The organism is Acidovorax sp. JG5 (assembly GCF_017939685.1).
GTDB lineage: Bacteria > Pseudomonadota > Gammaproteobacteria > Burkholderiales > Burkholderiaceae_C > Acidovorax.
On the sequence record NZ_JAGKSE010000002.1, the window covers coordinates 57253 to 113978 of the forward strand.

Genomic DNA, 56726 nt, shown 5'->3' on the forward strand with positions numbered 1-56726 from the left:
GGGCCAGGAAAAGCTGCGCCCACAAACCGGCTGGACGGCGTTGGCCTTTGCGCTGGACTGGATCCGCCCACCGCGCCAGATGAACAGCACGAGCTTCTTCTACGCCCACACCGACCAGTGGCGCTACGAGAAGCTGGGCATGGAAGAAATCCTCTCGCCCCTGGCCGATGCCAGCGCCTACCACGGCGCCCAGATCGACTACAACGTGCGCGCCGAGCGCATGGGCTGGCTGCCTTCGGCGCCCCAGCTCAAGACCAACCCGATGCAGGTGGCCAAGGATGCTGCGGCGAGGGGCATGGACGCCAAGGACTACGTGGTGCAGTCGCTCAAGAACGGCAGCCTCACGATGAGCTGCGAGGACCCGGACCATCCCGACAACTGGCCGCGCAACATGTTCGTGTGGCGCTCCAACATTTTGGGCTCGTCGGGCAAGGGGCATGAATACTTCCTCAAGCACCTGCTGGGCACCACCCACGGCGTGCAGGGCAAGGATTTGGGCAAGGACGAAGCCAAGCCCGAAGAAGTGCAGTGGCACACCAATGCGCCCGAAGGCAAGCTGGACCTGCTGGTCACGCTCGACTTCCGCATGAGCACGACCTGCCTGTACTCCGACATCGTGCTGCCCACGGCCACCTGGTACGAGAAGAACGACCTCAACACCAGCGACATGCACCCCTTCATCCACCCGCTGTCCACCGCGGTGGACCCTGCCTGGCAGGCCAAGAGCGACTGGGAGATCTACAAGGGTTTCGCCAAGGCCGTGAGCGAGGTCAGCGTGGGCCACCTGGGCGTGGAAAAGGACGTGGTGCTCACACCCATCATGCACGACACCCCCGGTGAAATGGCCCAGCCTTATGGCGTGCGCGACTGGAAGAAGGGTGAGTGCGAACTCATCCCCGGCAAGACCGCGCCGCAGGTCACCGTGGTCGAGCGCGACTATCCCAACCTCTATAAGCGCTTCACCGCCCTGGGCCCATTGATGGATAAGGCCGGCAACGGCGGCAAGGGCATCGGCTGGAACACGCAGACCGAAGTCGGCCAGTTGGGCGACCTGAACGGCCGCGTGAAGGAAGAGGGCGTGACGCAGGGCATGCCCCGCATCGTGACCGACATTGACGCCACCGAAGTGGTGATGATGCTGGCACCCGAAACCAATGGCCACGTAGCCTGCAAGGCCTGGGAAGCCCTGGGCAAGCAGACCGGACGCGACCACGTGCACCTGGCGCTGCACCGCGAGGACGAGAAGATCCGCTTCCGTGACATCCAGGCGCAACCGCGCAAGATCATCAGCTCACCCACCTGGTCAGGTCTGGAAAGCGAGAAGGTCAGCTACAACGCGGGCTACACCAATGTGCACGAGTACATCCCATGGCGCACCCTCACGGGCCGCCAGCAGTTCTACCAGGACCACCCGTGGATGCGTGACTTTGGCGAAGGCTTTGTGAGCTACCGCCCACCCGTGCACCTCAAGACGCTGGAAGAAGTCGAAGGCAAGAAGCCCAACGGTAACCGCGAGATTGCGCTGAACTTCATCACGCCGCACCAGAAGTGGGGCATCCACAGCACGTACAGCGACAACCTGATGATGCTCACGCTGAACCGGGGCGGCTCGGTGGTGTGGCTGAGCGAAGACGACGCCAAGGTCGCCGGCATCGTGGACAACGACTGGGTCGAACTCTTCAACGCCAATGGCGCCATTGCGGCCCGCGCGGTGGTGAGCCAGCGCGTGAAACCCGGCATGGTGATGATGTACCACTCGCAAGAGAAGATCATCAACACCCCCGGCTCCGAGATCACCGGCACTCGTGGCGGTATCCACAACTCGGTCACGCGCATCGTGCTCAAGCCCACCCACATGATTGGCGGCTACGCACAGTACAGCTACGGCTTCAACTACTACGGAACCATCGGCACCAACCGCGATGAGTTCGTGCTGGTGCGCAAGATGGACCGCGTGGACTGGCTCGACGATGAGCCCGTGTCTAGCACCGCTGCCCACGCCTGAAGCCAAGGAGAAAAACGATGAAAATTCGCGCACAAATCGGCATGGTGTTGAACCTGGACAAGTGCATTGGTTGCCACACCTGTTCCGTCACCTGCAAGAACGTCTGGACTAGCCGCCCAGGGGTGGAATACGCCTGGTTCAACAATGTCGAGACCAAACCCGGCATTGGCTACCCCAAGGAATGGGAAAACCAGGACAAGTGGAACGGCGGCTGGGTACGCAACCCGGACGGCTCGATCGCCCCGCGCCAGGGCGGCAAGTGGAAGCTGCTCATGCGCATCTTCGCCAACCCCAACCTGCCGCAGATCGACGACTACTACGAGCCCTTCACGTTCGACTACGACCACCTGCAGTCGGCGCCTGAAAGCAAGGCCGCACCCACGGCCCGCCCGCGCAGCCTGATCACCGGCAAGCGCATGGAGAAGATCGAGTGGGGCCCGAACTGGGAAGAAATCCTGGGCGGCGAGTTCAGCAAGCGCAGCAAGGACAAGAACTTCGACGATGTGCAAAAGGACATCTACGGCCAGTTCGAAAACACCTTCATGATGTACCTGCCGCGCCTGTGCGAGCACTGCCTGAACCCGGCGTGCGTGGCATCGTGCCCCAGCGGTTCGATCTACAAGCGCGAGGAAGACGGCATCGTGCTGATCGACCAGGACAAGTGCCGCGGCTGGCGCATGTGCGTCTCGGGCTGCCCCTACAAGAAGATCTACTACAACTGGCAGTCGGGTAAGGCCGAGAAGTGCATCTTCTGCTACCCCCGCATCGAGGCGGGCCAGCCCACCGTGTGCTCGGAAACCTGCGTGGGCCGCATCCGGTATCTCGGCGTGTTGCTGTACGACGCAGACCGCATCCAGGAAGCCGCCAGCGTGGAACGCGACCGCGACCTGTACCAGGCGCAGCTCGACATCTTCCTGGACCCGAACGACCCCGATGTGATCCGCCAGGCCCGCATCGACGGCATTCCGGACAGCTGGATGGACGCCGCCCGCAACAGCCCGGTCTACAAGATGGCCGTGCAATGGAAGGTGGCCCTGCCGCTGCACCCCGAGTACCGCACGCTGCCCATGGTCTGGTATGTACCGCCCCTGTCGCCCATCACGGCCGCTGCCAATGCCGGCCATGTGGGCGTGAATGGCGAGATCCCCGACGTGTCGCAGCTGCGCATTCCTGTGCAGTACCTGGCCAACCTGCTCACCGCCGGTGACACCGGGCCCGTGGTGCGGGCGCTGGAGCGCATGCTGGCCATGCGCACCTACCAGCGCGACAAGCATGTGGAGCAGCGCCAGAACCTGTCGGTGCTCAAGCAGGCGGGCCTGTCGATGGCGGAGGTGGAAGAGATGTACCACGTCATGGCGATTGCCAACTACGAGGACCGCTTTGTCATCCCATCGGCCCACCGCGAGTACGCCGAGAACGCTTTTGACATCCGGGGCGGCTGCGGTTTCTCGTTTGGCAACGGGTGTTCGGACGGCGCCACCGAGGTCAGCATGTTTGGCGGCAAGAAGCCCCGCACCATCCCCATCAAGGCCACTGTTTGAGTGCAACGGAAGGAATCATCATGTTCAAGAAGAACCAGACCTCCGTGCGCCTGACCCTGCGCGCCCTGGGCTACCTGCTGAGCTACCCCGATGCGCAGCTGCGCAGCGTGATGCCTCAGCTCATCGACGCGCTGCAGGTGGAGCAGGCCCTGACCGCCGAACGCATGGCCGAGCTTGAAGCCGTGTGCCAGCACCTTGCGGCGCTCGACCCGCTGGAAGCAGAAGCCCGTTACGTGGACAACTTCGATCGCGGCCGCCAGACCTCGCTGCACCTGTTCGAGCATGTGCACGGCGACTCGCGTGACCGGGGCCCGGCGCTCATCGACCTGCTGCAGACCTACGAGAAGGCTGGCCTGCAGTTCCAGGCGGAGGAGCTGCCCGACCACCTGCCGGTGGTGCTGGAGTTCGCCTCTACCCAGCCGCCCGAAGTGGCCAGGGAGTTTCTGGGCGAAATGGCCCACATCCTCAACGCGCTGTTCAGCGCCCTCGTGGTGCGCAACAGCCCCTACGCCAGCGTGATCGCCGCCGTGCTCGAAGTCTCGGGCCAGCGTGTGCAGTCGGTGGCGCTCACGCCCGAGCCGCCCATGGACGAGGTCTGGGCCGAGCCCGAAGCGTTTGGCGGTTGCAGCACCCAGGGTCAGGCCAAGCCCGACCAGCCGCAGCCAATGCATTTTGTTCGTACCCCCCGCGCCGAGCGGGCACCCGAAGGAGTCTCAGCATGACCGCCTGGCTTGACACCCTGTTGTTTGGCATCTATCCCTATATTTGCCTGGCCGTTTTCTTCATTGGCAGCTGGGCGCGGTTTGACCGTGACCAGTACACCTGGAAGAGCGATTCGTCGCAGCTGCTGCGCACCGGCCGCCTGCGCTGGGGCAGCAACCTGTTCCACATTGGCGTGCTGTTCCTGTTCTTTGGCCACACCGTGGGCATGCTCACGCCGCACTTCTTGTACGAGGGTTTCATCAGCGCGGGCAACAAGCAGCTGATGGCCATGGTGACGGGGGGGATCGCCGGGCTGCTGGGTTTTGTGGGCGTTTCCATCCTGCTGCACCGCCGCCTGTCGGACCCGCGCATTCGCGCCACGTCCAAGACCAGCGACATCGTTTTGCTGGTGCTGCTGTGGCTGCAACTGGCCCTGGGCCTGGCCACGATTCCGTTGTCGGCCCAGCACCTGGACGGCTCCATGATGATGTTGCTCGCCGAGTGGGCGCAGCGCATCGTGACCTTCCGTTCTGGCGGGGTGGAACTGCTGGCCGGTGCCGGCTGGATCTTCAAGGCGCACATGGTGCTGGGCATGAGCATCTTCCTGATCTTTCCGTTCACGCGCCTGGTGCATGTGTGGAGCGGCTTTGGCACGCTGGCCTATGTGCTGCGCCCCTACCAGGTGGTGCGTGCGCGCCGCCTGAACCTGCCGCCCGGACACATGCAATCGCAAGACCGTCGCGCCTGAAGCGAAACAACCCAAGGAGCACAGCATGAGCGGATGCGGAACCGGGAGCTGCGGATGCAGTTCCACCGAAACAAGCAGCAAGAGCGCAGGCCACAGCGTGCTCTCCCCCGAGCAGGCGGCTGCGTACGAGGCCCTGGCCGCCACGGTGGGCGTGCCCTCGCTGACCGATGGGCCCGTGCCGCCAACCCGGCAACCCATCGGGCAAGCGCCGGTGGCGCGCATCAATGGCGTTGCCCTGAATGCGCCCCATGAACTGCTGGACGAAGAAGCCTTGCGCCAGCGCGCCTGCACCGAGCTGCTGCGCCAGGCGGCCCAGCAAGGTGGTTTGCTGGCGCAGGACGATGTGCCGGGCGTCGAAGGCGCCATCAGCGCCGCGGCCTCGAACGCCATCGAGCAACTGCTCGAGCGCGAGCTGCCGATTCCCGATCCGTCGGAAGAAGCCTGCCGCCGTTACCACGAGGCCCACCCGGCGGCCCATGCCCAGGGCGAGCGTGCCCAACTGCGCCATGTGCTGTTTGCCGTGACGCCGGGCGTCGATGTGAAACAGTTGCGCCTGCGTGCCGAGGCTTTGCTGATCGAGCTGCGCTGCGCGGACGACGGCGGTGCCCAGTTTGCCAAGGCCGCCGCCCAGTGGTCCAACTGCCCCAGCGGCCAACAGGGTGGTGACCTGGGCTGGCTGACCCGCGCCGACTGCGCCCCCGAGTTTGCCCGCGAGGTGTTTGGCAGCGCAGAGATCGGCGTGCTGGCGCGCCTGGTGCACAGCCGCTTTGGCCTGCATGTGGTGGAAGTGGTGGCGCGCGAGCAGGGGCAGGAGCCCGCGTTCGAGCAAGTGCGCCAGGCCATCGCGCTCACGCTGCGCCAGCAGGCCTGGGTGAATGCATTGCGCCAGTATCTGCAATTGCTGGCAGGCGTGGCCGTGGTGGACGGCGTGGCGCTGGACGCGGCCGAATCTCCGCTGGTCCAGTAGCGCCCACGGAGCACGGACGCATCCCATGCCAGATGAACTGCTGGATCGCCTGCGCCGTTTCCACGACGACGCCTTTCCCCAGTACCGCGAGCAGTTCCAGACGCTGGTGGACGAGGGGCAGCACCCCACCACCCTGTTCATCGGCTGCTCCGACTCGCGCCTGGTGCCCTACCTGCTGACCGGGGCGGGGCCGGGCGAGCTTTTTCTGGTGCGCAACGTGGGCGCGTTCATTCCGCCTTACGACGGATCGCACGGCCACCATGGCACCACGGCGGCCATCGAGTTCGCGGTGCTCAATCTGCAGGTGCGCCGCATCGTGGTGTGTGGCCACAGCCACTGTGGGGCTATCAAGGCGATGTATGGTGAGGTTTCGCCCGAGGCGCCCAACCTGAACCGCTGGCTGGACCTGGGCCGCGAGGCCTTGCTGCCCATGCAGCCCGTCCCCGAGGTGCTCCGTCGCACCGAGCAGCGGGCCGTGGTGCTGCAGCTGGAGCGGCTGATGGAATATCCTATGGTCCGTAGCCGAGTGCAGACGGGCCAGATCAGTCTGCACGGCTGGCACTACGTGATCGAGGAGGGGGAAGTGCATGTGTTCGATGTCAAGACGGGGGGCTTTGTGCCCGCGTCGCTGGCTGACAACAGTGGTACGGGGCCGTACCACCCCTATGTGGAACATGACGGGCAGGTTCTTTTGGACGGGCTTTGACTCCTTCTTGACAGTGCGCAATGCCACGCGAAGGCGAACATCCAATCATCCGAACCCATGAAGCGCGAACCCCATCCCACCATGAACTCCACCTCTGCGTCGCAGCCCATCAGCCTGGATGTGGTGCGTGAAAAATACCTCAAACCCGGCGAAACCAGCGCCGAAGACCTCTACCGCCGCGTGGCCCGCGCCCTGGCCTCGGTAGAAGCCCCCGACCTGCGCGAAAAGTACGAAACCCTGTTCCTGGACAACCTGCATGCGGGCGCCATTGGCGCGGGCCGCATCATGAGCGCAGCGGGCACCGACATCCAGGCCACGCTCATCAACTGCTTTGTGCAGCCCGTGGGCGATTGCATCCAGGGCGTGGACGACGAGGGCTTTCCCGGCATCTACGAAGCCCTGCGCGAAGCCGCAGAAACCATGCGCCGGGGCGGCGGCGTGGGCTATGACTTTTCGCGCATCCGGCCCAAGGGCGCGCAGGTCAAGGCCACGGCTTCCATGGCGTCGGGGCCTTGCAGCTACATGAATGTGTTTGACCAGTCGTGCTCCACCGTGGAGAGCGCGGGCGCGCGCCGGGGCGCGCAAATGGGTGTGCTGCGCATCGACCACCCCGATGTGCACGAGTTCATCACCGCCAAGCGCACACCGGGGCGCTGGAACAATTTCAACGTGTCGGTGGGGGTGTCGGACGAGTTCATTGCCGCCGTGCAGGCCAACGCCCCCTGGGAGCTGGTGCACAAGGCCAAGCCCGGGGCCCACCTGCTGGCCCAGGGCGCCTGCCAGCGCGCGGACGGCCTGTGGGTCTATGCCACCGTGCCCGCGCGCGAGCTGTGGGACACCATCATGAAGTCGGCCTACGACTTCGCCGAGCCGGGCATCCTGTTCCTGGGGCGCATCAACGAGGACAACAACCTCAATTACTGCGAAGACATTGCTGCGACCAACCCCTGCGTGACCGCCGACACCTGGGTGATGACTGCCGAGGGACCCGCGCAGGTGGCCGACCTGGTGGGGCGCCCGTTTGCCGCCGTGGTGGATGGGCGCGCCTACCGGGTGGAGAGCCAAGGCTTCTTCAAGACCGGCACCAAGCCCGTGCTGCAGTTGCAAACCCGTGAAGGGCATGCACTGCGCCTCACGGCAGACCACCGCGTGCGCCGCGTGGCGCGCAAGACCCGCTACTGCCTGGAAGTGGAGTGGACCGAGGCCGCGCAGCTGCAGCCCGGCGATGAGGTGGTGCTGCACGACCACCGCGCATTTGCCGGCTGGGCTGGCGCGGGCACGCAGGCGGAGGGCTATCTGCTCGGGCTGCTGATCGGCGGTGGCACCCTCAAGGCCGACAAGGCCGTGATTTCGGTGTGGGCGCCCGAACTCAAAGCCGTGGGGCAGGGCGCGGTGGCCTATGCGGCGTCAGGCGCTGACGGCATCATGCAAGCCGCCATGGCCGCCGCCGCCACCTTGCCGCACCGTGCCGATTTCAAAGGCTTCCAGCGTCCGGTGGCCGGGCGTGGCGAGGCGCGCATGGCCAGTGCCGCGCTGTGGCGGCTGGCGCACGATCTGGGCATGGCACCGGGGGCCAAAACCATCACGCCCGCGATGGAGCGGCAGTCGTCCGCGTTCGCACAAGGCCTTTTGTGCGGGCTGTTTGACGCCGATGGCTCGGTGCAAGGCGCGCAAGACAAGGGCCTGAGCGTGCGCCTGGCGCAAAGCGATGAGGCGCTGCTGCAAACCGTGCAACGCATGCTGCTGCGCATGGGCATTGCGTCCACGCTGTACCGCAACCGCCGCCCGGCCTCGGTCAGCCAGCTGCCCAATGGCCAAGGTGGCACCCAGCCCTATGCCACCCGTGCCCAGCACGAACTGGTCATCAGCGGCGACAACCTGCCGGTGTTTGCCGAGCGCGTGGGCTTTTGCGATACCGAAAAATCGGCGCGCCTGGAAGAGGGTCTGGCGCAGTACCGGCGCGCGCTCAACCGTGAACGCTTCACCGCCACGGTGCAGGCGCTGGTCGATGCGGGCGTGGAGGATGTCTATGACGTGACCGTGGCCGATGTCCATGCTTTTGACGCCAACGGCCTGGTGGTGCACAACTGCGGCGAGCAGCCGCTGCCGTCCTACGGCTGCTGCGACCTCGGCCCCGTCATCCTGACCCGGTTTGTGCGCCATCCGTTTGGATTTGACGGCCTGCCGTCGTTTGACTTTGAAGCCTTCGAGAAGGTGGTGGCCCTGCAGGTGCGCGCGCTCGACAACGTGCTGGACGTGACCTTCTGGCCCCTGCAGCAGCAGCGCGACGAGGCCATGGCCAAGCGCCGCATTGGTGTGGGCTTTACCGGCATGGGCAACACGCTGGCCATGCTGTGCCTGCGCTACGACCTGCAGGAAGGGCGCGCCATGGCGGCGCGCATTGCGCAATCGATGCGCGACGCGGCTTATCTCGCGTCGGTAGAGCTGGCCCGCGAAAAGGGGGCCTTCCCCAAGTTCGAGGCCGAGCCCTATCTGGCCGCCGGCACCTTCGCCAGCCGCCTGCCAGAGCCGATCAAGGACGCCATTCGCACGCACGGCATCCGCAACAGCCACCTGTTGTCGATCGCCCCGACAGGCACCGTGAGCCTGGCCTTTGCCGACAACGCCTCCAACGGCATCGAGCCGCCGTTCTCGTGGATGTACAAGCGCAAGAAGCGCGAGGCCGACGGCAGCACCAGCGAATATTCGGTGGAAGACCACGCCTGGCGGCTGTACCGCGATCTGGGCGGTGACGTGAATGCGCTGCCCGACTATTTCATCTCGGCGCTGGCCATGCCTGCCGAAGGGCATATCGCGATGATGGAAGCGGTGCAACCCTATGTGGACACGGCCATCTCCAAGACCGTGAACATCCCGGCCGATTACCCCTACGACGATTTCAAGGACCTGTACCTGCAGGCCTGGCGCGCCCGCCTCAAGGGCCTGGCCACCTACCGGCCCAACGCCATCCTGGGTTCGGTGCTCGAAACCCATGCCGCACCGGTGGTCGCACAGGTGGCCGCACCTGCGCCATCGTCCGTGGACCCCATGCGCACGGTGATCGAGAGCCGGCCCCAGGGCGGTCTCTCGGCGGTGGCCGAAAAGCTGGAGTACTGGACGCAGGAAGGCCACAAGACGCTGTACCTCATCGTCTCGTTCCTGCCGGTGCCCACGGGCATCGGCAATGGCACGGTCGATCGCGCCATCGAGTTCTTCATGCCCGTGGGCCAGAGCGGCGAGTCGCAGCAGTGGATCACCGCCAGCATGCGCCTGCTGTCGCTGGCGGCCCGTGGCGGCTTTCTGGAGCGGGCGCTTTCTGACATGCGCAAGGTGGCGTGGGACCGTGGCCCTGTGCGCCTGGGCACGCACCAGAAGGACGACGGCACCCGCGTGCCCATGTGGCACGACTCCGAGGTGGCGGCCATGGCCTATGCCATCCAGAACATCCTGGCGCGGCGCGTGACCGATCCGGTGCAGCAGCAGCTGCCGCTGGAAGAGCCTGCAGCGCAGCCCAGCGGCATGCCCCCCGCCATGGCCGGCAAGAAATGCACCGAATGCGGTGCGCACGCCGTGATCCGCAAGGACGGCTGCGACTACTGCACGCAGTGCGGCCACCTGGGAACCTGCGGGTGAGCTCCCGGCCTGTTCTGGATGTTGTGCCGGATGCGCAAGGGCGGTCCGGCTGAGCCAAGGACCTGCACATGGCGGCCCTTCCCTCTGCCTTGAACCACGCGCCCGGCGCAGCGCCCTCTGCCGCCCCGGACGATGGCGCCGTGGCCGCCATGGCTGCAGCGCTGATCCAGTCGCGCCAGACCATCCTGCCCAAGCGCCTGGGTGCACCCGGGCCGGATGCCGCCGAGCTGGCCGCCATCCTGAATGCCGCGGCCCATGCGCCCGACCATGGCCAGTTGCTGCCCTGGCGCTTTGTGCTGGTGCCCGAGGCCGCGCGCCCCCCGTTGGCCGAGGTGTTTGCCCAGGCGCTGCTGGAGCGCGACCCTTGCGCCACGCCCGAGCAGTGCGGGCAGGCGCGCGAAAAAGCCTACCGTGCCCCGGTGCTGATGCTGGTGGTGGTAGATGGCGAGCGCGGCGACCCCGGCATCGATCTGGCCGAGCGGTTGCTGTCCGCCGGCTGCGCCGTGCAAAACATGCTGCTGATGGCCACCGCGCAGGGCCATGGCTCGGCGCTGACCAGCGGCAAGGCCCTCAAGGCGGCCAGCCTGCGCGCGTTGTTCCAGCTGGCGGCCTCCGAGCAGGCCCTGTGCTTCATCAGCATCGGCACCGTGCTGTCGCGCAAACCGGCGCGGGCGCGGCCGGTGGCAAGCGCCTATGTCAGCACGCTGGACATGGACCGGGGCGTGGTGCCCGGGTTCTGATTCCATTGCTACATCACCCGTGTCGTTGTTGCTTCGCCTTGTCGTGCTACAGCACTGCCTGCGGCTTCGCGCCTAGACACGAATGTTTTGGAAACGGAATGACGCGGGTCAACTTCTTTCATTGCGAGATTTTTTATGGACATTTCCAGTTTCGACGATCTGCTGCAAGCCGCGCGCCTGCAACCCGAACCCCAGCGCCTGTTGTTTGTGTTTGCTGCGGTTGAATTGCCCGACGACGCCACGCCCGCGCAGCGCGAGCGCTTTGCCGCCGGGCAGGGCGGCGCCCTGGTGCCGCTGATGTGTGTGGACAAGACGCCGCAAGAGCTGCCCTCGTTCAACGCGCTGGTGGAAGAGGCCCGCCAGTTCACTGCCCCAGGCCACGACTGGGCCATGGTGTTCGCGGCGGCCCTGTCGGGCAGGCTGAACCAGGCACCCAGCAGCGCCGATGCCCAGGCGCCCCTGCAGCGCATGGTCGATGCCATCAAGGGCGGCGCGCATGGCGCCTACATTCCTTTTGACCGGCAGGGGCAGCCGGTCCGGTTCGGGTAGCCGCGGCCATGGGCACTTCCTCGGCCCTGCCCGGTTTCAACGCGCCTGCCGTGGGGTTCGAGCAGCCCTTTGCCATGCTCGAAGCCTGCCACGAGCGCGTGCAGCGCACGCTCACTCTGCTGCAGCGGCTGCGCGCCCATGTGCTGGAGCACGGCGCAGACGTTGCCGCGCAGCAGGCGGCGCGCGACGTGCTGCGCTACTTCGACATCGCGGCGCCACTGCACCATGAAGACGAGGAGCTGCATGTGTTTCCGCTGCTTTTGGCGCAAGGCACCGCCGACGTGGCTGCGCTGGTGGCGCGCCTGCAGCACGACCACCTCTGCATGACCGCCGACTGGGCGGCCGCACGCCTGCCGCTGCAGGCCCTGGCCGATGGCCGGCAGGCCGGGTTCAGCGAGGCCGATGGCGCGGCGTTCGACCGCTTCATCGCCCGTTACGACCGCCACATCGCCGACGAAGAGGCCGTGGCCTATCCTGCAGCGCAAGCTTTGCTGGCCGCCCCGGCGCTGCAGGCAATGGGCAGCGAGATGGCGATACGCCGCAAGGGATGACCTGCATAGCCCGTGTGCGTAGGAGACGGTGCTTCAAAAAGCATAGCTGCTCGCGCTTGCTGCATAAGCGCTTCGACCTGATTTGACTAAAAACCCCCTCGCAAAGGACGACACCCACCATGCCCCACCAGGATGGGCCCGCCCGGCGCTTACGGCGGTGCGGGCGGTGAGCCGCACGATACTGGCAGGCTTGTATGCGTAGTCACCTGCTTTTTATCGCCCGTGTGGCCTTGACCTTGGCCCTGGCCTGGGCCGCCGCAGCCGCCTGTGTGGCGCTGCACACCCCGTTGCCCTGGATGATTGGCCCGCTGCTGGCCACCTCGCTGCTGTCCATCGGTGGTGCGCCCACCGAAAGCTGGGCCCCGCTGCGCAATGCCGGGCAGTGGTCGATCGGCGCCTCGCTGGGGCTTTATTTCACGCCGCAGGTGGTGGCGCTGGTGGCCAGCCTGTGGTGGGCCATTGCGCTGGGCATTGTGTGGGCGCTGGTGCTGGGCTGGCTGTTTGGCGCCTGGCTGTACCGGCTGCACGCGCCGCGCATGCATGGCGTGCCGGCGCCGATGATGCGGGCCACCAGCTATTTTTCGGGCGCCATTGGCGCGGCGTCCGAGATGACGCTGCTGGCCGAGCGCGAAAACGCCCGCACCGATCTCGTGGCCGCCAGCCACAGCCTGCGCCTGTTGATCGTCACGGTGACCATTCCCTTTGCGCTGCAGTGGAGCGGGCTGCATGGCCTCGATATCCTGCCGCCCACCGTGCGCGCCGTGAACGGGCCGGGACTGGCGCTGCTGGCGCTCCTGACCGGGGCCGGAGCGCTGGCCATGGACCGGCTGGGCCGCGCCAACCCCTGGTTCATGGGCGCGCTGGTGGTCTCGATGGGGCTGGCCATGGCGGGCCTTACGTTGACGGCGGTGCCCCAGGGGCTGGTGAACGCGGCGCAGTTGGTGATCGGCGTGAGCCTGGGCGTGCGGTTCCGGGCCGATTTTCTGCGCGCTGCGCCGCGCTGGCTGGCGTCGGTGGCGGTGGGCACCTTCGTCCTGATGGTTTTGTGCGCCCTGTTTTCGGCGTTGCTGGCCTGGGCCACCGGGCTGCCCTGGGTGACCCTGCTGCTGGGCACCTCACCGGGCGGTATCACCGAAATGGCCATCACGGCCAAGGTGCTGCAATTGGGCGTGCCGGTGGTGACGGCGTTCCAGGTGTGCCGGCTGATGGCGGTGCTGGTGCTGGTGGAGCCCTTGTTTCGGCGCATTTACCCGCGAGCGGCTTGAGCGACGCTGCAACACATCGGTCCCTTATCGTGGTCCGGCGGGCAGTTCCCGGCAGAAAAAAAAGGGGCAATGCCCCTTTTCCTCAGTGTTCGCCTCAGCACTCTCAGTGCACTATCACCGGGTTTTGCGCTAGACCGGCATAGCGGTCGAGTGCGTCTTCCACTTCTTCCTGGGTCGGGGTGTCGCGCTGCCAAGCCAGGATCTGCTGCTGGAACATCTCGGCCCAGGAGCCATCCAGATAGACCTCTTTGCCCGAGCGTTTGTCCACGATTTCAAAGCCGTGGCGGGCCAGTTGGGGTGCGGGCGGCGCAGTGTCGTGCAGCCGGGTGCCTTTTTGCTCCACGGCGTCGGGCAGCATGTGGACGACCACAAAGGAGTCAGAGTCGTAGAGCATTTGCATGGTGTTCCCCCAGTCGATATGTGAATCAGATGACAGCGGGTGGCCAGAGTTCAAGTCCCACAGCTTCCTGGCACCTGATGCTTTGCAGTATTTCACGAAAAAGGGCCTGTTTTGGGTTGGCGCGGGCTTTTCGCCGTTATGGCGCACGCAAGCAACACTGGAATGCCGCCCTCGGGTGATCAGGGCGGGCTGCTGCTGCGCAGGCGCAGGTCGGCAAAGTCACCGTTGGCCTGGGTCAGGCGGATGCGCACGGGCATGTAGCCCAGTTCGGGGGCCAGCCACAGTTCGGCTTTCTGGTCGTAGTCGCGGCGCGGCAGGCGCTGCAGTTTCCAGGCAAGCAGGGGGCCGGCGGGCAGGTCCAGGTTTTCTTGCCCTTCGATCGAGAAGGTCCAGCGGTCGGCGCTGCGGGCGCTGACGGTGGTCAGCGTGACCTGGGTGCCCGGCACAAACCGCCCAGGGTCGGCCGCCAGCATCGCGCCGAGCTGGATGAACACGCTCAGGCGGTCTTGCGCGCCAGGCCCGGCCGCTGCCGGCGGGGTGTTGGCGCTGAAGGTGACGCGGCCCTGGGCGTGGTCAAAGTGCGCGGCCCGCTCGCTGCGCGAGCGGTCGGCAAAGCGCTCGGGCTGCAGCCCCTGCGCGGTGATCTGGCCCACGCTGCTCTGGGAGCGGCTGCCCACCAAAAAGGCGCTGATCTCCTGCCGCGCTTCATAGCGGCTGCCGTCGTGCTGCCACAGCAGTTCGGCGTTGGCGCTGTAGTTGAACTTTTTCGCCTGCCCGCTCACGTCAAACGCCAGCCGCACCGGCGCGGGCAGGCGCACTGCCGGCGCTGCCGTGCTGGCCGCAGGGCCCGCAGCCCCCCCGGGGGGGCGGATGTCCACGCCCGCACCCATGTCGTTGTCGGGCGCCGTGGCGGGGCTTTCGGGGCTGGACGATGGCGGTGTCGCCGCGCTGGCGTGGGGCTGTGGGGCAGCAGCAGCCACCTCGGCTGTCTCCGTGGCGACTGTGGATTCGGTGGTTTCGGGTGGTGCCGGAGGGGCTGTCTCCGAAGCCTCCGCCGCCGGGGTGGCTGGGACGGCTGGGGTGGGTGCCTCGGGATCGGCAACCCCTGCGGTCGGTGCTGCCGGCGGCTCTGCGGGCGGAGGCGTATGGGCTGCCTGGGCTGCAGTTTGCGACGCCGGGGCCGCAGCGGGTTTCTTGCGCGCGACTTGGGGGCGCGGGGGCGCGGGGGGGGTTGGGGGCGCCACTGCCGCTGCCGGTGGTGGCGGCGGGGCAGGGGCAATGCTGCGCGTGCTGAAAACCTGTGCTGCGGGGGCCGTGGACGGGTGGCCGTCCCAGGCCATGGGTATCCCTTGCAGCACCAGCCAGTGCAGTGCCAGCACCATGGCGGTCAGGGCCAGCAGTGGCCAGCGAGCGCGAGCCAGCCCGTCCGGCCGCGCAATACCGCCGTCCACCAACGGGGATCCTGCCCGTTTTTTATCCATGTGCACTAAAGTTCGCGAGTTTTAAGTTCAACCAGATTTACCCAGCGCAGTGGGCGCACGGTGCGCACCATTTCCACCCAAGACAAAAATCCCTGCCCCCATGAAACTTGCCACCTATAAAGACGGTTCGCGCGACGGCCAACTGCTTGTTGTCTCCCGCGACCTGGCCACGGCCCATTATGCGACCGGCATTGCCAGCAAGCTCCAGCAAGTGCTGGACGACTGGAACTTCCTCTCGCCCCAGCTGCAGGACCTGTACGACCAACTCAACGCCGGCCGCGCACGCCACGCTTTTCCCTTTGATCCGCAGCAGTGCATGGCGCCGCTGCCCCGGGCCTACCAGTGGGCCGATGGCTCGGCGTACATCAACCATGTTGAACTGGTGCGAAAAGCGCGCAACGCCGAAGTGCCGGCGAGTTTTTACACCGACCCGCTGATGTACCAGGGCGGCAGCGACGACTTCATCGGCCCCTGCGACGACGTGGTGGTGCCCAGCGAGGCCATGGGCATCGACTTCGAGGCCGAGATCGCCGTCATCACCGGCGACGTGAAGATGGGCGCCAGCCCCGAGCAGGCGCTTGACGGCATCCGCCTCGTCATGCTGGCCAACGACGTGAGCCTGCGCCACCTCATCCCGGCTGAACTGGCCAAGGGCTTCGGCTTTTTTCAGAGCAAACCCGCCACCGCCTTCAGCCCCGTGGCCGTGACGCTCGATGAGCTGGGCGACGCCTGGAGCCATGGCCGCCTGAACCTGGTGGTGCAATCCACCTGGAACGGCCGCAAGGTGGGCATGTGCGATGCCGGCCCGGAGATGACCTTCCACTTCGGCCAGCTCATCGCCCATGTGGCCAAGACGCGCAACGTGCGCGCCGGCTCCATCGTGGGCAGCGGCACCGTCAGCAACCAGGGCGTGGAGCAGAACGGCCGCATGGAATGGCCCAAGGGCTACAGCTGCATCGCCGAAAAGCGCTGCATCGAAACCATCCAGGACGGCAAGCCCAGCACCGAGTTCATGCAGTTTGGCGACACCATCCGCATCGAGGCCAAGGGCCCGGACGGCGCCAGCATCTTCGGCGCCATCGACCAGGCCATCGCATCGCCTGCGGACGCATCGGTGGTGGCGAAGGGTGAATAAATGAGGCTGGCACGCGCGATCGCGCGGACAATGAACCACCCGCCCGACGGGCTTTTTACGCGCCTGTCGGCTGATCCAACGCTGTTCCGCCCACTACCCCACACATCGCCATGCTGAATTTCGACTTCCACAACCCCACCCACATCGTTTTCGGCAAGGGCCGCGTGGCCGACCTGGCCAAGCTGGTTCCCGCCGCAGCCAAGGTGCTGATCCTGATCGGCGGCGCCAGCGCCGAAAAAACCGGCACGCTGGCCGAGGTGCGCGCCGCGCTGGGCGAGCGCCAGCACGCCACCTTCAGCGGTATCGAGCCCAACCCGAGCTACGAGACCTCGATGAAAGCCGTGGCGCAGATCCGCGCAGGCGGGTTCGACTTTTTGCTCGCCGTGGGCGGCGGCTCGGTGATCGACGCGGTCAAGTTCATCGCCGCCGCCGTGCACTTTGAAGGCGACGACCCCTGGGCCATCCTCGAAAAGCGCGGCCGCAACATCACGCAGGTCGTGCCGTTTGGCGCGGTGCTTACCCTGCCCGCCACGGGCTCGGAAATGAACAACGGCGGCGTCATCACGCACCGCGGCAAGGGCGCCAAGCTGGCCTTCAGCAGTGTGCACAGCTTCCCCCGGTTCTCGGTTCTCGACCCCACCAAGACCTACACGCTGCCGCCCCAGCAGCTGGCCAACGGCGTGGTCGATGCCTTCGTGCACACGGTCGAGCAATACCTGACTTACCCCGTCAACGCCCCGTTGCAGGACCGCTTTGCCGAAGGCATTTTGCAGACGCTGATCGAAGTCGGCCCGCGCCTGCTGGCCGCGCCCGAGCCCGTGTACGACGACCGCGCCAACCTGATGTGGGCGGCCACCATGGCGCTCAACGGGCTGATTGGCGCCGGTGTGCCGCAAGACTGGGCCACGCACATGATCGGCCATGAGCTGACGGCGCTGCACAACATCGACCACGCACGCACGCTGGCCATCGTGCTGCCTGCGCTGCTGCACGAGCGCCGGGGCCCCAAGCGCGCCAAGTTGCTGCAATACGGCGAGCGGGTGTGGGGCATCACCACCGGCACCGAGGACGAACGCATCACCGCCGCCATCGCGCGCACCCGCGACTTCTTTGAAAGCATGGGCATCGCCACGCGCCTGTCGGGCTACGGCCTGGGCGCGGACACCATCGACACCGTGGTGGCGCAGCTCGAAGCGCACGGCATGGTGCACCTTGGCGAACAGCGCGAGGTGACACCGGCCGTGAGCCGGCGCATCCTCGAAGCGGCGCTGTAAACCGCCGGAACACAAGGATGGCCAATCGGTGGTCAAGGGCAACAACGTGACCGGCTTCACCAACACCAAGGAAGCCGCCGTGGGGTTGACGGAGGTGGTTCCGTTTCTGAAGACGCTGGGCTGACGCCAGCAGTCGCCAGACGTGGGTGGCGAAAATTTGAATGAAAATGGCTGCTAGCGCTTATCCAGCAAGCGCTAGTAGCTATTGTTTTTGACGCGATGTCTGGGCGGTCCTGGCGCCTCAATTGGCCGCTTTATCCAGCTGCTTGCGGGGTGTCCGCCGCCTCTGGGTGGGTGCAGGTCTCCACCTCCACCAGGCAGTCATAAAACGTCGGCGCCCGGCCCAGGTCGGTGAGGGCCTGGCTGGTGACCTCGTTCACGTTGGTGCCGTTCAGCCCCAGCTTGCGCCACCAGATACCCAGGCCGTTGACCACGCCAGGGCGCGCACGGGGGGACACCTCCGCATGGCACTCGTAGCTGCCCCGGTCGTTGAACACGCGCACGGTGCTGCCGTCGGCAATGCCGCGCGCCTCGGCGTCGTCGGGGTGGATCTCCAGCAGCGGGCGGCCTTCGATGTCGCGCAGGCTTTTGACGTTGACGAAGGTCGAATTCAAAAAGTTGCGCGCAGGCGGCGAAATCATCGCCAGCGGGTAGCGGGCGTCGGTGCCCTGCAGCTCGTGGTTGGGTACATGGTCGGGCAGGCCGTCCAGGCCCTGCGCGGCCAGGCGGGCGCTGTAGAACTCGCAGCGGCCGGAAGGTGTGGGGAAGTGGCCCTCGGCAAACGGCGCATCGGGCAAAGCCAGCGTGGCAAAGCCCTGGGATTCGAGCAGCGCGTAGTCCACGCCGCTGCCAAAAGCCTGGCGGCACAGGGCTTCGTCGCTGTCGGCAAAGCAGGGGTCGGTCAGGCCCATGCGGGCGGCCAGGTCGCGGAAGATCTGGGCGTTGCTGCGGGCCTCGCCCACGGGGGCGATGGCGGGGCGGTTGAGCAGCACGTCGGTGTGGCCGTAGCTCAGGTGCACATCCCAGTGCTCCAGCTGCGTGGTGGCGGGCAGGATGTAGTCAGCGTAGTCGGCCGTGTCTGTGCGAAAGTGCTCCAGCACCACGGTGAACAGGTCTTCGCGCGCAAAGCTCTGCACCACCTTGCTGGAATCGGGCGCCACGGCCACGGGGTTGCTGTTGTAGACCACCAGGGCCTCGATGCGGGGACCAAAGTGGGGCGAGGCGTCGCGCAGCAGGTCGTCGCCAATGGTGGACATGTTGATGGTGCGCGGTGTCTTGGCCGGCATCAGGTCGGGCCGCTGCAGCACCGCGCGCTGCACCGGGAACTGGCCCGAGCTGGACAGCAGCACGCCGCCCGCGCGGTGGCGCCAGGCGCCCGTCAGCGCCGGCAGGCAGGCCACGGCGCGCACGGCGTTGCCGCCGCCGCGCACGCGCTGCATGCCGTAGTTCAGGCGGATGGCTGCGGGCTGGGTGGTGCCATAGTCTTTGGCCAGCTGGCGGATCTGCTCCACGGGAATGCCGCAGACCTCGGCCGCGCGCTCGGGCGGCCATTGCAGGGCACGTTCGCGCAATTGCTCCCAGCCCAGCGTGTGGCGGGCGATGTAGTCGTGGTCCAGCCAATCGTGGGCGATCAGCTCGTGCATCAGCGCCAGGGCCAGCGCGGCGTCGGTGCCGGGGCGCAGGGCGATGTGCTCGTGGCACTTGTCGGCGGTTTCGCTCTTGCGCGGGTCGATGCACACCAGCCTGGCGCCGTTCCTCTTGGCCTGCTGGGCGTAGCGCCAGAAATGCAGGTTGCTGCCAATGGCGTTGCTGCCCCAGATCAGGATGAGTTTCGCCTCGGCAAAGAACTCCACCTTCATGCCCACCTTGCCGCCCAGCGTTTGCACCAGGGCTTCGGCGCCAGCGGATGCGCAGATGGTGCGGTCGAGCTGCGATACCCCCAGACGGTGGAAGAAGCGCCGGTCCATGCTCTCGCCCTGCACCATGCCCATGGTGCCGGCGTAGCTGTAGGGCAGGACGGCTTCGGGGGCGCGTGCGGCGATGGCCGAGAGCCGCGCCGTAATGTCGTTCAGCGCCTCGTCCCAGCCGACCGGGGTGAACTGCCCGCTGCCCTTGGGGCCGCTGCGCTTGAGGGGCGTGAGGATGCGTTCGGGGTGGTAGCTGCGCTCGGTGTAGCGCGACACCTTGGTGCACAGCACGCCATCGGTGTGCGGGTGGTCGGGGTTGCCCTGCACACGGGTGGCCACGCCGTTATCCACCGTGGTCAGCAGCGCGCAGGTGTCGGGGCAGTCATGCGGGCAGGCGCCGCGCACTTGCACCGGCGCAGACAGTGTCGTATTTGCAGCAGAAGACATGGGCATACCGTGGGTTGATCGCTAAACTGACAAACAGGGTTGGTGTCGGAGTGCAGTCTTGCGTCCGATCCAAGGAGGCTGCCTACCGGCAGCGCAGAGGGGTCGCCCTCGATTCAAAAGAGCAGAGATTTCACCATGAACCAGACGGCAATAGGGCGCAGACAATTTTCGGTGGGCCTGGGCGCGGCAGCGCTGGGCGGATTCAATCTGGTACACGCGCAGGGTGAAGGTCGCATCGTGCTGGGGCAGTCGGCTCCCTTCACGGGCCCCGCTGCGCAATTGGGTATCCAGTTCAATCTGGGCGCCAAGCTCTTTTTTGACCGGCTCAACGCCCAGGGTGGCGTGGGCCGGCGCACGGTGGAAATCCGCACCATGGATGACGGCTACGAGCCCGACCGCTGCGCCGAAAACACCCGAAAGCTGATTGCCGACGACGTGTTCGCGTTGTTTGGCTACATCGGCACTCCCACCAGCCTGGCGGCGCTGCCGATTTTCACCCAGGCCAAAGTGCCTTTTTTCGGCCCCTTCACGGGTGCCGAGGCGCTGCGCCAGCCGTTCAACCGCCTGATTTTTCATGTGCGTGCTTCGTATTACGACGAAACCGCGCTCATCGTGCGCCAGCTCACCAACCTGGGGCTCAAGAAGATCGCCGTGTTCTACCAGAACGACGCCTATGGCAAATCCGGGCTCGACGGTGTGACCCGGGCGCTTGCCGAACTCAAACTCGCCCCGGTGGCCACGGCCACGGTCGAGCGCAATTCGACCGACGTGAAGGCCGCGGTGGACATACTGGTGCCCGCCATGCCTGACGCCGTGGTGCAGATCACGGCCTACGCCGCGAGTGCCGCGTTTGTGCGCGCTGCGCGCAAGGCGAGCTTTGGGGGCACGTTCTACAACGTGTCGTTCGTGGGCACGCAGGCGCTGGCCGATGAACTGGGCAAGGACGGAGCGGGTGTGGTGGTCTCGCAGGTGGTGCCTTCGCCCTACCAGCCCTCGCGCCAGATCACGCGCGAGTTTCTGGAGGCCATCAAGAAGGGCGGTGACAAGGTGCAGGCCAACTATTCCAGCCTGGAAGGGTATCTGGCGGCCCGCATTTTCACCGAGGGGCTGCGCCAGGCGCTTTCTGGCGGCAAGCTCAGCCACGACAGCTTCATTGCAGGCCTCGAATCCCTGGGCTCGCAGGTGATTTCCGGCTTCCCGGTGTCGTTCAGCGCCACCAGCCATGCGGCTTCGAAATTTGTGGAAATGTCCATGCTGACCGGCGACGGACGCGTCAGAACCTGATGCCCCCCGAGGTGCGAAGCGCCCGCTCGCAGGGACTGGCGGCCCTTGCGCGGCGGTCGCTGTTCGGGGCCGCGCGAGGTTGACCAACGGTGGGTGGCGCTGGTGCGCCGGCCCGGGCAAGGCATCGCGCAAAGTCGAGCGTGGGGGCAATTGCTCGGGCTGGCAGGCCGCTGGAGACCGGGCTAGACTGTCAAATCGTAAGGATACACACCATGAACGTTATCGATTCCATCGTCACCCAGTCCGCCAGTATTGCCGCTGTGCGCCGCGATATCCACGCCCATCCCGAGCTGTGCTTTGAAGAAGTGCGCACCGCTGACCTGGTGGCACAAAAGCTCACCGAATGGGGCATTCCCATCCACCGGGGGCTGGGCAAGACCGGCGTGGTCGGCATCGTGAAGGGGCGCGACGGCGGCGCCAGCGGCCGTGCGATCGGCCTGCGTGCCGATATGGACGCGTTGCCTATTCAGGAGTTCAACACCTTCGCGCACGCCAGCCAGCACCACGGCAAAATGCACGCCTGCGGTCACGATGGCCACACGGCCATGTTGCTGGCGGCGGCGCAGCACTTTGCCAAACACCGCAATTTCGATGGCACCGTGTACCTGATCTTTCAGCCAGCGGAAGAGGGCGGTGGCGGCGCGCGCGTGATGATCGAGGACGGCCTGTTCGAGCAGTTTCCCGTGCAGGCCGTGTTTGGCATGCACAACTGGCCGGGCATGAAGGCGGGGCAGTTCGCTGTGAGCCCGGGGCCGGTAATGGCGTCCAGCAACGAATTCAAGATCACCATCCGCGGCAAGGGCAGCCACGCAGCCATGCCGCACATGGGCATCGACCCCGTGCCCGTGGCCTGCCAGATGGTGCAGGCCTTCCAGAGCATCATCAGCCGCAACAAGAAGCCCGTGGATGCCGGCGTGATCTCGGTCACCATGGTCCACGCGGGCGAGGCCACCAACGTGGTGCCCGACAGTTGCGAGCTGCAGGGCACGGTGCGCACCTTCACCATCGAGGTGCTCGACATGATCGAGCGACGCATGAGGCAGGTGGCCGAGCACACCTGCGCCGCGCACGAGGCCACCTGCGAGTTCGAGTTTGTGCGCAACTACCCGCCCACCGTGAACTCGGCCGCCGAGGCCGACTTTGCGCGCCAGGTGATGGCGGGCATCGTGGGCGAGGCCAATGTGGTGGTGCAAGAGCCCACCATGGGCGCCGAGGATTTCGCCTTCATGCTGCAGGCCAAGCCGGGCGCCTATTGCTTTATTGCCAATGGTGATGGCACGCACCGCGACATGGGCCATGGCGGTGGTCCCTGCACGCTGCACAACCCGAGCTACGACTTCAATGACGACCTGATTCCGCTGGGTGCCACCTACTGGGTGCGGCTGGCCGAGGAGTGGTTGGCCGCGGCCCACGCCTGACCGGCGCAATGCCAGTGGCGCCTTGGCTTTTTCACGGCCTGGGCGCTCGTGTCTTGCGTCGGCATCCCCGCGCACGCTCCATCCGTCAGCTGTTCAGGAAATTCCATGATCGGTATCGTCCAGGCGTTTGCTTCCACCTACGCGCGTGCGCGCACGCAGTTTTTGGAGGCTGCCGCCATGGCCAGCCTGCCGATCGAATCGCACCGCCATCCGCTCCTGGGGCGCGATGGCGAAGACTTGGCCATGGATGTGGTGCGGGATGGCCCGCCAGACGCTGACAAGCTGCTCATCGTGAGCAGCGGCTGCCATGGCGTGGAGGGCTATTGCGGCAGTGGCGTGCAGGTGTTTGTGCTGCATGACCAGGAGTGGCGCGACCTCGCGCATGCGCAGGGCGTGGCCGTGCTCTATATCCATGCGCTCAACCCCTATGGGTTCTCGCATATCCGCCGCACCACGCACGAGAACGTGGACCTGAACCGCAATTTCCACGACTTCAGCCAGCCCCTGCCCGTCAACGCCGCCTACCGCGAGGTAGCGCAGCTGCTGTTGCCCGATGCATGGCCACCGCAGGCGGACAACGTGCAGGCCGTACAGGCCTACATCGCCACGCACGGCGCAGCTGCCTGGCAGGCGGCCATCACGCGCGGGCAGCATGAGTTTGCCCAGGGTCTGTACTTTGGCGGCACGGCGCCGACCTGGAGCAACCAGGCGCTGCGTGCGGTGCTGCGCCAGCATGGTGGCCGTGCAGCGCGCGTGGGTTGGATTGATCTGCACACGGGCCTGGGGCCCAGCGGCCTGGGCGAGCGCATCTACTGCGGGCCAGACGAAGCCGCAGCCGTGCAGCGCGCGCGCAACTGGTGGGCGGGCGATGGCGCCACGCCCGTTACGTCCATCTACGACGGCTCGTCCACCTCGGCCTTCCTCACGGGGCTGATGTGGACCGCGATCCGGGACGAATGCCCCCAGGCCGAATTCACCGGCATGACCATGGAATACGGCACGGAGCCCTTGGAGGATGTGCTGCAGGCCCTGCGTGCCGAACACTGGCTCTATCTCCATCCCGAGGCTCCCGCCGCACAGGCCGCGCAGATCAAGGCGCAGATGCTGGCCGCGTTTTACACCGACACCGATGCATGGAAAGGCCAGGTCATCAGCCAGGCGCGGCAGTCGATGTTCCAGGCGGTGCAGGGGTTGGGCAGGCCGTAAGATCGTGAACCCGTATCTCAGATACTGCGCAGTAAGTTCGCACCAACACCGTTCTCTTCCCAACTTTTCCAACAAGGACAACCGACATGGCCGACTTGAACGCCACTTTCGAAGCCGCTGTGGCCCATTCCAAGAACCTCAGCGAGCGTCCCGACAACGTCACGTTGCTCAAAATCTATGCGCTGTACAAGCAGGCCACGGCGGGCGACAACACCGACAAGAAGCCCAGTTTCTCCGACGTGGTGGCCCGCGCCAAATGGGACGCATGGGAAAAGCTCAAGGGCACCGATCTCGACGCTGCCAAGCAGCAGTACATCGACCTGATTGAATCGCTGAGCTGAGGGGGTAAGGACTGGCTTAGGAAACCAAGCGGCTTCACGGCCGCTTTTTTCATGGGAGCCGGTGCGTCAATCAGTGCCTCAGTCGCGCCAGGTCACGCTGTCGCCCGGAGCTGCGCGTTGCGTGCGAAACCGGTTGGCCGGGCGGCCTGCTTCGGCCAGGCCGAACGAGATGCCGCAGACGATGCTGCGGTCGGCGCCAATGCCCAGCACCTCGCGCAGCACGCCGGGGTAGGCGGCCAACGCGGCCTGCGCGATGGCCGCCACGCCCAGGCTGTGGGCGGCCAGCAAAAAGTTGCCCACGTAGGCGCCGCAGTCCACCGCGCCATACACGCCCAGGGCTTCGTCGCTGCTGACGATGGCCACATGCGGTGCTCCAAACATGGTGAAGTTTTCGGCCGCCTGCCGGGCGGAGGCCTCGCGGTCGCCTTTGGCAATGCCCAGGGCTTCGTAAAGGCCCCAGCCGCATTCGCGCCGCCGTTCCTGGTAAACACCCCGGTATTCGCGCGGCCAGGGCAGATCAGGCGCGGGGGGCTCGGCGGCCGCATGGGCCTGCAGGGCGCTGCGCAGGCGCTCCAACGTGGCGCCGCTGGCGATGGTGAGTTGCCACGGCTGCGCATTGCACCACGAGGCCGTGCGCTGGGCGGCCGCCAGGATGCGGTCGATGGTGGCGCGGTCCAGTGCCTGGGGCCGGAAAGCGCGGCAGCTGTAGCGGGTGTGCAGCAGGGTGGACAGGGTTTCGTACGCGGACGTTGTCCCGGCGGGTGCGGTGGGCGGCGGTGTGTGTGGTGATGTCATCTCAGGCTTTCTGGGCCGCGGCCTTGGCGGGTGTGCGGGCGACAGTCTTGTGCTCCGCGCCATCGTTGGCGGGCGCCTTCCTTTTGGCTGGCGCGGCTTTGCGCGCAGCGGGGCGGGGAGTGTTGAGCAGCGCATCGAGCTGCTCGCCGATTTCGGCTTCGATGCGTGCCTTGAAGGCGCCAAACAAAAAGCCCAGCTCGGCCTTCATTTCAAACTGGCGGGCATCCACCAGCAGGGTGCCTTTCACGCCGGCGCGGCTGAAATACAGGGTGTCCTGCGCATCGCCTTCTTCGTAGGTGCATTCCATGTCAAATTTTCTTTGGGCCTTCTCGGCCCAGGAATAACCGACGTTGCGGGCTTCGGTGAAGCCCAGGCGGTGTTGGCGGTGGATGTGGATGTCAGGCACCGGAGGGCTCCTTGGGAGTGGTGAGTGCGCGCAGGCGCTGGTGGCGTTGCGCTTCGGGCTGCTGCGCCAGTTGTCTGACGGCATCATAAAACCGGGGCCACTGGCGGCCCTCGCGCTCGAACAGGGCTTGGAAAGCGGGCACCAGTTCGTCGTAGGCGGCCTGGGCGGCAAAGCTGGCATTGTTGGCCTGGGCCACCCAGCGGTCGTAGCCCGCCAGTTGCGCGGCATTCACGGCGGCGGGGCGGTCGCGCCCGGCCTGCAGCCAGCCGGCGCGCAGCGTGGCGTAGTCGGTGCGAAACACTTGCATTGCTTCGTTTTTCATAGCTGCTAGCGCTTTCTCATCAAGCGCTAGAGCCTCTTTTTGTTCATAAATTGCCGCCAGCCGTGCCCTGGTGGCACGCGCCAGGGCGCGGAAGGCGCTGCGCCGTTCGCTGCTTTCGGCAAAGGCCTCGCGGGCCTGCGGGCTGGCTTCGGTGGCCAGCCACTGCGCGCTGCCCAGCCGGTCCACCGCCGTGGCAAACGATTCGTTGAACAGCGTGTCGCCCTGGGCGTAGACCACCTGGTGCGCCAGCTCGTGGAACAGCAGGCGCACAAATTCGCCCTCGGGCCAGGCGATGAAGGTGGAGAGCAGCGGGTCGCCGCCGGCCCAGTTCATGTAGCCCAGCGTGGAATAGGCGGGCACGCCATACACCTCGACTTCCAGGCCTTGCCCGGCCAGCTGCGCGGCCTCGGCCCGCGCGTCGGCTTCGGCAAAGTAGCCGCGGTAACCAATGCAGCCCGTGACCGGAAAGCACCAGCGGTGCAGTGTGAGCGCATACGGCGGCGCGGCCACCACGTTCCACACGGCATAGGGGCGCTGCAGGTCGGCATAGCGGCGGTAGCTGGCGTTGTCGGGCAGCCTCAGTGTGGTCACGGCAAAGGCGCGGGCGCGCTGCGCCAGTTGCAGGCGCTCGCGCAATGCAGACGGGATGTCGGGGCGGGCGATCCAGTGGTCAATCGGCTCGGCCGCCTGTATGAGTTGCAGGTGCCCCTGCACGGATTGCCAGTAATAGCCCAGCGTGCTGCCCTGGCTGGCGCAGCCCGGTAGCGCCAGCGCCAGGAGGCTCAGCCGTGCAAGGCGTTGCAGAAACGAGAATTGCATGTCGGCAAGGAAAACGGGGGTGGTCTGCAGTGTAGATACAAAGCCCGGCCAGGGTTCACGGCGGGCCTTGCCTGTGGCGTCCGGTGCGGACAGTTTCTAGAATGTGCCATGCCCCATGTTGTTCTTGAGCCGACCGCTGATCTGCCCACTGGCCTGTTTGTGGATGAGGGCGGGTGCCCACGCTGCAACTGGTGCCGGGCAACACCCGCCTATCGCCACTACCACGACCATGAATGGGGTTTCCCCGTGGCAGACGACGGACGCCTGTTCGAAAAGCTGTGCCTGGAGGGCTTTCAGGCGGGCCTGAGCTGGCTCACCATTCTGAACAAGCGCGAGGGCTTTCGTGCCGCGTTCGCCAATTTCGATGCCGAGCAAGTGGCCGCGTTCGACGAGCGCGATGTGGTCCGCCTGGTGCAGGACGCCGCCATCGTGCGCCACCGGGGCAAGATCGAATCCACCATCAACAACGCGCGCCGCGTGCTGCAGTTGCGGCGCGAGTTTGGCTCGCTGGCGCACTACGTGTGGCGCTACGAGCCCGCAGCCACCGACCGGCCCGAGCACCTCACGCACGCGGCGGCGCGCACCCTGTCCACCTCGGACGCGTCCATCGCCCTGTCCAAAGACCTGAAAAAGCGCGGCTGGAGTTTTGTGGGGCCCACCACGGTGTACGCCTTCATGCAGGCGATGGGGCTGGTGAACGACCATCTGCAAGGCTGCCATGCGCGCACCATGGCTTTGCAGGCCAGGGCGCAGTTTGTGGTGCCGTGAAGGACTTGCCGTCTTGCGGGCCTGTCATGGCGCGCCGACGATCCACCTTGCTCGATGAAGCACATTGCTGGTCAATCGTGCGGCCCGCTGGCCGTTCGCGTCGACGACCACCTCGCCGTCTTCCTTGGTGAACGCGCCTTGTTGGGGCTGGGGCAGGATGTCCAGCACGGCCTCGGACGGGCGGCACAGCCGCGTGCCCAGCGGCGTGACCACGATGGGTCGGTTGATGAGGATGGGATGCTGGACCATGGCGTCGATGAGCTGCTCATCCGTCACGCCGGGGGCGCCCAGGTTCAGCGCGGTGAACAAGGCCTCCTTGCTGCGCACTGCATCGATCACCGGCCTGCCCGTGGCGGCGATCAGCGCCACCAGGGTTTCGCGCTGTGGCGGGGTCTTGAGGTATTCAATGATCTCGGGCTCCATGCCGCTGTTGCGGATCATGGCCAGGGTGTTGCGGGAGGTGCCGCATCGCGGGTTGTGATAGATGGTGATAGAGGTCATGCGTCGGCAGTGTGTCAGGGCGATGGTGCCATGGCAAGGGCGTGGTTCACAGGGGCCAGCCGGGCAGCTGCTGGCGCCGGAGGCCGCTGAGCGCCCTGGCTACCAGTCCTGGTGTGTCGGACTTCCGTGATGGGCTTGCCGACATGCGCAGGGAGTTTGGCGTGCCGGGTCGCGAAGAAACCGAAGGTAAGAGGGGCGAAATCTTGCTCCAATGCCGCGAGATAGCCGCCGCATTGGCGGCCCGAGCGTGCACCACCGGGCTGAGGGGCGGTTGACGTATCAATGAGCCCATTCAAGAATGCGCCACCATGAAGAACTTGCTGCACATCCTGGAGGGGCGGCTGCAGGCGCTGCCAGTGCGCATGGCGGTTCAGTTGCCTGCGGGGCCGTGGCTGGGCGCGCGCAACGCGGCTGTCACGCTGCGGTTTCGGGATCGCATGGCGCTGCTGGCCCTGGCTTCGGGGGAAATTGGCAGCGTTGGCGCGGCGATCGTTGAGGGCAGGGTGACGCAGGAGGGCAGCATGCGCGAGCTGATGGCTGCTGCCGCCGGGCTGCTGACCGGGAACCCCGCGCAGGAGCCAGACCATCTTGGGTGGCGCCGCGTGCTTGCGCGCGCCAGATCGATGGCGGTGCACACGCTGCAGAACGACGCGCGCCATGTGCGGTTCCACTACGACCTGTCGGACGATTTTTATACGCTGTGGCTGGACCCGCGCAGGGTGTATTCATGTGCCTATTTTTGCGACCCCGGCATGACGCTGGCGCACGCCCAGGAGGCCAAGCTGGATCTGATCTGCCGCAAGCTGCGGCTGCAGCCGGGTGAGCGCTTTTTGGACATCGGCGCCGGCTGGGGTGCATTGCTGCTGTGGGCGGCAGAGCACTATGGCGTGGACGCGACGGGTATCACCCTGTCGCGCAACCAGCACGCGCATGTCCAGCAACTTATTGCGGAGCGCGGTTTGAGGGGGCGGGTGCGCATCGAACTGCGCGACTACCGCGAACTGCAGGTCCAGGAGCCCTTCGACAAGGTGGCATCGGTCGGCATGTTCGAACATGTCGGGCGGGCGAAGATGAACGCCTACTTTGCCACCGTGCGCAACCTTCTGCGCCCCGGCGGCCTGCTGCTCAACCATGGCATCACGGCCGGTGGCGTGGACAACGCGCAACTGGGCGCCGGCATGGGCGATTTCATCGAGCGGTACATCTTTCCGGGCGGTGAACTGCTGCACGCCAGTGCCGTGCTGCACGACATGGCGCAGGCCGGGCTGGAGATGGTGGACACCGAGAACCTGCGCCCCCACTACGCCCGCACGCTGTGGGCCTGGTCGGACGCGCTGGAAGCCGCACAGGAACCTGCCCGCCAGGTGCTGCTGGCGCAGGCTGGTCCGGAGCGCGCGGACAAGGCGCTGCGAGCCTATCGCCTGTATCTGGCAGGCAGCGCCCTGGGCTTTGAGCACGGCTGGATGGCCTTGCACCAGATACTGGCGGTGCGCCCTGATGGCGACATGGGCTCGGGCACGATGACCGGCGCACAATCGGTCTATCCGTTCACGCGCGATTACATGTACACCACCAAGGACCGCACGCCATGCTTTACAAGTTCAAGTCCCGATCCGCGCCCGACCTGATCATGCTCGAACCCCACGGGCGCCAGATCCTTCAAATCGTTGGCAAGACGCCCGGCCCCAGCGGCATCATCACGGCAGCCCAGATCCCCGGTGCCATGGCCGCGCTGGAGGCGGCCGTTGCCGCCGACGAGGCGCTTGCCGCCGATGCACAGGAACAGGCGGACGAAGATGGCGCGGAGCGGCCCGACTCCGTGCGCCTTCGCCAACGCGCGGCGCCGTTTCTCGAAATGCTGCGCCGCTCCGTCGCCGAGGCGCACGACGTGGTGTGGGGCGTCTGAGGCGGTGCCCGTTTTATAGCGCCCGCAAGCCCCACCAGGAACTGGTTGCATTGCCCCCCTGCGGGTGCCATTGCCGCACCGGTAACCCATAAAAAAAGCCGCCTGGCCTCCAAGAGGCAGGCGGCTGGTCGCGCATGGGCAAAAAGCCCAGCTTAGTCGGCGTAGGTGCCGGCGGCCTTGATGACGGCGCCCCATTTGTCGATTTCAGCCTGCACGAACTTCTTGTGCTCGGCGGGCTCGATGCGCTTGTCGGTCACCACCACGGCGCCCAGGGCCTCTTGCTTTTTGATGAATTCGGGGTCCTTCAGGGCCACCTTCAGGGCGTCGTTGATCTTGGTCACGATGGCGGCGGGCGTGCCCTTGGGCGCATACAGGCCGTGCCAGATGGACACTTCAAAGTTCTTCAGACCCGACTCGGCCAGGGTGGGAAGGTCCTTGAGCGCCGGGGTGGTCAGGCGCTTGGTGGTTGTCACGGCATAGGCCTTGACCTTCTTTGCCTCGATCTGCTGCGTTGTGTTGGTGGTCTGGTCGCACAGCAGGTCGATCTGCCCGCCCATCAGATCGGTGATGGCGGGGGCTGCACCCTTGTAGGAAACCGAGGTCATATCGACCTGCATGGCGTTTTGGAACATCAGGCCGCACAGGTGCGAAGCGGAGCCCACACCGGCATTGCCCAGGTTGATCTTGCCCTTGTTCTGCTGAATCCAGGCGCTCAACTCCTTGACATTGTTGGCAGGCATGGTGGGCCGCGCGACCAGCGTCATCGGCACTTCATTGAGCAGGCCCAGGTATTCGAAATCGTTGGGCACGCTGAACGGCAGCTTGCGGTACAGCGCGGGCATGGTGGACATGCCGATGTGGTTGAGCAGCAAGGTGTAGCCATTGGGGGCGGCGCGGGCCACACGGGCTGCGCCGATCGAGCTGCCGGCACCGGCCGTGTTGTCCACGACCACGTTGGCGCCCAGTGGCTTGCGCAAGGCTTCCGCGAGGTCACGCGCGACGCGGTCCGTTGGGCCGCCTGCGGTGAAGGGCACGACCAGGGTGACGGTCTTGTCCTTGGCCGGATAGTCCTCGGCGTGTGCGCCCAATGCTGCGATGGCTGCGGTGGCGACCAGCGCAAGTTTCAGTATCTTTTTCACGGAATGCTCCTGTAATCAGAGGCGCGATGATAGCGAGTCTCCATCCAGCGGGTATGCAGGAAAGCACTGAACGCTTGTCAAGGATGAATTTTATTAATATTGGCCTCTAGCGCATATCTGGCAAGCGCAAGTAGCTATCAATAAAAGAGCAAAATAAGGGTAAACCCCAGTCGGATTGTGGGGGGCGGGTTGCCATCCCGCACGGTTGTTGCGCTGGCTCCAGCGCGCCGGGGGCGCTTTTTTAGCGATAGCTGCGCGCGTCCTCAATCACGCGGCCATCGTTGGGCAGGGTGCCTGGGGCCACCATCTGCACCTCGCTGCGCAGCTTCGTCACTTCGCGCACGACCTCGGCGAGCTGGCGCGCAAAGCCCTCGGCGGTTTCATGGGTCTCGACCTGCAGCACCATCTGGTCGCTGGCCATTTCGCCGCTGACCACCAGCCGGGCCCGCAGCACCTGCGGAAACCGGCGTGCGATGGCGGCAATCTGGGCGGGATGCACGAACATGCCGCGCACCTTGGTGGTCTGGTCGGCGCGGCCCATCCAGCCCTTGATGCGGGTGTTGGTGCGGCCCGTGGGGCAGGGGCCTGGCAGCACCGCCGAGAGGTCGCCGGTGCCGAAACGGATCAGCGGGTAGTCGGGGTTGAGCGTGGTCACCACGAGTTCGCCCACTTCGCCTTCGGGCACCGGGTCGCCGGTGCCGGGGCGCACGATCTCGACGATCACGCCTTCATCGAGCACCAAGCCTTCACGGGCCGAGGTTTCATAAGCAATCAGGCCCAGGTCGGCTGTGGCGTAGCACTGGTAGCCCGCAATGCCGCGCTCGGCAAACCAGTCGCGCAGCGATGGCGGAAAGGCCTCGCCCGACACCAGCGCCTTGGTCACTGTGGGCAGCGCCACGCCCATCTCGGCAGCCTTCTCGACGATGATTTTCAGAAAACTGGGCGTGCCGATGTAGCCCGCAGGCTGCAGCTCGGCCATGGCCTGCACTTGCTGCTCGGTCTGCCCGGTGCCGCCGGGGAAAACAGTGCAGCCCAGCGCGTGTGCGCCGGTTTCCATCATCGAGCCCGCAGGCACAAAGTGGTAGCTGAAGCTGTTGTGGATCAGCTCGCCGCTGCGAAACCCCGCCGCGTGGATGGCCCGCGCCATGCGCCAGTAGTCGCGCCGCGTGCCCTCGGGCTCGTAGATGGTGCCGGGGCTGGCGAACACGCGGGTCATGCCAGGCCCAAAGCCCAGCGCGCTGAACCCACCGAATACGCTGGCCGCGCGGCCCGCCTGCTGGCGCTCCAGCAGCTCGTACTTGCGGGTGACGGGCAGCTGCGCCAGAGCTGCGCGGCTGGTGATGGTGGTTGCATCCACGCCCGCCAGAATGCCGGCAAATGCGGGCGATGCCTTCTGGGCATGGGCGATCTGCTGCGGCAGCGCCGCCATCAAGGCCGCTTCGCGCTCGGCGGGGCTGCGCGTTTCCAGGGCGTCATAGAACGTGCTCATGCCTGGGTTTCCTTGTGAGGTGGTTGAAGTGAAATTGGCCTCTAGCGCTTATCCGTAAAGCGCAAGCAGCTATGAAATTGAGAGTGAAATCGTCCGAAGCCTGAAAAAGAACATGGCCCTCGTAGCCCGCGCTGCCCCACCAGCGCACCCGTCGAACTGGCTCTGCCAGGCCATCGGGTGCGTCCCCCTGAGGGGGAAGGCGCGCAGCGCCACAGGGGGCACGTCAAGCCAGCCAGCGCTTGCGGCGCTTGTAGCTCTTGACGTCCTTGAAGCTCTTGCGCTCACCGCCGCCCACGCCCAGGTAGAACTCTTTCACGTCTTCGTTGTTGGCCAGGTCGCTGGCGGCGCCATCCATCACCACGCGGCCGCTTTCCATGATGTAGCCGTAGTCGGCATATTTGAGGGCCATGTTGGTGTTCTGCTCGGCCAGCAGGAAGGTGACCTTCTCCTTGGTGTTCAGGTCTTTGACGATGTTGAACACCTCTTCCACGATCTGGGGGGCCAGCCCCATGGACGGCTCATCGAGCAGCACCACGCTGGGGTTGGCCATGAGTGCGCGGCCAATCGCGCACATCTGCTGCTCGCCGCCCGAGGTGTAGGCCGCCTGCGAGGTGCGGCGCGTCTTGAGGCGTGGAAAGTAGTTGTAGACCTTCTCCAGATTGGCCGCGATCTCGCCCTTGCTGGTGCGGGTGTAGCTGCCCGTCATCAGGTTCTCTTCAATGGTCAGGTGGGCAAAACAGTGCCGCCCCTCCATCACCTGCACCACGCCACGCTGCACCAGATCGGCAGGCGAGAGGTTCTCGATGCGCTCGCCGCGCAGCTCAATGGAGCCCTTGGTGACCTCGCCGCGCTCACCCTTGAGCAGGTTGGAGATGGCGCGTAACGTGGTCGTCTTGCCTGCCCCGTTGCCGCCCAGGATTGCCACAATCGCGCCCTGCGGCACCTGCAGCGAGACGCCCTTGAGCACCAGGATCACATGGTTGTAGATGACCTCGATGCCGTTGACGTTGAGAACGATATTGCTGTTGGAGTCCATGGTGTTGCCTTCCTGTACCAATCCAAAGAGCTGTTGCACAACCCTTTGGATTGGCGGCTGCCAAAAAAGCAACCGCTGTTCACTGGCCACAAAAACTGTCGCGGCCCAGGCGAGGAACGCCGCGCAAGGGCCGCCCCGCCGCGCTGGCGTTGTCCCCCTTCCCGCAGCGTGAAGCGCTAAGAGAGAAGGGGGAAGGCGCGTCAGCGCCTCAGGGGGATGTACTTAGCTCTGGCAGTCCGCCGCATCCCTGCGCGTCATCTTCTTGTCGGCCAGGTACTTGTCGGCACCGGCCTTGACCATGGGTTTCAGGATCTGCTCGTCGGCCTGGTACCAATCGGAGGAGAAGTTCCACTTCTTGCCATCCCAGGTGTGCACACGTGCCCAGGTCGATCCCATGTGGTCGGCGCAGCTGGTGGACAGGGGGCGCATCAGATCCTTGAAGCCCAGTGCGTCGAGCTTCTTCTGGTCGAGGGCCAGGTTTTCCATGCCCCAGCGCACCTGCTCGCCGGTCATGACCTTGCCCTTGCCAAAGCGCTCCTGCGCGCGGCGCACCGACTCGACAGCCAGCATCTGGATGATCACGCCGCGCGTGTAGAGCACCGAGCCCACTTCATCCTTGGGGCCCGTGCCCTGGCCTTTGTCGTGCACGTTCTTGAGGATGTCCTGGATGACCTTCGATTGCGTGCCGTAGCCGTTGAGCGCCAGGGCGTGGTAACCCTTGGCGCCTTCGCCCACGTCGCGCACATCGGGTTCGGCGCCGGCCCACCACACGCCATAGAGCTTGTCGCGCGGAAAGCCCGTGGCCTGCGCTTCCTTCAAGGCGGTGGAGTTCATCACACCCCAGCCCCACAGCAGCACATAGTCGGGGCGGCTCTGGCGCACTTGCAGCCAGGTGGCCTTTTGCTCCACGCCGGGCGCGGTCACGGGCAGCATCTGCAGCTCAAAACCGTGCATCTTGGCGCGCTCTTGCAGCAGCGGGATGGGCTCCTTGCCGAATGGGCTGTCGTGGTAGACCAGCGCGATCTTCTTGCCTTTGAGTTTGTCCAGGCCACCCGCGGTCTTGCCGATATGCTGGATCAGGATGTCAGCGCCCGTCCAGTAGCTGCCCATATAGGGGAAATTCCACTTGAACGCCTGGCCGTCCTGCGCCACCGACAGGCCGTAGCCCAGCGTCATCAGCGGGATCTTGTCCACGGGGGCTTTTTCGGTCAGTGCAAACGTGATGCCGGTGGCCTGGGGGTCGAACAGCGACACGCCGGGGCGGCTCTTGAGGCGCTCGTAGCATTCCACGCCACGGTCGGTGGCATAGCCGGTTTCACATTCTTCAAAGGTGAGCTTCACGCCGTTGATGCCGCCGTCGCGGGCGTTGATCATCTTGATGTAGTCCTGCTTGCCGTTGGCCCATGGCACACCGTTGGGTGCATAGGGGCCGGTGCGGTACGACAGCAGCGGGAAGAACTGCTCCTTGGCTTGCGCGAAGGCGCTCGTCGCAATGGACGAGGCGCCGGCAGCAACCACCGCAGCGGCGATCACGATTTTCGAAAGCTTCATGGATGTCTCCTTTGGATGAATGTGTTGAAGCACGGGGGGAAATCAATCAATGCGGGAAGGGCCACAGGCGCAGCTTTTGCTTGGCGGTGGACCACAGCTTGGCCAGGCCATGTGGCTCCACGATCAGGAACCACACGATCAGCGCGCCGAAAATCATCAGCTCGGCATGCGACACCCCGGCGGTGGATATCTCGATGCCAAACATGCCAACCAGGGCGGGCAAAAACTGGTTGAGCACGATGGGCAGCACCACGATGAATGCCGCGCCAAAGAAGCCGCCCATGATGGAACCGAGGCCGCCAATGATCACCATGAACAGCAGCCGGAAAGAAATTTCGACGGAAAACGCGGCCGGCTCCCAGGCGCCCAGGTGCACAAAGGCCCACAGGGCGCCGGCCATGCCGATGATGAAGGAGCTCACGGCAAACGCACTGAGCTTGGCGTACATGGGGCGAATGCCGATCACGGCGGCGGCCACGTCCATGTCGCGGATTGCCATCCATTCGCGGCCAATCGCGCCACGCACCAGGTTTTTGGCCAGCAGGGCGACGACCACCAGCAGCGCCAGGCAGAAGATGTATTTGCTGGTGGCGCTTTCGATGGGCATGCCCAGCACCTGCAGGTTGTTGACCGACACCGAACCTGAGTCGGAGTTGTTGGTGAACCACTTGATGCGCAGGAACATCCAGTCGCTGAAGAACTGCGCCGCCAGCGTGGCCACGGCCAGATACAGGCCCTTCACCCGCAGGCTGGGCAGCCCGAACAGGATGCCGAAGAACGTGGCGCACAGCCCGCCCAGGATCAATGCCGGAATGAGCGGCATGCCCGGAAAGCGCACGAAGAAGTTGTAGGCGCCATAGGCCCCCACGGCCATGAAGGCGCCCGAGCCCAGCGAGATCTGGCCGCAGTAGCCCACCAGGATGTTCACCCCCAGGGCCGCCAGCGCCATGATGACGAAGGGGATCAGGATGGCGCGGAAGATGTAGTCGCTGGCCAGCATGGGCACGGCGATGAAGGCAATGGCCAGGATGATGCCGATGGCGATGCGGTCCTGCGCGATCGGAAAGATCTGCTGGTCGGCGCGGTAGCTGGTCTTGAACTGGCCGTTTTCGCGGTAGAGCATGGTGTGTCTCCTGTGTTCTTGTTGTTATGGCTTACACGCGGTCGATGATCTTCTCCCCGAACAGACCCTGAGGCCTGAACAAGAGAAACACCAGCGCCAGCACATATGCAAACCAGATCTCGATGCCCCCGCCCACGAACGGGCCCAGGTACACCTCGGAGAGCTTCTCGCCCACGCCGATGATCAGCCCGCCGATGATGGCGCCGGGCACCGAGGTCAGGCCGCCCAGGATCACCACCGGCAAGGCGCGTAGCGCCACCGTGGTCAGCGAGAACTGCACACCGAGCTTGCTGCCCCAGATCATTCCGGCCACCAGGGCCACCACGCCCGCCACGCACCACACGATCACCCAGATGCGGTTGAGCGGAATGCCGATGGATTGCGCCGCCTGGTGGTCGTCTGCCACGGCGCGCAGCGCGCGGCCGGTGGAGGTCTTTTGAAAGAAAACGCTGAGCAGCGCCACCAGCGCAGCGGCAATGGCGGCGGCAATGATGTCTTCCTTGTTCACCAAAATGCCGCCTTCAAAGATTCCATCGAAAACGAAGATGGGTTCCTTGGGCATGCCGATGTCGATCTTGTAGATGTCGCTGCCAAACAGGGTCTGCCCCAGGCCTTCGAGAAAGTAGGTGATGCCCAGCGTGGCCATCAGCAGGGTGGCACCCTCCTGGTTCACCAGGTGGCGCAGCACCAGTTTCTCGATCAGCCAGGCCACCAGAAACATGCAGGTGCCCGCGATCACGAAGGCGATCAGGGTGGTTGCTATTGCGTTGTCGATGCCGGTCCAGGCGGGGACCAATTCGGCAAAGCGGGCCATGGCCAGGGCTGCGAACAGCACCATCGCGCCCTGCGCAAAGTTGAAGACGCCCGAGGCCTTGTAGATCAGCACGAAGCCCAGCGCCACCAGCGAATACAGCATGCCGGCCATCAGGCCGCCAATGAGGGTTTCAAGAAAGAATGCCATGTGTTTTCTCCGACCCTTAGTGGCTGGTGCCCAGATAGGCACTGATCACGTCTTCGTTGTTGCGCACTTCATCGGGCGTGCCGTCGCCGATCTTCTTGCCGTAGTCGAGCACCACCACGCGGTCCGAGATGTCCATCACCACGCCCATGTCGTGTTCGATCAGGACGATGGTGGTGCCGAACTCGGCGCTCACGTCCAGGATGAAGCGGCACATGTCCTGCTTTTCCTCGACGTTCATGCCCGCCATCGGCTCGTCGAGCAGCAGCACCTGCGGCTCCATGGCCAGGGCCCGGCCCAGGTCCACGCGCTTTTGCAGGCCGTAGGGCAACTGGCCCACGGGCGTCTTGCGATAGGCCTGGATTTCAAGGAAGTCGATGATGTGCTCGACAAATTCGCGGTGGCGGATTTCCTCGCGCTCGGCAGGGCCGATGCGCAGCGCCTGCAGCAGCAGGTTGCTTTTGATCTTGAGGTTGCGGCCGGTCATGATGTTGTCGATCACGCTCATGCCCTTGAACAGCGCCAGGTTCTGGAAGGTGCGCGCCACGCCCATCTCGGCCACTTGGCGGCTGTTCATGTGATCAAAAGTCTTGCCGCGAAAGGTGATGGAACCTTCGGACGGCGAATACACCCCGTTGATGCAGTTGAGCATGGAGCTCTTGCCGGCACCGTTGGGGCCGATGATGGCGCGGACCTCGTGCTCGCGCACGTTGAACGAAATGTCGGTCAACGCCTTCACGCCGCCAAAGCGCAGGCTGATGTTCTTGACGTCCAGGATGACGTCGCCAATCTTTTTTTGGGTCATGGGCTGCTTCCGGTGGGTCAGGCGGCGGCCTTGGCGGGCGCATGGGTCTTGGCGTTCAGGATCTTGAGCGTGGCGCTCACGCTGCCGGTGCGGCCATCCTCGAACTTGACCTGGGTTTCAATGAACTGCTCGGCTTTGCCGGTGTAGAGCGCTTGCACCAGCACGGCGTATTTCTCGGCAATGAAGTTGCGGCGCACCTTGCGGGTGCGGGTGAGTTCGTCGTCGTCCGGGTCCAGCTCCTTGTGCAGCACCAGAAAGCGCGCTACCTGGGTGTCGGCCATGCCGGCCTCGGCGGCCAGGTCGGCATTGACCTGGGCAATGCAGCCCGCAATCAGCTGCAGCACCTGCGGCTTGGAAGCCAGGTCCACATAGCCGCCATAGGGCAGCCCCTGGCGCTCGGCCCAGTTGCCCACCGCTTCGTAGTCGATATTGATGAAGGCGCACACCTGGTCGCGGCCATGGCCAAAGCACACCACTTCCTTGATCTGCGGAAAGAACTTGAGCTTGTTCTCGATGTAGTTGGGCGCAAACATCGCGCCGCCATTGAGCTTGCCCACGTCCTTGGCCCGGTCGATGATGCGCAGGTGCCCGTCTTCGTCGAGCACGCCCGCATCGCCGGTGTGAAAGTAGCCCTCGGCGTCGATCACCTCGGCGGTGGCGTCGGGGCGTTTGTAGTATTCCTTGAGCACCGACACGCCCTTGACCAGCACCTCGCCGTTGTCGGCGATCTTGAGCTCGATGCCTGGCGCGGCCTGGCCGACGGTGTTGAGCTTGACCTGGCGGTTCTTCTGGATGCACACATAGGCACAGGTCTCGGTCTGGCCATACAGCTGCTTGAGGTTGATGCCAATCGAGCGAAAGAAGCGGAACAGATCGGGGCCGATGGCGGCGCCGGCCGTGTAGGCCACCCGCAGCCGCGACAGGCCCAGCACATTGCGCAGCGGCCCGTAGATGGCGAAATCGCCCAGGCGGTACAGCACGCGGTCCCACAGGCCCACAGGCTTGCCGTCGAGGATGTCGGAGCCCACGCGCCGGGCCAGGGCCATGCACTTGGCATACAACCAGCGTTTGGTGGGCGCCGCGTCTTCCATGCGAATTGAGACCGATGTCAGCATGCCTTCGAACACCCGCGGGGGCGCGAAGTAATAGGTGGGGCCGATTTCACGCAGGTCGATGGTGACAGTGCTGGCCGACTCGGGGCAGTTGATGGTGAAGCCCGCCACCAGCCATTGCGCCAGCGAGAACAGGTGGTCGCCCACCCAGGCCGGGGGCAGGTAGGAAATCACGTTGTCGGCGGGGTTCAGTCCGTCGATCTCGACGCCGCCCTGGGCCGAGCCGATGAAGCTGGCGTGCGTCTGGCACACGCCCTTGGGCTTGCCGGTGGTGCCCGAGGTGTAGAGGATCACCGACACGTCGTCGGGCTGGTTCTGGGCCACCATGGCCTCCCAGGCGCCGGGGTGGGCGCGGTCCCATTCGGCGCCCATGGCCTTGAGCTTTTCGGTGCTGATCAGGCCGGGCTGGTCATAGTCGCGCAGCCCGCGCGGATCGTCGTAAATGATGTGCGCGATGCCCGGCAGGGTTTCGCGCACTTCAAGCAGCTTGTCGACCTGTTCCTGGTTTTCGGTGAACACGAACCGGACTTCGGCATCCTCCATCACGAAGGCCATTTCGGAGGCCACCGCATCCTGGTACAGCGGAATCGGAACGCCGCCGAGGCTTTGCGCTGCAATGAAGCCCATGTAGAGGTGGGGGCGGTTGTCGCCCACCAGAGCGAGGTTCTGGCCCCGCTGAAAACCCAGTGCTGCCATGCCGCAGGCCATGAGGCGCACGGTCTGTGCGGCATCCTTCCAGCTCCATGTTTGCCAGATGCCGTATTCTTTTTCGCGCAGCGCCGGGGCCGTGGGGCGCTCGGCAGCATGCTTGAGCAGCAGTTGCGGGAACGTGGTCTTCATTCCGGTTCCTAATAATGATGAGGTATCCGCCCGGTGGGCACCGGGCGCACCGCCCTGAGGCAGTGCATTGGGGTCCATGCTAGAACTGTCTTTGACGTTGTTATGTCTTTCGGACGACAATTTGCGGGAAAGTCCTCATGGGGTTGAACCCTCAGTGCCCCCGGCTATCGGGTAAGGCGGCGGTCTTGCGCCAGCCGCGCCAGTGGTCCCCGCTGGCCCGCGGTCGCCTCTTCATCGTTCATCTTTCCGCGTCCTGAAGCCAGCGCATGACCCACGATCTGTCTCTGCACCAGCGCCGCCGCCCGCCCACCGGGGAGGAGCTGGGCGGTATCCCGTGGCTCGCCCCGCTGCAGAGCGTCGAGCGCGAGCGCGCCGTGGCCTCGCTGCTGGTGGGCGACGCGATGGCGGGCGACTTTGTCTGCCGTGTCGGGCGGCCGGTGACCTACTGGTTTGGCGTGGTCGAGGGGCTGCTGAAGATGAGCAGCGACAACGCCCAGGGCCAGACCATGACCTTCACTGGGGTGCCACCTGGCGGCTGGTTTGGCGAGGGCACGGCGCTCAAGCGCGAGCCTTACCGCTACAACATCCAGGCCTTGCGCAAAAGCGTGGTGGCGGGGCTGCCGATCGACACCTTCCACTGGCTGCTGGACCATTCCATCGGGTTCAACCGCTTTGTGATGAACCAGCTCAACGAGCGCCTGGCCCAGTTCATTGCGGCGCGCGAGATCGACCGGTTGAACAACCCCGATGTGCGGGTGGCGCGCAGCCTGGCTTCGCTGTTCAACCCGGTGCTGTACCCCGGCGTGGGCGAGGTGCTGCGCATCACGCAGCAGGAGCTGGCGTATCTGGTGGGGCTGTCGCGCCAGCGGGTCAACGAGGCGCTGGCTGCGCTGGAGCGGCAGGGGGCCATTCGCATCGAGTATGGCGGGCTGAGGGTGCTGGATGTGTCGGCCCTGCGCTCCAGCATCTTTGCGCGCAATCTGGGTTGAGCGTAGCCGCCCTGCCGGTTGCGCCGGGCACGCTGGCGCCCGCGCACTGTTACAAATGAGAAGGCCTGTTGGTGGCCTGGGCGGCCGCCATGGTCGGGCCGTGGCGCGCCTTGATTTTGTGTCAAATAGTGCTGTAGCGCTCATGGGATAAGCGCTAGCAGCTATTGTTTTTGATTTTCTGGCGCGGACCGTGCGGCGCAGTGCATTGCCACGAAGGCCGGTGGCATCGGGTATAAACCCGTTACATCTGTGGGAGTGTTTGATGCCTTTGTTTCGTTGTCGCCAGCGCCTGCTGGCCTGGGTTGCTGCCGCAGTGCTGCTGGCGGGATGCGCCGGCGTTGCCGAGCCACAGACCGGTGCGGGGCAGGAGATGGTCTATGCCATCACCGACTCCCAGGAGCTGATCCGGTTCGTGGCCACGCAGCCGCGCCGCGTGATCGAGCGCAAGCCGGTGACCGGGCTGGCGCCGGGCGACACGCTGATTGGCATGGATTTCCGGGTGGCCCGTGGCGTGCTGTATGGGTTGTCCCGCTCGGGGCGCCTGTACACGGTGGACCGTGCCAATGGCGCGCTGAACCCGGTGGGGGCTGCGCCCGCCGTGCTGCCGCTGGACGGGGCGGTGATCGGTTTCGATTTCAACCCGACGGTCGACCGCATTCGTGTGGTAATGCCGTCCGGCCACAACCTGCGCCTGCACCCGGACACCGGAGCCCAGGTCGACGGTGACCCCGCCCGCGAGGGCGTGCAGCCCGATGGGGCGCTGCACTACGTGGCGGGCGACCCGCATTTCGGCCGCATGCCCAACATCGCCGGCGCCGCCTACACCTACAACACCCGCGATGAAAAAATCACCACCAATTACGCCATTGACCGCGCAATGGGCACCCTGGTCATGCAGGGCTCGCGCGAGGGGGCGACGCCCGTGGTCTCGCCCAACACCGGGCAGCTGCGCACCGTCGGGGCGCTGGGCCTGGGGCCCCTGACCGATGTGGCCTTCGATATTTCCGACGTGGCCAACACGCCCCTGATCGCGGTGCGCACGGTGGCCGAGCCACGCACCCGCCTGCACCGGGTGGATCTGGCCACGGGCCAGACCACCGACCTCGGCCAGGTGGGCGATGGCCGTGCGCTGATTGGCCTGGCCATCGAGCCATGAGCTGGCGCGCGACGGGACTAACGGGGCGCAGCGCCGCGCTGCGCGCGATGCGGCCCCTGGCGCTCGGCTTGTCGCTCTGTCTTGCGGCGGGCGCGCAGGCCACCACCGTGCAGATCGAGGTGCAGGACGCGGCCGGCAAGCCCCTGGGCGATGCCGCGGTGTTTCTGGAGTCGGCCCAGGCGCGCCGCCAGGTGCGGCCCTTGACCGGGCTGGAGATGGCGCAGCAGAAAAAGCAGTTCCTGCCCGATGTGCTGGTGCTGCCGGTGGGGTCCGAGGTGCGCTTTCCCAACCACGACACGGTGCGCCACCATGTGTATTCGTTCTCGCCGGCCAAGAAGTTCGAGCTCAAGCTCTACACCGGCACCCCTGCCAACCCCGTGCTGTTCGACCAGCCCGGCGTGGTGGTGCTGGGCTGCAACATCCACGACCAGATGGTGGGCTGGATCCTCGTCGTGGACACCCCCTATTACGCCCAGACCCTCGCGACCACGGGCAAGGCGCAGATCGACAACGTGCCGGCGGGCAGCTACCGGCTGCGCACATGGCATGCCCGCCTGCCCGTGGGCGCGCCCGCGCTCGAGCAGGAGCTGAGCGTGCCGGCCACCGGTGCGGTCGCGGTGACGGTGCGCATGCCGGGGTTGCAGCCTTGAAACTGGCGGTGCTTCGGCGGAGCCTGATCGTGCGGCTGGTCGGCATGTCGCTGCTGCTGCTCTTGGTGGTGCAGGCCGCCGGGTTCGCCGTGGTGCGCGCCACCATCGACCGCAACGCCCGCGGCCAGATTGCACGGGCCCTGGACACCGACGAGAACGTCTGGCGGCGGTTGCTCGAGCAGAACGCCGACAGGCTGCGCCAGGGCTCGGCCTTGCTGGCGGCCGATTACGGGTTCCGGTCTGCCGTGAACTCCGGTGACGAGGAAACCATCCAGTCGGTGCTGGAGAACCATGGCAGCCGGATCGGTGCCGAGGTCACCGCGCTGCTCGACACCGGGCTGCGCCTGCGCTCGCTGAGCACACCCGCCGGTGCCGGCGATTTCCAGGCCGCCGTGCAGCAGGTGGCGCCGCTGCTGGCCAGCCAGCCGCAGGGCAGCCGCATCGCCGTGATCGGGGGCATGCCCTACCAGTTCGTCATGGTGCCCATGCGGGCGCCGGTGGTCATCGGCTGGGTGTTGATGGGGTTCCCCGTCAGCCAGAGCCTGGCCGACGAAATGCGCCAGCTGCTGTCGGTGCATGTGGCCTTGCTGGTGAAAGCATCGGATGGCAGGCTGTCCGTGCCGGTCAGCACCTTGCCCGCCGAGCCGCTGGCCCTGCTGCGCCGCAGCGGTAACCCCACGGGCGAACTCGATACGGGCCAGGGCGTTCTGCTGGCGCGCGTCAGCCCGCTGGACACAGTGGGGGGCGAGGTGCAGGCGCTGCTGCTGCGCTCTGTGGACGAGGTTGTGGCGCCGTATCGGCAGCTGCAGGTGTTGCTGGCCTTCATCACAGTGGCCGGTGTGCTGCTGTTCGCGATGGGCAACGGCGTGATGGCGCAGCGTGTGACGACCCCCCTGCGCTCGTTGCTGGCCGCCACGCGGCGGCTCTCGCGCGGGGAGTACGACGTGCCACTGGAACATTTGGACCGCGCCGATGAAATCGGCAACCTGGCGCGTTCCTTTGACAAGATGCGCGTGGATATCGGCGCGCAGCAAAGCGAGATCCGGCGGCTGGCTTATTGGGACCGCCTCACAGGGCTCCCCAACCGCGAGCGCTTTCGGGAAGCCGTGCTGGCGGCCACCTCCGGCCAGGCCGGGGCTGTCCAACCGCTGGCTGTGCTGACGCTGGACCTTGACCGTTTCAAGCATGTGAACGACGTGCTCGGCTATGCCTTTGGTGACCGGCTGCTGCAGGCGGTGGCCGCCCGCCTGCGCGAACAGGTGGGCGCGCCCCAGGACATGGTGGCCCGCATGGGCGGCAACGAGTTCGCCGTGCTGCTGCAAGGTGCCGATGCCCCGGCGGCGCACGAGCTGGCGCGCCGCATCCACCGGTCGTTTGAAGAGCCGCTGGTGTTCGAGGACCAGAGCGTCGATCTGAGCGCTGGCATCGGCATTGCCTGCTGGCCGGGCGATGCCGACGATGCCGACACCCTGCTCAGCCGTTCCGAGATCGCCATGTATGCCGCCAAGCGCCAGCTCAGCGGGGCGCTGCGCTACGACCCCGCCTTTGATCTGGCGAGCGCCCAGACCCTGTCGTTGCTGACCGAGCTGCGCCGGGCGGTAGAGCACAACGAATTGCGCCTGTACCTGCAGCCTAAGCTGGCGCTGCACGGCCAACCAGGGCTGGCGGCCGAGGCGCTGGTGCGCTGGCAGCATCCGCAGCGGGGGCTGGTTGCGCCCATGCATTTCATTCCGTTTGCCGAGCAGACGGGGTTTGTGCGCCAGCTCACGCTGTGGATATTCGAGGAGGTGGCCCGCCTGCTGGCTTCGCAAGAGGCGCGGCACCTGCCGCTGCGCGTGTCGGTCAACCTGTCCACACGCGATTTGCTGGACCCCGAGCTCAGCACGCGGCTGGCGGCCATCCTGGCCCGCCACGGCGTGCAGGCCAGCGCCTTTTGCCTGGAGATCACCGAAAGCGCCATCATGGACGACCCCCAGCGCGCCGAGGCCATGCTCAACCGCCTGTCGCAGCAGGGGTTCAAGCTCTCCATCGACGATTTCGGCACGGGTTATTCGTCGCTGGCCTACCTCCGGCGCCTGCCGGTGGACGAGCTCAAGATCGACAAGTCGTTCGTGATGGGTATGCAGGCGGGCGAGGACGACGCCATGATCGTGCGCTCCACCATCGACCTGGCGCACAACCTGGGCCTCACGGTGGTGGCAGAAGGGGTGGAAACCGCCGCCATTCTGGAGCGCCTGCGCACCCTGGCGTGCGACGAGGCGCAGGGTTATCACATTGCGCGGCCCTTGCCGGTGGATGATTTTCTGGCCTGGCAGGCGCGCCAGGGGTAAGCTCTTTTTCTGTTCTTTTCGGGCCCTCGCGCCCCCCGATGCAGGGGCTTGTCGCCCCGCAGGCGAAAATACCCGCAATGACTTCTTCCAGTTCCCGCCCGCCTTCCGGCCCTGCTGCGGCCCCTGCCTCCGCGCCCGGTGGCGCTGCGTCCCCAGTGCCCGCGCCCCGTCCGGTGCTGCGCCGCCCTGCCGTGACGTCCAAACCGGCACCTCCAGCCCCGTCTGCTGCCCGGCGCGGTGCGGCACCGGAGCGGCCCTCACGAACCCCTCCGCCCACGGGCTACCGTACGTCGTCGGGCGCGCCCTATGTCGTCCCGGTGCGTCAGGCGCCGCCCAAGCTGGTGCCCGCCACCTCAGCGGCGGGAACGGCGGGAAACTCAGGCACCTCCCGCCTGAACAAGCGCATGGCCGAGCTGGGCCTGTGCTCGCGCCGCGAGGCCGACGAGTGGATCGCCCAGGGCTGGGTCAAGGTCAATGGCGAGGTCGCGCCCATGGGGCTGCAGGTCACGCCCTTGGACCGCATCGACGTGGACAAGGTGGCGCAGGGCTTTCAGGAGCAGCGCGTCACCATCCTGCTGCACAAGCCCATGGGTTATGTGAGCGGCCAGGCCGAAGATGGCCACACGCCCGCCGTGGCGCTCATCAACCCCCTCACCCACTGGCGCGATGACCCCAGCCGCAACCGGTTTTCGCCGCCGCAACTGCGCGGGCTGGCGCCCGCGGGGCGGCTCGATATCGACTCGGTGGGCCTGCTGGTGCTCACCCAGGACGGCCGCGTGGCGCGCCAGCTGATTGGCGAGGACTCCACGGTCGACAAGGAATATCTGGTGCGTGTGGTCTACCAGGCACCGGGTCAGGCGGCGCCACGCCATCCCAGTGAGCGCTCCGCGCCGCTGCAGGAAATTGACGAGCGCGATCCTGTCAGTACCAATGTGCAGGCGGTGTTTCCGCCCGAGTTGCTGGAACGCCTGCGCCATGGCCTGAGCCTGGACGGCGAGCCGCTCAAGCCCGCCAAGGTCGATTGGCAGAATCCCGAGCAGCTGCGCTTTGTGCTGACCGAAGGCAAGAAACGCCAGATACGCCGCATGTGCGAACTGGTGGGGCTCAAGGTGGTGGGACTCAAGCGCATCCGCATCGGCCGCGTGACCCTGGGCAATCTGCCGGTGGGCCAGTGGCGCTACCTGGCGCCGGGCGAGCGGTTCTGAGACCCCGCTGGTTCGCAGATCACTGTGGGGGCTTGAAACTCCCCAACCCGCCCATAAGTGCCGGCAGCCGGTATCGGCAGCGGTGCATTGGTGCCCTGCCGCGCATATTTCATTGATTCCAACGCGAGAAACATCCCCATGAGCAAACAAACCCTGTCGTTTCAGGCCGAAGTTGCCCAACTGCTGCATCTGGTCACCCATTCGCTCTATTCCAACCAGGAAATCTTCCTGCGCGAACTGGTTTCCAACGCATCGGACGCCTGCGACAAGCTGCGCTTCGAGGCGCTGAACAACAACGCGCTGTACGAGGACGCCCCCAACCTCGAAGTGCGCGTGACGTTCGACAAGGCCGCGAAGACCCTCACCATCACCGACAACGGCATCGGCATGAGCGAGCAGGAGGCCATCGACCACCTGGGCACCATCGCCAAGAGCGGCACCAAGGACTTCATGGGCAAGCTCTCGGGCGACCAGAAGCAGGATGCCCAGCTCATCGGCCAGTTTGGCGTGGGCTTTTACTCGGGCTTCATCGTGGCCGACAAGATCACCGTGGAATCGCGCCGCGCGGGCCTGCCGGCTGAGCAAGGTGTGCGCTGGACCAGCGGCGGCAGCGGCGATTTCGAGGTCGAAACCATCACCCGCCCAGCGCGTGGCACCAGCGTCGTCCTGCACTTGCGTGACGATGCCGAGGAATACCTCAACGCCTGGAAGCTCAAGCAAGTCATCGCCAAGTACTCCGACCACATCAGCCTGCCCATCCTGATGGAAAAGGAAGAGTGGAAAGACGGCGAGCTGATCAATCCATCGGACGAAAACGGCGGCCGCCAGCCTGGCGGCATGGTCAAGACCGGCGAGTGGGAAACCATCAACAAGGCCAGCGCTCTGTGGACGCGCCCCAAGAAGGACGTGACCGACGAGCAGTACGCCGAGTTCTACAAAACCATCAGCCACGACCACGAGGCCCCGCTGACCTGGGCTCACAACCGCGTCGAAGGCAACACCGAGTACACGCAGCTGCTGTACATCCCCGCCAAGGCGCCGTTTGACCTGTGGAACCGCGACAAGAAGGCGGGCGTGAAGCTGTACGTGAAGCGCGTGTTCATCATGGACGACGCCGAAGCGCTGATGCCCACCTACCTGCGCTTTGTAAAGGGCGTGATCGACTCGGCCGACCTGCCGCTGAACGTGAGCCGCGAGCTGCTGCAGGAAAGCCGCGACGTGCGCTCCATCCGCGAAGGCAGCACCAAGCGCGTGCTGAGCATGCTGGAAGACCTGGCCAAACACGACAAGCACGACACCGCGGCGGGCGCTGACGGCGTGACCGATGTGGTCGATGCCGACGACAAGGCCAAGGAAGGCAAGTACACCGCGTTCTACAGCGAGTTTGGCGCCGTGCTGAAAGAAGGCCTGGGCGAAGATTTTGCCAACCGCGAACGCCTGGCCAAGCTGCTGCGCTTTGCATCCACCACCAGCGACGCCGTGACCGTGGGCTTTGCCGACTACAAGGCCCGCATGAAGGACGGCCAGGAGGCGATTTACTACATCACCGCCGACACCCTGGCCGCTGCCAAGAACAGCCCGCAGCTTGAAGTCTTCAAGAAGAAGGGCATCGAAGTGCTGCTGATGACCGACCGCGTGGACGAGTGGGCGCTGAACTACCTGCACGAATTTGACGGCACCCCGCTGCAGAGCGTGGCCAAGGGCGCGGTGGACCTGGGCAAGCTGCAAGACGAGGCCGAAAAGAAGGCGGCGGAAGAAGCCGCCGAGGCCTTCAAGCCCGTGTTGGCCAAGCTGAAAGAAGCGCTGAAGGACAAGGCCGAGGACGTGCGCGTGACCACCCGCCTGGTCGATTCGCCCGCCTGCCTAGTGGTGCAGGACGACGGCATGAGCACGCAGCTCGCCCGCATGCTCAAGCAGGCTGGCCAGCAGGCGCCTGAGACCAAGCCCGTGCTGGAGGTGAATGCCGAGCACGCACTGGTGAAAAAGCTTGACGGCAGCGTGCACTTTCACGACCTGGCCCACATCCTGTTCGACCAGGCGCTGTTGGCCGAAGGCGGCCTGCCCGAAGACCCCGCCGCCTACGTCAAGCGCGTGAATGCGCTGCTGGTGTAAGCAGCCTTGCGCAAAGCCTTGCCATGCTGACTTTGTCCAATGCTATGCCCCGCGTCGCACTGGCCCTGGCGCTGGCCGCCTTGCTGGCTGGCTGCGGGTCGGTGGGTGGGGGCGTTGGCATTGGCATCCCCGTCGGTCCGTTGTCTGTGGGCGTGGGGGTGGGTAGTGGCGGGGTCAGCGCCGGCGTGAGTGCGGGCGCAGGGCCGGTGGGCGTGGGTGTCGGAGTCAACCAGCGCGGGCAGGTGGTGGGCGGTGCGGGCGTAGGCGCATCCACCGGCGTGGGTGGCGCCCGCGTTGGGGCAAGCGTGGGCACATCGACCGTGCTGCATGACCCGCAGCGGCCTGCAGCGGCCCCCGATATGCCTGCCGAGGCACCCGCGCCAGCGCCCGATGTTGACCAGATCCAGTGGCGCGACTCCAGCGGCCGGATCGTCCCTGCCTGCCGGGTGCACGGGGGTTGCTGAAACGCTGCAAGTACACCCAGGCACATCGTCCTGCGGGTGGAGAAAGAAGCCGTGGAGATCATCCACTCCTCATTCAGGCCTTTTGCCATGCGCTGGTGCAGGCTCTCGTGCCGTTGCTTTCCTCCAGCCATCATGGTGAATTACCGGTTAGCAGCGGTTGCTGTCGGTCGCGGCCGTGACCTGAGTTCACGGTGCCTGGCACAAAGCTGTCATTGGCTCACCCAGCAGCGCGGCAGCATCGATGACCGGTATCGAGGGAGCTGCAGTCATGGTCTAGCACACGTCTCCCCATGAACGGGCACGACCCTACGCCTACCTGCGCGATGTCATGGCACGCCTGCCCATGCAGCCCGCCACCCAGATCGGCGAGCTGCTGCCATACCGCTGGCAGTCAGCCTGACAGCGCATATTCAGATACACGACCGCGCCCCGCAGTCAAGATGGGATCGCCGCGCGATTACGGGCGTCCTACAACCCTTAACTTAAGTCGGCCTACAGGCGAACAGTTGCCCCTCGGTCCCATGCCCCACGGCTGCATGGAATCCAAGTTCCATACCTAGGCAATTTTCTGACTTACGCTATGCGCCAAACCCAGGAAGGTCGAGATCAGAGGAGCTTGATGCCGCTCCTTTCTACAGATGAAGTGCACCTGTGTCACCATGCTGGTGTCTGAAATAGTTAACTTAACAAGGCGAGGATCTGGCCTGTAGGCTGTTTCCGCCACGACGCCTAGGCCCAGCCCCTCCGCCACCGCCTCTCGAACGGACTCGCGGCTGCCCATCTCCAGAGCCACCTGCACCTCGACGCCTCGCTCCTTTAGTTCTTGTTCAAACACGCGTCTGGTCGTCGATCCTTCCTCTCGGATGACGAACCTCTGACCCTGCAGATCACGCAGTTTGAGAGTGGCCCGTTGCGCGAGTGAGTGTTGGGTGTTGCCGAATATCACCAATCGCTGGGTACGGTAAGCCGCGCCAAATAGATCTGGGTGAGCGACGTGATTGAGCACCATGCCCACGTCTCCCTGGTAGTCAAGAATCTTTTCGGTGATGGTTCGCGAGTCGCCTACGCCAACAGCCACGTTGACCTGGGGGAACTGTTTCATGAACAGCTTCAACACGGGCAGCACGTTGTGCGGCCCGATGGCATGGATGACCAGTCGCCCTACGTATTGATTTTTCGCAGCAGCGAGCAGTGCGTGCGCATCTTCCTCGCCACTGAAGGTACGCCGGGTGTAGTTCAACAGAGTGCGTCCAAAGGACGTGAGTTCAAGCCGCCGCCCGCGCCGATGAAAAAGCTCCACGCCGAAGTCGACCTCCAGGCGCTGTATGTGTGAAGAAACAGTCGGTTGTTGAATAGCGAGCACTCTCGCGGCAGCGGTCATGCTGCCGGCTCGGGCCGTTGCGTCAAAGGCCTTCAAGGCTGCGAGGAGGCTGAGTCCAGACATTGATGTGATCTATGGGTGCCCTCATTTTTAGGGATGAAAGTTTCATATTCATGACACCTTGGTCACCCAGACTTGAGCTGTGCTTCCACTGAAGCTGTTTCTTCCAGAACCTCCTCTTTCCCGAGAGATACCTCTGACCACTTGAGTCCTGGTGTGCGTCTAGCGCACCACAACAAATGAAACCGAGCTATGAAAACTGCAATTCGCGAGAGCCATCTGAGCTTGCGGGGTATCACGGTGACCTATGCCGATGGTCACACGGCGCTTGCGCCCACCTCGCTGGAGGTACAGCATGGCGGGTTCCTTGTGCTGCTGGGCGCGTCGGGCGCGGGAAAGTCAACGCTGCTGCGCAGCATCAATGGCTTGGTTAGCCCCACAGACGGAGAGGTGTCGGTGGCCGATCTGCCGGGCGGCACCGTCTCAAAACGCAACCTTCTTGAGCATCGGCGCCACTGCGGCATGGTGTTCCAGCAGCACCACCTGATCGGGCGGCAAAGCGTGCTGGCCAATGTGTTGATGGGCAAGCTCGCCACCCGCGGATCTCTGGCGTCGTTGTGGCCTTGGAGCAAGGCTGACAAGCTGGAGGCGCTGGCGGCCATTGACCGCGTAGGCCTGCTTGAGAAAGCCCTAGCACGGGCAGACACCTTGTCTGGTGGGCAACAACAACGCATTGGCATTGCGCGTGCCTTGGTGCAAAAGCCCCGCCTGCTGCTGGCCGATGAGCCGGTGGCCAGCCTCGACCCGGCGACCGCGCAGAGTGTGTTGACCCTGCTTCACGACATCTGCAAGAAAGACCGACTCACGGCCATCGTGAGTCTGCATCAAGTCAACCTCGCGCGCATGTTCGCCGACCGCATTGTGGGCCTTCGCCAGGGCCAGGTGGTGTTCGACGGGACAGCAGCGCAGTTGACGGAAGAAGCCCAGTCTGCCCTGTACGCGAAGTCGTCACCTGCCAACATGGGCAGTCAATTTGATTCCCCCTCTCAATCCAAGGAGTTTTTACCGTGCTGAATCGTCGCCGTTTCCAATTTATCGCTGCCGTCACTTTGGCCGCCCTGTTGCCACTTGGCGCCCATGCCGAGGGCAAAAATCCTTCCAAGCTTCGCGTTGCACTGTTGCCGGACGAAAACGCCGCCACCATCATTCAGAACGCACAGCCTCTGAAGCGGTACCTGGAACAGACCCTGAAGAAGGAAATAGAGATTACGGTGACTACGGACTACTCGTCGATGATTGAAGCCATGCGCTTTGGCCGCATCGAGGTCGCCTACTTTGGACCGTTCTCTTACGTGCTTGCCAAGTCCAAGGCGCCCAACATTGAGCCATTTGCCGTTGGCGTGGAGCGCGGCTCGCCGACCTACCAGTCGGTTCTCATCGCCACGGCAGGCGGCCCGGTCAAGACCCTGGCTGACGTTCGTGGAAAGCCTTTTGGCTTTGGCGATCAGGCTTCGACGTCCGGTCACCTTGCACCGCGCGCGCACTTGCTTAAAAACCACCAACTGAACGGCGAGACTGACTACCGCCCCGTTCACCTGGGCACGCACGATGCCGTGGCCCGAGCTGTTCAGGCAGGGCAGGTTCCCGCCGGCGCTCTGTCAAAAACCATTCTGGACAACCTCATCGCAAAGGGCATGGTGGATGCCAACAAGATTGTGCAACTTGAACTGTCGGCACCCATTCCGAACTATCCCATTGCGATGCAAGGTAATCTCACGCCGGAGCTCAAGGAAGCCATCCGAGCCGCCTTTCTTCAGATGAAGGACGCCGAGATTCTCAAATCATTCCGTATCGAGGCCTTTGCCGCTACCGATGACAAGGCCTACGACATTCTTCGCGACACAGCACAGATTCTCAAGCTTGATCTGGGACGCATGAAATGACATCGGTAGCCTTGGAATCCATCATTGCCATTGACGGACAGCGGCGACTCAGACGGCTGGGCGCAGCCTGCGTAGTCCTGCTCGTTTGCACGCTGGCATTGTTTGTCACCGGTTTCTTTGACGCGCAGCGTTTCATCGAAGGGGCTCCTGCCATTCAGCAGTTGGCCTCTGAGATGGTGCCGCCCAACTTCGCTCGCTGGGAGCAATGGGTCATTCCACTGCGCGACACCTTGGCCATGTCGATTGCGGGAACGGCCTTGACCGTTCTGGCGTCGTTGCCGCTGGCCCTGGTGGCGGCGCCCAACACCGCGCCGAATGCGGTGGTTGGGCGAATCGTCAGAACCATCTTGGCTGCATTTCGGTCTGTGCCTGAAATCATCCTGGGCATTCTGTTCGTCGCGGCCGTGGGCTTTGGGGCATTGCCTGGTGTGCTGGCGTTGGCCCTGCATTCCACGGGCATGGTGGCCAAGTTCTACGCCGAAGCCATAGAGCACGTGGACCCGAAACCTCTGGAGGCCGCTAAGGCCGCGGGCGCAAGCCGGTTTCAGGTCATCACCCATGCTGTGTTACCGCAGGTTTTGCCCCAGTTGGCGGACATCACCATCTACCGATGGGAATATCACTTTCGCGCATCGGCAGTGATGGGCATCGTGGGTGCGGGCGGCATTGGCTTTGAACTCATGGCGGCTCTGCGCCTGACCAAGTACGACGAAGTCTCCGCCATTTTGCTGTCCATCCTCATATGCGTGCTCGTGGTCGACGGCATTGGGTCGGCGCTTCGCAAACATCTGAAATAGAAAGAGAGAGGAAGGTAATGATGCCGAAAATTGTGGTGACGCAGCCCATTCATGAAGAGGTACTGGCGCGTCTTATGCAGGTTGGTGAAGTGGTGATGAATCCCGGTCCTGAGCCGTGGAGCGAGGCCGAGCTCCACCGTCATCTGAAGGATGCCGACGCAATGATGGCTTTCATGCCTGACCGGGTAGATCAGCGAACCCTGTTGCACGCTCCCAGGCTCAAGACCATCGCTTGCGCCCTGAAGGGGTATGACAACTTTGACCTCAAGGCATGTGCGCAAGCCGGTGTCAGCGTGAGCTTCGTTCCTGACCTGCTCACAGAACCCACGGCAGAACTCGCCATTGGGCTGGCCATCGCCGCCGCGCGCCATGTGCTGGCAGGTGACGTCAGTGTTCGCAAGAGCTACGCAGGATGGCGTCCCCAGCTGTACGGAATGGGGTTGCACGGCTCGATAGTGGCGGTCGTCGGACTTGGCGCCGTTGGGCGGGCCATTGTGGGCCGTCTCTGTGGCTTCGGGTGCGCTCAACTGCTGGGCGTGGACCCGCATGGTGATGACGAACGCCTGACCATGGTGAGCCTGGGTGAGGCCCTGTCGCAATCCGACTATGTCATTCTGGCCGTTCCGCTGCTGGACGTAACGCGTCACCTCGTCAATGACACCATGCTTGAAGGTGTTCGGCGGGGGCAGATCCTGGTCAACATTGGGCGAGGCTCGGTTGTGGACGAGGCTGCCGTGGCACGGGCGCTCAAGGACGAGCGCCTGGGTGCATACGCCGCCGATGTGTACGAGATGGAGGACTGGCTGCTTGCAGATCGCCCTCGCCAGATTCATCCGGAACTCTTGCAACACCCCTCCACGGTTTTCACACCCCACATTGGTTCGGCGGTGAAGAAGGTTCGCCGAGCCATCGAGTTGCAGGCTGCTGAAAATTTGCTACTCGCGCTGAGTGGGAGCGAGCCGCTTGCACACTACGAGGCATCGCACTGAGCGGCTCATGTGGCAGCTTCGCACTGCTCGGTGCAGCCATGAGGTCACCACACCAGAGAATGCTTTTGGACGTTCTATGGTTCTGGCCGATCTAATTCTTTGAGAAGACCTTGGCTACGTGTTTCGGACCCGCGGGCCAACTGCGGATGCTCTTCGCAATGGTTCCGATAAGCCGTGCCGCCAAGTATCCGGGGTGGGATTCCCCCGGTTTCTCGGACGGTTTTCTGGGATCGTTGCCTACATCAACACCGACCGCAGCGGGTCGGGAGAACCAATTCATCCTTGGTGTGATCAGTTGCTCCTGCTACCTTGCCCGGCTCGCATCAATAGAGTGACCGGTCTGAGCAACAAAGCGGTCGCTTGAGACCCTGCTCGGCCAATGACCAGTTGCGCAACACGCGAACTTTCAGGCGTTAGGTTCGAGTGTCGGAGATCAGCCTGAAGCCGCCTTTGGCGCTGCTGCCTAGTGAGCCCGCTCCTGGCCGCGTCCCGCCACCCAACCCTCACCCCACCAGCGGCTCTTCCTGCATCGCCTCGATCTGCTCGTGCAGCATGTCCACCTGGCCGCGCCAGTAGTCGCTGGTGCCGAACCACGGGAAGTTGATGGGGAAGATCGGGTCTTGCCAGCGGCGGGCCAGCCAGGCGCTGTAGTGGATCAGGCGCAGGGTGCGCAGCGGCTCAATGAGGGCCAGCTCGCGCCGGTCGAACGTGCGGAACTGTTCGTAGCCGTCGAGCAGGGCGCCGAGCTGGTGGGTGCGCTGGCGCCGGTCGCCCGACAGCAGCATCCACAGGTCCTGCACGGCCGGGCCCATGCGGGCGTCGTCCAGGTCCACAAAGTGCGGGCCGCCGCGCCTCCATTCGTCGAGCGGCGTCCACAGGATGTTGCCGGGGTGGCAGTCGCCGTGCAGGCGCAGCAGGGTGGCGTCTTTCAAGAGAAATTGGCCTGTAGCGCTTGTGTGGTAAGCGCTATTAGCTATCAAATCAAGAGCAATCTTGCAGGCGTCGCGCCAGGCCGATTGCATGTCGAGCGGGATCAGTTCGTGCTGCAGAAGCCAGTCGCGTGGCTCTGCGCCAAAGCTTTGCCAATCGAGTGCGGGGCGGTGCGTGAACGGGCGCGCCGCGCCCACGGTGTGGATGCGCGCCAGAAAGCGGCCTATCCATTCGAGCACCTCGAAGTCGTCCAGTTCGGGCTGCCGGCCGCCGCGCCAGGGGCTCACCGAAAACTGGAAACCGCCGTGGGGGTGCAGTGTGCGGCCGCCCAGCACCAGGGGGCCTACGGCGGGCACCTCGGCGCCCATGAGTTCGGCGGCAAATGCGTGTTCTTCCAGGATCTGTGCTTCAGTCCACCGGCCGGGGCGGTAAAACTTGGCCACCACACGCTCGCCGTCTTCCAGTGTGACCTGGTAGACGCGGTTTTCATAGGACGACAGCGCCATCAGCCGCCCGTCACCGTGCAGCCCCACGCTGGCCAGTGCGTCCAGCACCACATCGGGCGTCAGGGTGGAAAAGGGGTGCAGGCCAGGCGCTTCGGGGGAAATGTTCATCGGCCCATTGTCTCCCGCCAGCGGGGCGCGCCCGACGCCGACGCGGCACGGCGCGGGGCGCGGTGCCAAATTTCGCATCAACCGCCCCTGGCGGCCCGCGGTATTGCGTGACCCGCTACGAAGTCAGGCACCCCCGGGAATGCCAGGGTGCCGCCTTGGAGCCTGTGGAACGCCACTGTGCGCCTCGGGGGCTGCGCGGGCGTGCTGCCCGGTGCCTTGGCTTATTCGCTGTATTCGCGCGCCAGCTGGGCAAACGGCAGCGCCTGCTTGACGAGGATGACGGTGCAAGGCGCGTCGCGCGCCACGCGCATGGGCACGGTGGCGATGAAGCGCTGCGTTTGCAGGCCGTGCGTGGCAGCCCCCAGGATCATCATGCTGACCTGGTTGCCCTCGGCGTAGCGCACCAGCGCTTGCGCCACGTCGCCTGATTCGAGCACGTGGTAGCTCACGCTGTGGCCCGCCAGGTCGAGCGGTTCGGCCCATTGCCTGAGCCGTGCGCGGTGCTGGCGGTGCAGCGCGGTTTCGCTGCGTTCGCTGTCGGTGCTGCTGCTGGCCGAGGGCGAGATCACGGTGACGCAGGCCAGCCGCGCCCCCGGGCGGATGCCCAGCGAGCGCCCCACGGCCTGGCGCAGCGAGTACATGGTGGCGTCGGTCACGTCGTCGTGCGGCACGGCCACCATGACGATGGGCACCTCTTCGATCTGGCGCGTGGGCAGCGGGCTGGGCCGGTAGTGCATGCCGGCGGCCTTGATCCAGCGCTTGAAGTGGGTGCGCAGGCGCGGGCCACGCATGCGCTGGCCGCGTGCGGTGATCTGCACCTGTTCGGGGTTGGCCAGGTCAAAGGCCAGGTGAGCGGCCGACGGGTGGCGCTTGGCGGCCTCGGGTTCCAGGCAGCGCAGGATGGTCTCTTGCAGCCACTCGGGCAGGTCGGGGCGGTACTGGCGCGGCGGTGGCGGTGTCATCCACAGGCGCTGGCGCAGGCCGCCCTGGGTGGTGGGGGCGCCAAAGGGCAGCTCGCCCGTGGCAAGCTCGTACAGCATGACGCCAATGGCGAAGATGTCGCTGCGCGGGTCGCCGCGCACGCCCACCACCTGTTCGGGCGCAATCCAGGCGGGCGAGCCCACGGCGCGGCGCAGTTCCTCGGCCAGCAGGTCGGGGTAGTGGGCATGGCACGACAGGCCGAAGTCGAGCAGCACGGCATGGTCGTCGTGGGTGAAGAGCACGTTGCCGGGCTTGAGGTCGAGGTGGCAGACGTTTTGCTGGTGCAGGCTGTGCGCGGCACGCCCCATGGCAGCG

49 protein-coding genes and 2 pseudogenes (2 of these 51 only partly in view) are annotated in these 56726 nt (G+C 65.3%); 33 read left to right on the top strand and 18 right to left on the bottom strand.

The window, feature by feature from the left end; genetic code table 11:
• From J8G26_RS02655 to J8G26_RS02705, 11 genes are all read left to right on the top strand, one after another.
• Positions 1–2005, top strand: partial view of a nitrate reductase subunit alpha gene (locus tag J8G26_RS02655; protein ID WP_210567836.1) — the 3' portion only. 1799 nt of this gene lie to the left of the window's left edge; the window shows 2005 of its 3804 coding nt (coding positions 1800–3804); its start codon lies off the left edge, out of view; it ends in the stop codon at positions 2003–2005.
• 17 nt (positions 2006–2022) lie between these two features.
• Positions 2023–3546, top strand: coding sequence for a nitrate reductase subunit beta (gene narH / locus J8G26_RS02660; protein WP_210567837.1), 1524 nt, complete (start codon positions 2023–2025; stop codon positions 3544–3546).
• 20 nt (positions 3547–3566) lie between these two features.
• A complete protein-coding gene (narJ, locus tag J8G26_RS02665; protein WP_210567838.1) occupies positions 3567–4268 on the top strand; it encodes a nitrate reductase molybdenum cofactor assembly chaperone in 702 nt (233 codons plus the stop codon).
• The gene (gene narI, locus J8G26_RS02670; RefSeq protein WP_087747785.1) at positions 4265–4996 is read left to right on the top strand and encodes a respiratory nitrate reductase subunit gamma; all 732 of its coding nucleotides are present in this window, start codon (positions 4265–4267) and stop codon (positions 4994–4996) included. Before narJ ends, narI begins: the two co-directional genes overlap by 4 nt.
• A gap of 25 nt (positions 4997–5021) precedes the next feature.
• The gene (locus J8G26_RS02675; protein ID WP_232476427.1) at positions 5022–5963 is read left to right on the top strand and encodes a peptidylprolyl isomerase; all 942 of its coding nucleotides are present in this window, start codon (positions 5022–5024) and stop codon (positions 5961–5963) included.
• Positions 5964–5988: 25 nt separating this feature from the next.
• The gene (locus tag J8G26_RS02680) at positions 5989–6669 is read left to right on the top strand and encodes a carbonic anhydrase (RefSeq protein ID WP_087747784.1); all 681 of its coding nucleotides are present in this window, start codon (positions 5989–5991) and stop codon (positions 6667–6669) included.
• A gap of 57 nt (positions 6670–6726) precedes the next feature.
• Entirely contained in the window at positions 6727–10302 is a 3576-nt protein-coding gene (locus J8G26_RS02685; RefSeq protein WP_210567839.1) for an LAGLIDADG family homing endonuclease, read from the top strand.
• Positions 10303–10370: 68 nt separating this feature from the next.
• Positions 10371–11042: a nitroreductase family protein gene (locus J8G26_RS02690; protein WP_210567840.1), complete on the top strand. Its 672-nt coding sequence runs from the start codon at positions 10371–10373 to the stop codon at positions 11040–11042.
• A 135-nt stretch (positions 11043–11177) separates the two neighbouring features.
• A complete protein-coding gene (locus J8G26_RS02695) occupies positions 11178–11591 on the top strand; it encodes a ribonucleotide reductase subunit alpha (protein WP_210567841.1) in 414 nt (137 codons plus the stop codon).
• An 8-nt stretch (positions 11592–11599) separates the two neighbouring features.
• Positions 11600–12142: a hemerythrin domain-containing protein gene (locus J8G26_RS02700; RefSeq protein WP_087747780.1), complete on the top strand. Its 543-nt coding sequence runs from the start codon at positions 11600–11602 to the stop codon at positions 12140–12142.
• A gap of 194 nt (positions 12143–12336) precedes the next feature.
• Positions 12337–13407 (top strand): AbrB family transcriptional regulator, encoded by a 1071-nt coding sequence (locus tag J8G26_RS02705; protein WP_087747779.1) that lies wholly within the window; start codon positions 12337–12339, stop codon positions 13405–13407.
• A 103-nt stretch (positions 13408–13510) separates the two neighbouring features.
• On the opposite strand, the gene J8G26_RS02710 is transcribed toward J8G26_RS02705, so the two are convergent.
• Both J8G26_RS02710 and J8G26_RS02715 read right to left on the bottom strand, forming a co-directional pair.
• Complete coding sequence (locus J8G26_RS02710) at positions 13511–13807, bottom strand: DUF3567 domain-containing protein (RefSeq protein ID WP_087747778.1); 297 nt, start codon at positions 13805–13807, stop codon at positions 13511–13513.
• Between the two features lie 179 nt (positions 13808–13986).
• A complete protein-coding gene (locus J8G26_RS02715; RefSeq protein ID WP_246881218.1) occupies positions 13987–15189 on the bottom strand; it encodes a DUF3108 domain-containing protein in 1203 nt (400 codons plus the stop codon).
• Between the two features lie 199 nt (positions 15190–15388).
• Here J8G26_RS02715 and J8G26_RS02720 point away from each other — a divergent pair, with 199 nt between their 5' ends.
• The 3 genes and pseudogenes from J8G26_RS02720 to J8G26_RS02730 all read left to right on the top strand — a co-directional run.
• The gene (locus tag J8G26_RS02720) at positions 15389–16423 is read left to right on the top strand and encodes a fumarylacetoacetate hydrolase family protein (RefSeq protein ID WP_087747776.1); all 1035 of its coding nucleotides are present in this window, start codon (positions 15389–15391) and stop codon (positions 16421–16423) included.
• 110 nt (positions 16424–16533) lie between these two features.
• Entirely contained in the window at positions 16534–17697 is a 1164-nt protein-coding gene (locus J8G26_RS02725; RefSeq protein WP_210567843.1) for an iron-containing alcohol dehydrogenase, read from the top strand.
• Positions 17698–17710: 13 nt separating this feature from the next.
• Positions 17711–17803, top strand: a pseudogene (locus J8G26_RS02730) (type 1 glutamine amidotransferase domain-containing protein); the annotation flags it as partial.
• Between the two features lie 148 nt (positions 17804–17951).
• On the opposite strand, the gene J8G26_RS02735 reads toward J8G26_RS02730, so the two are convergent.
• A complete protein-coding gene (locus J8G26_RS02735) occupies positions 17952–20057 on the bottom strand; it encodes a molybdopterin oxidoreductase family protein (protein WP_210567844.1) in 2106 nt (701 codons plus the stop codon).
• Positions 20058–20186: 129 nt separating this feature from the next.
• On the opposite strand from J8G26_RS02735, the gene J8G26_RS02740 reads away from it, so the two are divergent.
• The 4 genes from J8G26_RS02740 (at position 20187) to J8G26_RS02755 (ending at position 24300) form a co-directional block, all read left to right on the top strand.
• On the top strand, positions 20187–21335 hold the full coding sequence (locus J8G26_RS02740; protein WP_210567845.1) for an ABC transporter substrate-binding protein: 1149 nt from the start codon (positions 20187–20189) through the stop codon (positions 21333–21335).
• Between the two features lie 212 nt (positions 21336–21547).
• The gene (locus J8G26_RS02745) at positions 21548–22753 is read left to right on the top strand and encodes a M20 aminoacylase family protein (RefSeq protein ID WP_210567846.1); all 1206 of its coding nucleotides are present in this window, start codon (positions 21548–21550) and stop codon (positions 22751–22753) included.
• A 105-nt stretch (positions 22754–22858) separates the two neighbouring features.
• Positions 22859–23959, top strand: a complete 1101-nt coding sequence (locus J8G26_RS02750; protein WP_210567847.1) for a M14 family metallopeptidase — start codon at positions 22859–22861, stop codon at positions 23957–23959.
• An 86-nt stretch (positions 23960–24045) separates the two neighbouring features.
• Positions 24046–24300 carry an acyl-CoA-binding protein gene (locus J8G26_RS02755; RefSeq protein WP_087747771.1) on the top strand — a complete coding sequence of 85 codons (255 nt, stop codon included), beginning with the start codon at positions 24046–24048 and terminating at the stop codon, positions 24298–24300.
• A 78-nt stretch (positions 24301–24378) separates the two neighbouring features.
• On the opposite strand, the gene J8G26_RS02760 is transcribed toward J8G26_RS02755, so the two are convergent.
• The 3 genes from J8G26_RS02760 to J8G26_RS02770 are packed head-to-tail and all read right to left on the bottom strand — an operon-like array spanning position 24379 to position 26642.
• Complete coding sequence (locus J8G26_RS02760; RefSeq protein WP_210567848.1) at positions 24379–25095, bottom strand: nitroreductase; 717 nt, start codon at positions 25093–25095, stop codon at positions 24379–24381.
• A 1-nt stretch (position 25096) separates the two neighbouring features.
• Positions 25097–25501 carry a polyhydroxyalkanoic acid system family protein gene (locus J8G26_RS02765; RefSeq protein ID WP_210567849.1) on the bottom strand — a complete coding sequence of 135 codons (405 nt, stop codon included), beginning with the start codon at positions 25499–25501 and terminating at the stop codon, positions 25097–25099.
• Positions 25494–26642, bottom strand: coding sequence for an aminopeptidase (locus J8G26_RS02770; protein WP_210567850.1), 1149 nt, complete (start codon positions 26640–26642; stop codon positions 25494–25496). Before J8G26_RS02770 ends, J8G26_RS02765 begins: the two co-directional genes overlap by 8 nt.
• Before the next feature lie 108 nt (positions 26643–26750).
• On the opposite strand from J8G26_RS02770, the gene J8G26_RS02775 reads away from it, so the two are divergent.
• Positions 26751–27410, top strand: a complete 660-nt coding sequence (locus tag J8G26_RS02775) for a DNA-3-methyladenine glycosylase I (RefSeq protein WP_210567851.1) — start codon at positions 26751–26753, stop codon at positions 27408–27410.
• 24 nt (positions 27411–27434) lie between these two features.
• On the opposite strand, the gene arsC is transcribed toward J8G26_RS02775, so the two are convergent.
• The gene (arsC, locus tag J8G26_RS02780; protein WP_210567852.1) at positions 27435–27911 is read right to left on the bottom strand and encodes an arsenate reductase (glutaredoxin); all 477 of its coding nucleotides are present in this window, start codon (positions 27909–27911) and stop codon (positions 27435–27437) included.
• Between the two features lie 308 nt (positions 27912–28219).
• On the opposite strand from arsC, the gene J8G26_RS02785 reads away from it, so the two are divergent.
• Both J8G26_RS02785 and J8G26_RS02790 read left to right on the top strand, forming a co-directional pair.
• Complete coding sequence (locus J8G26_RS02785; RefSeq protein WP_210567853.1) at positions 28220–29539, top strand: class I SAM-dependent methyltransferase; 1320 nt, start codon at positions 28220–28222, stop codon at positions 29537–29539.
• Positions 29500–29817: a DUF1840 domain-containing protein gene (locus J8G26_RS02790; RefSeq protein WP_087747765.1), complete on the top strand. Its 318-nt coding sequence runs from the start codon at positions 29500–29502 to the stop codon at positions 29815–29817. Before J8G26_RS02785 ends, J8G26_RS02790 begins: the two co-directional genes overlap by 40 nt.
• Positions 29818–29969: 152 nt before the next feature.
• Here the strand turns inward: J8G26_RS02790 and J8G26_RS02795 are convergent, their stop codons facing one another.
• The 8 genes from J8G26_RS02795 to J8G26_RS02830 form a co-directional block, all read right to left on the bottom strand.
• Positions 29970–30956 (bottom strand): tripartite tricarboxylate transporter substrate-binding protein, encoded by a 987-nt coding sequence (locus J8G26_RS02795; RefSeq protein ID WP_087747764.1) that lies wholly within the window; start codon positions 30954–30956, stop codon positions 29970–29972.
• A gap of 241 nt (positions 30957–31197) precedes the next feature.
• Entirely contained in the window at positions 31198–32445 is a 1248-nt protein-coding gene (locus tag J8G26_RS02800) for an AMP-binding protein (RefSeq protein ID WP_210567854.1), read from the bottom strand.
• Between the two features lie 223 nt (positions 32446–32668).
• Positions 32669–33481, bottom strand: coding sequence for an ABC transporter ATP-binding protein (locus J8G26_RS02805; RefSeq protein ID WP_210567855.1), 813 nt, complete (start codon positions 33479–33481; stop codon positions 32669–32671).
• 222 nt (positions 33482–33703) lie between these two features.
• Positions 33704–35032, bottom strand: coding sequence for an ABC transporter substrate-binding protein (locus J8G26_RS02810; protein ID WP_210567856.1), 1329 nt, complete (start codon positions 35030–35032; stop codon positions 33704–33706).
• A gap of 46 nt (positions 35033–35078) precedes the next feature.
• On the bottom strand, positions 35079–36155 hold the full coding sequence (locus J8G26_RS02815; RefSeq protein ID WP_087747761.1) for a branched-chain amino acid ABC transporter permease: 1077 nt from the start codon (positions 36153–36155) through the stop codon (positions 35079–35081).
• Positions 36156–36186: 31 nt separating this feature from the next.
• The gene (locus tag J8G26_RS02820; RefSeq protein WP_087747760.1) at positions 36187–37116 is read right to left on the bottom strand and encodes a branched-chain amino acid ABC transporter permease; all 930 of its coding nucleotides are present in this window, start codon (positions 37114–37116) and stop codon (positions 36187–36189) included.
• Positions 37117–37132: 16 nt separating this feature from the next.
• A complete protein-coding gene (locus tag J8G26_RS02825; RefSeq protein ID WP_087747759.1) occupies positions 37133–37918 on the bottom strand; it encodes an ABC transporter ATP-binding protein in 786 nt (261 codons plus the stop codon).
• A 17-nt stretch (positions 37919–37935) separates the two neighbouring features.
• Positions 37936–39870: an AMP-binding protein gene (locus J8G26_RS02830; protein ID WP_210567857.1), complete on the bottom strand. Its 1935-nt coding sequence runs from the start codon at positions 39868–39870 to the stop codon at positions 37936–37938.
• Positions 39871–40136: 266 nt separating this feature from the next.
• Between J8G26_RS02830 and J8G26_RS02835 the strand changes: the two genes are divergently transcribed.
• From J8G26_RS02835 to J8G26_RS02870, 8 genes and pseudogenes are all read left to right on the top strand, one after another.
• Positions 40137–40859: a Crp/Fnr family transcriptional regulator gene (locus J8G26_RS02835; protein ID WP_087747757.1), complete on the top strand. Its 723-nt coding sequence runs from the start codon at positions 40137–40139 to the stop codon at positions 40857–40859.
• Between the two features lie 262 nt (positions 40860–41121).
• The gene (locus tag J8G26_RS02840; protein WP_087747756.1) at positions 41122–42015 is read left to right on the top strand and encodes a DUF4394 domain-containing protein; all 894 of its coding nucleotides are present in this window, start codon (positions 41122–41124) and stop codon (positions 42013–42015) included.
• 47 nt (positions 42016–42062) lie between these two features.
• Positions 42063–42665 (top strand): methylamine utilization protein, encoded by a 603-nt coding sequence (locus J8G26_RS02845; RefSeq protein ID WP_210568032.1) that lies wholly within the window; start codon positions 42063–42065, stop codon positions 42663–42665.
• A gap of 44 nt (positions 42666–42709) precedes the next feature.
• Complete coding sequence (locus J8G26_RS02850; RefSeq protein WP_210568033.1) at positions 42710–44995, top strand: EAL domain-containing protein; 2286 nt, start codon at positions 42710–42712, stop codon at positions 44993–44995.
• A 338-nt stretch (positions 44996–45333) separates the two neighbouring features.
• Positions 45334–46200: a pseudouridine synthase gene (locus tag J8G26_RS02855; RefSeq protein WP_282598127.1), complete on the top strand. Its 867-nt coding sequence runs from the start codon at positions 45334–45336 to the stop codon at positions 46198–46200.
• A 138-nt stretch (positions 46201–46338) separates the two neighbouring features.
• Positions 46339–48312 carry a molecular chaperone HtpG gene (gene htpG / locus J8G26_RS02860; protein ID WP_210567859.1) on the top strand — a complete coding sequence of 658 codons (1974 nt, stop codon included), beginning with the start codon at positions 46339–46341 and terminating at the stop codon, positions 48310–48312.
• A gap of 44 nt (positions 48313–48356) precedes the next feature.
• Complete coding sequence (locus J8G26_RS02865; RefSeq protein ID WP_246881222.1) at positions 48357–48776, top strand: hypothetical protein; 420 nt, start codon at positions 48357–48359, stop codon at positions 48774–48776.
• 304 nt (positions 48777–49080) lie between these two features.
• Positions 49081–49176: pseudogene (locus J8G26_RS02870) on the top strand (transposase domain-containing protein); the annotation flags it as partial.
• Positions 49177–49332: 156 nt separating this feature from the next.
• Here the strand turns inward: J8G26_RS02870 and J8G26_RS02875 are convergent.
• On the bottom strand, positions 49333–50220 hold the full coding sequence (locus J8G26_RS02875; protein WP_094478849.1) for a LysR substrate-binding domain-containing protein: 888 nt from the start codon (positions 50218–50220) through the stop codon (positions 49333–49335).
• 189 nt (positions 50221–50409) lie between these two features.
• Here J8G26_RS02875 and phnC point away from each other — a divergent pair, with 189 nt between their 5' ends.
• The 4 genes from phnC to J8G26_RS02895 are packed head-to-tail and all read left to right on the top strand — an operon-like array spanning position 50410 to position 53886.
• Positions 50410–51231, top strand: a complete 822-nt coding sequence (gene phnC, locus J8G26_RS02880) for a phosphonate ABC transporter ATP-binding protein (protein WP_035242057.1) — start codon at positions 50410–50412, stop codon at positions 51229–51231.
• Positions 51225–52100: a phosphate/phosphite/phosphonate ABC transporter substrate-binding protein gene (gene phnD / locus J8G26_RS02885; protein ID WP_114656171.1), complete on the top strand. Its 876-nt coding sequence runs from the start codon at positions 51225–51227 to the stop codon at positions 52098–52100. The genes phnC and phnD overlap by 7 nt, the downstream gene beginning before the upstream one ends.
• The gene (gene phnE, locus J8G26_RS02890; protein ID WP_207373605.1) at positions 52097–52897 is read left to right on the top strand and encodes a phosphonate ABC transporter, permease protein PhnE; all 801 of its coding nucleotides are present in this window, start codon (positions 52097–52099) and stop codon (positions 52895–52897) included. Before phnD ends, phnE begins: the two co-directional genes overlap by 4 nt.
• A 17-nt stretch (positions 52898–52914) precedes the next feature.
• A complete protein-coding gene (locus J8G26_RS02895; protein WP_210567861.1) occupies positions 52915–53886 on the top strand; it encodes a phosphonate dehydrogenase in 972 nt (323 codons plus the stop codon).
• A 503-nt stretch (positions 53887–54389) separates the two neighbouring features.
• On the opposite strand, the gene J8G26_RS02900 is transcribed toward J8G26_RS02895, so the two are convergent.
• Positions 54390–55430, bottom strand: a complete 1041-nt coding sequence (locus J8G26_RS02900; protein ID WP_087747752.1) for a serine/threonine protein kinase — start codon at positions 55428–55430, stop codon at positions 54390–54392.
• Positions 55431–55651: 221 nt separating this feature from the next.
• Positions 55652–56726, bottom strand: the 3' portion of a protein-coding gene (locus tag J8G26_RS02905; protein WP_210567862.1) for a bifunctional serine/threonine-protein kinase/universal stress protein. 362 nt of this gene lie beyond the right edge of the window; only the last 1075 of its 1437 coding nucleotides appear in the window; its start codon lies off the right edge, out of view — the gene reads right to left on this strand; its stop codon occupies positions 55652–55654.

Excerpts from the sequence above, each read along its gene's own strand:
- narH (WP_210567837.1), top strand. The coding sequence starts at position 2,023 with ATGAAAATTCGCGCACAAATCGGCATGGTGTTGAACCTGGACAAGTGC.
- narJ (WP_210567838.1), top strand. The coding sequence starts at position 3,567 with ATGTTCAAGAAGAACCAGACCTCCGTGCGCCTGACCCTGCGCGCCCTG.
- narI (WP_087747785.1), top strand. The coding sequence starts at position 4,265 with ATGACCGCCTGGCTTGACACCCTGTTGTTTGGCATCTATCCCTATATT.
- J8G26_RS02675 (WP_232476427.1), top strand. The coding sequence starts at position 5,022 with ATGAGCGGATGCGGAACCGGGAGCTGCGGATGCAGTTCCACCGAAACA.
- J8G26_RS02680 (WP_087747784.1), top strand. The coding sequence starts at position 5,989 with ATGCCAGATGAACTGCTGGATCGCCTGCGCCGTTTCCACGACGACGCC.
- J8G26_RS02685 (WP_210567839.1), top strand. The coding sequence starts at position 6,727 with ATGAAGCGCGAACCCCATCCCACCATGAACTCCACCTCTGCGTCGCAG.
- J8G26_RS02690 (WP_210567840.1), top strand. The coding sequence starts at position 10,371 with ATGGCGGCCCTTCCCTCTGCCTTGAACCACGCGCCCGGCGCAGCGCCC.
- J8G26_RS02695 (WP_210567841.1), top strand. The coding sequence starts at position 11,178 with ATGGACATTTCCAGTTTCGACGATCTGCTGCAAGCCGCGCGCCTGCAA.
- J8G26_RS02700 (WP_087747780.1), top strand. The coding sequence starts at position 11,600 with ATGGGCACTTCCTCGGCCCTGCCCGGTTTCAACGCGCCTGCCGTGGGG.
- J8G26_RS02705 (WP_087747779.1), top strand. The coding sequence starts at position 12,337 with ATGCGTAGTCACCTGCTTTTTATCGCCCGTGTGGCCTTGACCTTGGCC.
- J8G26_RS02710 (WP_087747778.1), bottom strand. The coding sequence starts at position 13,807 with ATGCAAATGCTCTACGACTCTGACTCCTTTGTGGTCGTCCACATGCTG.
- J8G26_RS02715 (WP_246881218.1), bottom strand. The coding sequence starts at position 15,189 with ATGGTGCTGGCACTGCACTGGCTGGTGCTGCAAGGGATACCCATGGCC.
- J8G26_RS02720 (WP_087747776.1), top strand. The coding sequence starts at position 15,389 with ATGAAACTTGCCACCTATAAAGACGGTTCGCGCGACGGCCAACTGCTT.
- J8G26_RS02725 (WP_210567843.1), top strand. The coding sequence starts at position 16,534 with ATGCTGAATTTCGACTTCCACAACCCCACCCACATCGTTTTCGGCAAG.
- J8G26_RS02735 (WP_210567844.1), bottom strand. The coding sequence starts at position 20,057 with ATGCCCATGTCTTCTGCTGCAAATACGACACTGTCTGCGCCGGTGCAA.
- J8G26_RS02740 (WP_210567845.1), top strand. The coding sequence starts at position 20,187 with ATGAACCAGACGGCAATAGGGCGCAGACAATTTTCGGTGGGCCTGGGC.
- J8G26_RS02745 (WP_210567846.1), top strand. The coding sequence starts at position 21,548 with ATGAACGTTATCGATTCCATCGTCACCCAGTCCGCCAGTATTGCCGCT.
- J8G26_RS02750 (WP_210567847.1), top strand. The coding sequence starts at position 22,859 with ATGATCGGTATCGTCCAGGCGTTTGCTTCCACCTACGCGCGTGCGCGC.
- J8G26_RS02755 (WP_087747771.1), top strand. The coding sequence starts at position 24,046 with ATGGCCGACTTGAACGCCACTTTCGAAGCCGCTGTGGCCCATTCCAAG.
- J8G26_RS02760 (WP_210567848.1), bottom strand. The coding sequence starts at position 25,095 with ATGACATCACCACACACACCGCCGCCCACCGCACCCGCCGGGACAACG.
- J8G26_RS02770 (WP_210567850.1), bottom strand. The coding sequence starts at position 26,642 with ATGCAATTCTCGTTTCTGCAACGCCTTGCACGGCTGAGCCTCCTGGCG.
- J8G26_RS02775 (WP_210567851.1), top strand. The coding sequence starts at position 26,751 with ATGCCCCATGTTGTTCTTGAGCCGACCGCTGATCTGCCCACTGGCCTG.
- arsC (WP_210567852.1), bottom strand. The coding sequence starts at position 27,911 with ATGACCTCTATCACCATCTATCACAACCCGCGATGCGGCACCTCCCGC.
- J8G26_RS02785 (WP_210567853.1), top strand. The coding sequence starts at position 28,220 with ATGAAGAACTTGCTGCACATCCTGGAGGGGCGGCTGCAGGCGCTGCCA.
- J8G26_RS02790 (WP_087747765.1), top strand. The coding sequence starts at position 29,500 with ATGCTTTACAAGTTCAAGTCCCGATCCGCGCCCGACCTGATCATGCTC.
- J8G26_RS02800 (WP_210567854.1), bottom strand. The coding sequence starts at position 32,445 with ATGAGCACGTTCTATGACGCCCTGGAAACGCGCAGCCCCGCCGAGCGC.
- J8G26_RS02805 (WP_210567855.1), bottom strand. The coding sequence starts at position 33,481 with ATGGACTCCAACAGCAATATCGTTCTCAACGTCAACGGCATCGAGGTC.
- J8G26_RS02810 (WP_210567856.1), bottom strand. The coding sequence starts at position 35,032 with ATGAAGCTTTCGAAAATCGTGATCGCCGCTGCGGTGGTTGCTGCCGGC.
- J8G26_RS02815 (WP_087747761.1), bottom strand. The coding sequence starts at position 36,155 with ATGCTCTACCGCGAAAACGGCCAGTTCAAGACCAGCTACCGCGCCGAC.
- J8G26_RS02820 (WP_087747760.1), bottom strand. The coding sequence starts at position 37,116 with ATGGCATTCTTTCTTGAAACCCTCATTGGCGGCCTGATGGCCGGCATG.
- J8G26_RS02825 (WP_087747759.1), bottom strand. The coding sequence starts at position 37,918 with ATGACCCAAAAAAAGATTGGCGACGTCATCCTGGACGTCAAGAACATC.
- J8G26_RS02830 (WP_210567857.1), bottom strand. The coding sequence starts at position 39,870 with ATGAAGACCACGTTCCCGCAACTGCTGCTCAAGCATGCTGCCGAGCGC.
- J8G26_RS02835 (WP_087747757.1), top strand. The coding sequence starts at position 40,137 with ATGACCCACGATCTGTCTCTGCACCAGCGCCGCCGCCCGCCCACCGGG.
- J8G26_RS02840 (WP_087747756.1), top strand. The coding sequence starts at position 41,122 with ATGCCTTTGTTTCGTTGTCGCCAGCGCCTGCTGGCCTGGGTTGCTGCC.
- J8G26_RS02845 (WP_210568032.1), top strand. The coding sequence starts at position 42,063 with ATGCGGCCCCTGGCGCTCGGCTTGTCGCTCTGTCTTGCGGCGGGCGCG.
- J8G26_RS02850 (WP_210568033.1), top strand. The coding sequence starts at position 42,710 with ATGTCGCTGCTGCTGCTCTTGGTGGTGCAGGCCGCCGGGTTCGCCGTG.
- htpG (WP_210567859.1), top strand. The coding sequence starts at position 46,339 with ATGAGCAAACAAACCCTGTCGTTTCAGGCCGAAGTTGCCCAACTGCTG.
- J8G26_RS02865 (WP_246881222.1), top strand. The coding sequence starts at position 48,357 with ATGCCCCGCGTCGCACTGGCCCTGGCGCTGGCCGCCTTGCTGGCTGGC.
- J8G26_RS02875 (WP_094478849.1), bottom strand. The coding sequence starts at position 50,220 with ATGTCTGGACTCAGCCTCCTCGCAGCCTTGAAGGCCTTTGACGCAACG.
- phnC (WP_035242057.1), top strand. The coding sequence starts at position 50,410 with ATGAAAACTGCAATTCGCGAGAGCCATCTGAGCTTGCGGGGTATCACG.
- phnE (WP_207373605.1), top strand. The coding sequence starts at position 52,097 with ATGACATCGGTAGCCTTGGAATCCATCATTGCCATTGACGGACAGCGG.
- J8G26_RS02895 (WP_210567861.1), top strand. The coding sequence starts at position 52,915 with ATGATGCCGAAAATTGTGGTGACGCAGCCCATTCATGAAGAGGTACTG.
- J8G26_RS02900 (WP_087747752.1), bottom strand. The coding sequence starts at position 55,430 with ATGAACATTTCCCCCGAAGCGCCTGGCCTGCACCCCTTTTCCACCCTG.